Raw genomic sequence first — 55,213 nt, 5'->3', positions numbered from 1 at the left:
CCCAGCTCGGCCATCAGGGCGACGTCGTCGCCGAGCCGGTGGTAGTGGTCGCACGCGACGTCGCCGGTGTGCCCGGCGACGACCCGACCGTCAGTGTGGCTGAAGGTGTCCCAGATCGACGGGGTACGGCCGTCCTCGGCCGCCGCCCCCTCGATCTGGTATGCCGCGGTCGCGGCCCCCCACAGGAAACCGGGTGGGAAGGTCAGCCCGGGGCGCTCGTCGAGGACGTCGACGGCGTTGGGGCTGGCGGGGTTGCTCACGACTTGACGGCACCTTCCATGATCCCGCCGATGATCTGGCGGCCGAACACGAGAAAGACGATTACCAGGGGGATGGTGCCGATCGCCGTGGCGGCGAACACCTGGGAGTAGTCGGTGTAGTAGGCGTACGACAGGAAGGAGAGCGAGACCTGCAGGGTCGGGTTCTCCGGGGTGAGGATGGCGTACGGCCAGATGAACGAGTTCCAGGTCTCCATGAAGGTCAGCAGACCGAGGACGCCGGCGGCGGGGCGCAGCGCGGGCAGCACGATGCTCCAGTAGATCCGGAACGTGCTCGCCCCGTCGACCCGACCGGCCTCGATCAGCTCGTCGGAGATCGCCTGGCTGGCGTACTGCCGCATCATGAACACGCCGAAGCCGGTGACCAGGAACGGCACGGTGACCGCGTAGAGGGTGTCGTACCAGCCCAGGTCCTGCATCATGCTCCAGAGCGGGATGAGCCCCATCTGGGTCGGGATCATCATGGTGATGATGATCGCCAGCAGGAGGGCGTTGCTGCCCTTGAACCGCAGCTTGGCGAAGGCGAACCCGGCCAGTGACCCGGTGAGCACCACCGACAGGGTGACCACCGAGGAGACGATGACCGAGTTCATCATGCCGGTGAAGAAGTTGGCGGCGTCGTTGTCGAGCACCCGCTGGAAGTTGTCACCGAACGCGCCGGCGGGGGTGATCGGTGGCGGCACGTCGTTGATCTGGTCCAGGCTGCGAGTGGCGATCACCAGCATGTAGTAGAACGGGTAGATCGACAGCAGCGCCGCCAGGACGAGCGCGACGTAGGTCAGCGGACTTGTGCGCCACAGGCGCTGGGAGGCCGAGGTCATCGATCTCTCCTCACTTCGCCGAGCGGCGGACGAGTAGGAAGTTGAACAGCGACACCACGACGATGATCATGAAGATCGCCCAGGCGACCGCGGCTCCGTAGCCGGCGGTGCTCAGGTTCTCGATGCCCATCTCGTACATGTACATGGCCAGCGTCTGGAACTCCCGCTGGTCGCCGCCGAGGATGTTGCCGTTGGCGAAGAGCAGGGGCTCGGTGAAGAGTTGCATGCCGCCGATCGTGGAGAGGATGACCACGAAGACGAAGGTGGGCTTGAGCATCGGCAGGGTGATCTGCCAGAACTGCCGCCACGGGCCGGCGCCGTCGATCGCCGCGGCCTCGTAGAGGTCCTTCGGGATCGCCTGCATGCCGGCGAGCAGGATCAGGGTGTTGTAACCGGTCCACCGCCAGTTGACCATCGTGGAGATGGCGAACCAGGAGCTCCACCGCTGGCCGTCCCAGTCGACCGCGTCGACACCGACGAGGCTGAGCAGCCAGTTGAACAGGCCGAACTCCCGCTGGAACAGCATCCCGAAGACGATCGCGACCGCGGCCACCGACACCACGTTCGGTACGAAGATGGCCATCCGGAAGAAGGTCTTGGCGCGCAGGAAGGTCCGGTTGAGCAGGTTCGCCAGGAAGAGGGCGAGCAACAACTGCGGGATGGTCGACAGGGCGAAGATGCCCAACGTGTTGACCAGCGCGTTCCAGAAGTACTCGTCGGACACCAGCCGGGTGTAGTTGTCGAAGCCGATGAACGTGTGGTCGCCGATCATGTCCCAGTCGTGCAGGGACATCCAGACGGTACGCAGCATCGGGTACAACCCGAACACACCGAAGATCAGGAAGAACGGGGCGATGTAGAGATACGGCGAGTACTTGACGTCGAGGCGGTTGAGTAGCCTTGCCCGGCTACGTCGGGAAGAGACGTCGGGAGAAGGCGGTGCTGCTGGCGACGGCGGTGCCGTCGTGGCCGACAGGCTCATGCGAATTTCCTTTTCCGGCGAGGCCCGGGGGCCCTCGCGCAGGGCGCTACGCGGAGGGGACCGGCCGGTGGCGTCCGGGAACCCCCGAACGCCACCGGCAGGGAATCACTCACTCAGAAGGCGCCCTGAGTCTTGGCGTCCTTCGTGAACTGCTCCCAGGCCTTCGCCTTGTCGGCTCGCCCGTTCTCGAACGCCCGCAGGGCCGGCTCGAAGGCGTTCTCCTTCACCGCCTGGTGCTTCGGACCCAGGTAGGTCGGCTGGATCTTGGCGACGCTCTCCCCGAAGATCTTGCCGGTCGGCGCGTTGCTGAAGTACTCGTTGGTGTAGCTGAGGAACGCGTCGTTCTTCAGCGCCTCCAGGTTGGTGGGCAGCGGGCCCTTGAGCTTGAAGGCGTCCACCTGGCTCTTCGCGTTGGTCAGGTACTCGGCGAGCTTCGCCGCCTCCTTCGGGTACTTGCTCTGCTCCGGAACCGCGAGCCACGAGCCACCCCAGTTGCCGCCGCCACCCGGCACGGCCGCGACGTCCCACTTGCCCTTGTTGGCCGCACCCGAGTTGTCCGACACGATGCCGAGCATCCAGGACGGGCAGAAGGTGGTGGCGAAGGTGCCCTGCTTGAAGCCACCCGACCACTCCGGCGACCAGGTCTGCACCTTGGCGGAGATGTCCGCCATCGACGTGGCGGTGTCCCAGGCGTTCTTCACCGCGGGGCTGGTGTCCGCGATGATGTTGTTTTCCTTGTCGTAGAACAGATCACCGTTGCCCTGGAACATCACACCGTTGGAGACAGCGGTGATCGAGTCGACGAACGCCTTGCCGGTGGCCTGCTTGTACTTCAGACCGGCGTCGTGGTAGCCCTTCCAGTCCGACCAGAGCGCCGACACCTGGTCGCGCTCGGTGGGCAGGCCGGCCGCCTGGAACAGGTCCTTGCGGTAGCAGACGGCGAGGCTGCCGACGTCGGTCGGCAGACCGACCAACCGACCGTCCTGCGCCTTGCCCAGCTCCCACTTCCAGGGCAGGTACTCCTTGGAGTGGTCGGCGATCAACGGGTTGAGGTCGGCCCAGTTCTTCGGGTTGGTCTTGAACTCGTTGAGGATGCCCTCTTCCAGGGCGGTGACGTCCGCCGCGCCCTTGCCGGTGGCCAGGTAGCGGACCAGCTTCGGCCGGTACTCGCTGAGCTGCGCGGTCTTGCGCAGCTCGACCTTGATGCCGGTGTCCTTCTCGTACTGCTTGACGAGCTCGTCGTAGCCGAACTCGCTGAAGGTGTCGACGACCAGCTTGGCAGGCTTTTCGCCGGCCGCCGGCTTGTCGTCGTCGTTGCCGCAGGCTGCGAGACCGCTGACCGCGGTGATCGCGGCCAGGGCAGCGGCCGCCAGGCGGGTACGCCGCGTGGTGACACTCATTCGCTGACCCCTCTTTCCGGTGGTGAGGCTGATGTGTGTGGTGGGGGGTGCTCATCGCGCCACGCCAGGGTGTTCGAGTGACCCATGCCACCTCCGGGAGCGCTCCCATGAGATTGCCGACAGGTAACGGGGGTGTCAATAGGGTGTTGGGAGCGTTCCCAGATCGTTACCGCTCCACCAGGCCCGAAACTCGGCCTCGACCTGCGTCGATTTTCAGCAGAAGCGGCGCAGCAGGGTGGTGGTCCGAACCGGGTCGAACCGGGACGGGTCGAAGGTGGACCCCACCCAGTCGCGCAGCGTCGCGTGCCGCGGATCGATCGGCCCGACCGGGTCGTCGCCGTCGGCCAACGCGACCAGGAGCGCCTGGTAGCCCGACGGCCCGCCGACGCCCTCCGGCGGACAGGCCCGCTCGCCGTCCAGACACACCGGATACCGCTCGTCCGGGTCCGCGGCCAACGCGTCCTCCACGACCAGGTCGTGCTCCCACCAGTCGCCGAAGTCGTAGGTGTAGGAGAACCGGCTGCCCTTGCCGAGCACCGCGTCCAACCGCGCGTCCAACTCGTCGTGCAGGGCCAACTCCCCGTCCGGGTCGGGTTCGCCGTACTGCATCGCGTCGATCTCGAACGAGTGCAGGCGGCAGTCGCGCCAACCCATCGCGTGCTGCACCACCCGGTGTAACCGGTCCAGCGTGTAGCCGGCCGGCACGAGCACCCGTCGCCACACCGGCGGGCGGACGCCGGCGAGGGACATCTTCAGCTGGAAGATCTGACGCGGCATGCTGTCCTGTCCTCCCGCGGCTTAGGCTGCGAGCATGATCTGCCGAGCGTGCCGGGCCCGGCGACACGACGACTGCCCGGGCCGGAACTGGTGCGACTGCCAGCACCGTACCGCCGAACCGACCCCTCCGGTCACCGGTCCGGCCGGCGAATGAGCGTCGGAATTCCGATCCGACGGCTCTGGCCCGAGCCGTCGACGCAGCCACTCGACGACGCTGCGCTGACCGCCCTCTACCAGCGCGCGGACGAGCCCCGCCTGCGGGTCAACTTCGTCACCAGCCTGGACGGCGCGGTAAGCGTGGACGACTACTCCGCCGGGCTCTCAGGGCAGCCGGACAAACGGGTGTTCGGGCTGCTGCGGATGCTCTGCGACGCGCTGGTGGTGGCCGCCGGCACGCTGCGCCACGAGGGATACCGTGCAATCCGCCTCGACGAGCGCCGCCGCGCCTGGCGACGCGAGCACGGGCTGGCCGAGTACCCCACGCTCGTGGTCGTCTCCGGCTCGCTGGACCTGGATCCGACGCAGGCCGCCTTCGCCGACGCCCCGACCCGGCCGATCGTGCTCACCCACGCCGACGCCGAGCCGCCGCCCGGCCTGACCGACGTCGCCGACCTGCTGCGCTGCGGCACCGAACGGGTCGACCTGGCCGTCGGCCTCGCCCAACTGCACCGACGCGGGCTGACCCAACTGCTCTGCGAGGGCGGCCCGCACCTGTTCGGCGCGCTCACCGCCGCCGACCTGGTGGACGAGCTGTGCCTCACCGTCTCACCACTGCTGGCCGGCCCCGGACCGGGCCGGATCAGCGCGGGAGACCCCGCGCCGCCGCGCCCGCTCACCCTGCGGCACGTGCTGGCCGCCGAGGACGGTGTCCTCCTGCTGCGCCACGCCCGCCCGTAACGGGCCGTCGTCCGGTCACACACCCACCGTCGCGGGCCCGACGGCGCAGGGTGTCGTCCGACGCGTCGCGTGGCGACCTGTCGTACTCCTCGGGCAGGATGCACCTCATGGTTCCCGACCGTGCCGCCCGACCGACCCGAGTCGCCCGATGACCGACGCCGACCTCGACAGCCCTGGCGAGGCGGTCGGGCGGGTGCTGGGCACCGCCGACGCCACCCCGTTGCAGTTCTGGACGGCCGTGGCGCCCGGCAGCTATCTCCAGCTCGACGACGTGGTGGTCACCCGGCGGGAGCTGCCGGACCGGGAGCCGGTGACGATCGCCGGGGTGGTCACCCAGGTCCGCGCGCGTCACGAGGGCGCCCAGTTCGACTCCGACGTGTTCGCCATCGCGGACGGCACGCTCCCCGCGCAGGTGCAGGAGGCGGCCGAGGTCACCACGACACGCGTCGATCCGGAGCTGTACGTGCCGCCGACCCCGGGCGCGGTGGTGTTCCGGGCCGAGGGCGACGCCCGGGCCCGCGCGCTGCACTTCGACCGGATGGAGCGGCGCATCCCGATGGGGATGGGTCGCGACGGCGTCCCGGTCTATCTCAACGCCGACTTCCTCGACGGCAGCCGCGGCGCGCACGTCTCGATCTCCGGCATCTCCGGGGTGGCCACCAAGACCAGCTTCGCGACCTTCCTGCTCTACTCGGTCTTCCGCTCCGGCGTGCTGGGCGGCGACGCGGTAAACGCCAAGGCGCTGATCTTCAACGTCAAGGGTGAGGACCTGCTCTTCCTGGACCACCCCAACTCCCGCCTCGACGATCCCACCCGCGCGGCGTACGCGAAGCTCGGGTTGAGCGCCGGCCCCTTCCCCGACGTGCGGGTGTACGCCCCGCCCCGGGTCGGTGACGCGGCGGGCACACCGGATGTGAGCAGCCGGCTCACCGGGGTGGACTCGTTCTACTGGACCTTGAGCGAATTCTGCGCCGACCGCCTGCTGCCGTACGTCTTCGCCGACGCCGACGACGAGCGCCAGCAGTACACGATGGTGGTCCACTCGGTGACCGCGCACCTGGCCCGTTACGCCCAGCCGGCCGACGGCGGGGTGAGCATCGACGGGGTGCGGCTCGGCTCCTACGGTGACCTGGTCGACCACATCGTCGAGGCGCTCAACGACGACGAGACCCGCTCCGACTGGGCCGGCAGCGCGGTCGGGCTGGGCACCGTCAACGCGTTCGCCCGCCGGTTGATCGGCAGCAAGAAGGACCTCGCCCGGCTGATCCGCGGCGACCTGGCCACCCGTCGCCCGCACTCGATCAACACCAGCGAGTCGGCGCAGGTGACGGTGGTCGACCTGCACAACCTTCCGGACCGCGCGCAGCGGTTCGTGGTGGGCGTGACGCTGAAGAGCGAGTTCGAGCGCAAGGAAAAGTCCGGCACCGCCAAGCCGCTGCTCTTCGTCGTCCTCGACGAGCTCAACAAGTACGCCCCCCGGGAGGGCTCCTCGCCGATCAAGGAGGTGCTGCTCGACATCGCCGAGCGGGGCCGCTCGCTCGGGGTGATCCTGATCGGCGCGCAGCAGACGGCGAGTGAGGTGGAGCGGCGCATCGTCACCAACTCGGCGATCCGGGTGGTCGGCCGACTCGACCCGGCCGAGGCCTCCCGCCCGGAGTACGGTTTCCTCCCGCCGGCGCAACGGCAGCGGGCGTTGCTGGCCAAGCCGGGCACGATGTTCGTCAACCAGCCGGACATTCCGGTGCCGCTGTGCCTGGAGTTCCCGTTCCCGGCCTGGGCGACCCGGGTCTCCGAGGCGGGCCGGGCACCATCGGAGACGTTGCGCTCGATCACCCAGTCCGCCGACCCGTTCGCCGTGGTGGGTTCGGGCGGCGGCAGCTCCGACGACGACATCCCGTTCTAGCTAGGGCCGGCACAGGTGAGCGCGAGGAGTGAGCTTGCGAGCCCCGCAGTCGCGAACGGAAGGCAAGCACAGCCATGAAGATCCTGCACACCTCCGACTGGCACGTGGGAAAGGTGCTCAAGGGGCAGTCCCGGGCCGACGAGCACAAGGCCGTGCTGGCCGGCGTGATCGACATCGCCCGTGCCGAGCAGCCGGATCTGGTGATCGTCGCCGGTGACCTCTACGACACCGCCGCGCCCAGCTCCGAGGCGACCCGGCTGGTCACCCGGGCGTTGACCGCGCTGCGGCGTACCGGCGCGGACGTGGTCGCGATCGGTGGCAACCACGACAACGGCCCCGCGTTGGACGCGCTGCGACCGTGGGCCGATGCCGCCGGCATCACGCTCCGCGGTGGAGTGCGGGAAGATCCCGACGAGCACATGATCGACGGCAGCACCGCCGGCGGTGAGCGGTGGCGGCTGGCCGCGCTGCCGTTCCTGTCCCAGCGGTACGCGGTCCGCGCCCTGGAGATGTACGACCTGAGCGCCGCGGAGACCAACCAGACGTACGCCGACCACCTGGGCCGGGTGCTGGGGCGGCTGACCGAGAGTTTCACCGAACCGGACCGGGTGCACCTGGTCACCGCGCACCTCACGGTGACCGGCGCGGCCACCGGTGGCGGCGAACGCGACGCGCACACCGTGCTGGGCTACGCCGTCCCGGCCACCGTCTTCCCGGCCACCGCGCACTACGTGGCGCTGGGTCACCTGCACCGGGCGCAGCGGGTCGCGGGCCCCTGCCCGGTGCGCTACAGCGGCAGTCCGCTCGCTGTCGACTTCGGTGAGCAGGAAAACGTCCCCTCGGTGACGATCGTCGAGGTGACGGCCAGCACCGCCGCCCGGGTGCGGGAGGTGCCGGTGACGGCGGCGAGCGCGCTGCGCACGGTGCGGGGCACCCTGGCCCAGCTCGCCGAGATCGAGGCACCGGACGCCTGGCTGCGGGTGTACGTGCGCGAGCAGCCCCGCGCCGGCCTGCGCGAGGAGGTGCAGGAGCTGCTCCCCCGGGCCCTGGAGATCCGGATCGACCCGGAGCTGTTGACCGCCGCGGGCAGCGGCGCGCGCATCGCCCAGCGTTCGGGGCGTTCGCCGCGGGAGTTGTTCGCCGACTACCTGGACAGCCGGGGCCACGCCGACGAGGGTGTCCGGGAGCTCTTCGACGAGCTTTTCGAGGAGGTCGAGCACTGATGCGTCCGATGCGGTTGGACATGGCCGGGTTCACGGTCTTCCGGGACGAGACCACGGTCGACTTCACCGACGCCGACTTCTTCGCGCTGATCGGCCCGACCGGTTCGGGCAAGTCGACGGTGCTGGACGCGATCTGCTTCGCCCTCTACGGCATGGTGCCCCGCTGGGGTGGCGCCCGGGGGTTGGCGAACGCGCTCGCGCCGTCGGCGACCGAGGCGCGGGTGCGGTTGGTCTTCGAGTCCGGCGGCGCCCGGTACGTGGCGACCCGGGTGGTTCGCCGGGACGGCCGGGGCAACGTGAAAACCGCGAACGCCGGGTTGCAGCTGATGCCGGCCGGCTTCGACGTGACCAAACTGGACACCGGGTTGAGCCCGGACGACCTCGGTGAGGTGGTGGCCGGCACCCCTGCTGAGATGGAGCAGGCGGTGCTGGAGGCGGTCGGGCTGCCGTACGAGCAGTTCACCAGCTGTGTGGTGCTGCCGCAGGGGCAGTTCGCGGACTTCCTGCACGCCAAGCCGGCGACCCGGCAGCAGATCCTGGTCAACCTCCTGGGCCTCGGGGTCTACGAGGACGTGCAGAAGAAGGCCACGGCGCGCGCCGGGCAGGCGGAGGCCCGACTGGAGGCGGTCGACCAGGTGCTCGCCGGGCTGACCGGCGTGGACGACGAGGCGTTGGCCGAGGCCGACGCGCGGGTCGACCGGATGGCCGAGCTGGCCGGCAGGGTGGCCGCGGCGGTGCCGGAGCTGGCTACGGCCCGGCTCACCGCCCGGGAGGCGGCGGCGGCGCTGACCGCCCTCGACGACGAGCTGACCGTCCTGACCGGGGTGCGCGCGCCGCGCGGGGTGGCCGAGGTGGCCCGCGCGGTCACCGCGGCGCGGGCCGACGCGGAGGCGGCGGCGACCGGGGTGTCGTTGGCCGAGGAGCGGGAGGAGAAGCTGCGCGGCGAGCTGGCCGGTGCCGGCGACGAGAGCGCGGTGCGGCTGCTGCTGCGGGCGTACGACGATCGGGGCCGGCTGTCCGGCGAGGCCGACACGGTCCGCGCGGCGGTACGCGCGGCGAACGACGAGCACGCCACTGCGGTGGCGGCCCTGGCCGCCGCCCGCGTGGTCGCCGAGCGGGCCGACGTCGAGTTGGAGGCGGCCTTCCGGGCGCACGAGGAGGCGAAGGCCACCGACCTGGCGGTCAGCCTGCGGGTGCACCTGCACGCCGGCGCGGCCTGCCCGGTCTGCGAGCAGCAGGTGGAGCGGGTGCCGGCGGTGCCTGCCGATTCGGCGGTGGCGGCGGCGACGGCGGCGGGCAAGGCGGCGCGGGCCGCGACCAAGGCCGCGCAGGCGACCGTGCAGGAGCGCGACGCGGCGGCGCGGGACCTGGAGCGGCTGCTGGTGCAGGCGCGGGCCCGGCAGGAGCAGGTGGACGCCCGACTGGCCGAGTTGGACGGGCAGCTCGCCGGGGCGGCGGAGCCGGCGGTGTTGCGCCGGGAGCTGGCCGAGCACGCCCGGTTGCGGCGTGCGCTGGAGGACGCGGCGACCGCGGTGCTGGCCGGCCGCGAGACCGCGCGCCAGGCCCGGGCCGGGGTGGACGCCGCCGAGGAGCGGCTACGGGCGGCATGGCGGGCGTTCGACACGTCCCGCGACGGGTTGGCCCGGTTCGGCCCGCCGGTGACCGATCGCGACGACGTGGCCGTCGCGTGGGTGGCGCTCACCGGTTGGGCGGCGACCGAGGCGGACCGCCGCCGCGCCGATCGGGCGAGCCGGGCCGTCGCGGTCACCGAGGCGGAGTCGGTGGCCGACGCGGTGCAGCGGCGCATCACCGGCATCTTCGCCGACGCCGACGTGCCGGTCGGTGACGACCCGGTGCACGCCGCGACAGTGGCCCTCGAGCGGGCCGACGCCGAACGGCGGCGGCTGCACGAGCGTCGCGAGCAGGCCGGCACGTTGCGCGAGCAGCGGGCGGGGCACGAGCGGGAGGCGCAGGTGGCGCGCGCGCTCGCCGGGCACCTGCGGGCCAACAACTTCGAGCGGTGGTTGCTCGCCGAGGCGTTGGACCTGCTTGTCGACGGCGCGTCGGGGATCCTGCGGGAGCTGTCCTCCGGCCAGTACGAACTGGTGCACGACAAGGGCGAGTTCGTGGTGGTCGACCACCACGACGCGGGTCTGCGCCGGGGGGTGCGCACCCTCTCCGGCGGCGAGACGTTCCAGGCGTCGCTGGCGTTGGCGTTGGCGCTCTCCGAGCAGCTGGCCGGGATGTCGACGACGGCGGCGAGCCTGGAGTCGATAGTCCTGGACGAGGGCTTCGGCACGCTCGACGCCGCGACCCTGGACACGGTCGCCGCCACGTTGGAAAACCTGGCGGCCCGGGGCGACCGGATGGTCGGCGTGGTCACCCACGTGCCGGCGCTGGCCGAACGCATCCCGGTCCGCTTCGAGGTGCGCAAGGATGCGCGTTCCGCGCGCGTGGAGCGGACGGGCCGGTGAGCGCGAGGAGTGCAGCGCAGCGGAGCCCCGCAGTCGCGAACGAAAGGCGGGCCCGGTGAGCGCGAGGAGTACAGCGCAGCGGAGCCCCGCAGTCGCGAACGAAAGGCGGGCCCGGTGAGCGCGAGGAGTGCAGCGCAGCGGAGCCCCGCAGTCGCGAACGAAAGGCCAGCTCGGTGAGCGACCCCGCGTTCTTCGTGGATTCGTGGGATCCGGCGTACGGTGCGTCGTTCGAGGCGTCGACCGCCGGGCCGGCCGCGCCGAGCAGCGCGCAGGTCGACGCGGACGTGGAGCTGCCCGCGGTGGACTGGCGGGCGATCGGGGTACGCCCTGCGGTGCAGGCGCCCGACGTGGTGTTGCTCGTCGACGGGGTCCGCCGGATCGACGCGAGCATCTGGACGGCGGAGGCCGACGGCCTGTCGTTCCCCGGTCTGGCCGCCTCGTACGCGGCCGGGGTGGTCCGCTGCGACCTGGGTCGGGGTGCCGCGCAGTTGGCCGGTACCCGGGTGGGTCGGGGCCTGTTCACCGCGAGCCCGTCGGCGCAGGATGTGGTGGCGGGCTCGATCCGTTACCCGGTGCACCGGGTGGGTGGCACGGGTGAGCTGGCGAAGTTGCCGGCCGCCGTGCAGGGTCCGCTGACCGCGCTGGAGGTGGCGGTGTCCGACGCCGCCCGGGTCGACGGCGATCTGCTGGTGGTGGACGGCCCGTTGCGGAGTCGCCGGCAACTGCCGCGCACGCTGGGCTACATCAAGACCCAGCACAGCCAGTATCTGGATGCCCGACTGACCACGGTGGTGACCGGTCTGGCGTCAGGTGAGCGTTCACCGGTGTTCCGGCTGGGCACCGCCTGGGGTGGCTGGTCGTGGTATCTGCGGTTGCCGGTGGCGATCGGCGCCCCGTGGGCGGGCATCGTCCGGGTGGAGTGTTCGGCTGACCTGCCCGTCGAGGCGGCGATCGAGTTGGCCGACCTGTCGCTCGTCACCCTGCCCCGCTTCGCCTCCACCCCGTACAAGGACCCGCGGGCCCCACAGAACCTGATTCCGATCGCCGGGCTGGAGCGCCGGCTGCGTGCCCTGCTCGGCGATTCCCGGTTGCTGCACCGCGCGTTGACCGCCGCGGCCCGCGCGGCCCGTTGACCGCGGATACTTGTCGGGATGGGACGTAAACGGGCGGCTGACCGGGTGGTCGAGCCTGTCGACACGGGGCAGGCCGAGCTGGTGCCGGCCCCGGACCGGCCCGGCTCGTGGACGCTGTTGCTGGACGGCGCGCCGCAGTCGCACGTCGACCTGACCGACCCGACGCACCTGGAGTTCGAGTACGTGCGGCGGCTGGCCGCCGCGGTGGATCTGATCGCACCGGCGGGTGAGCCGCTGCGGGTGCTGCATCTGGGTGGCGGGGCACTGACCCTGCCCCGCTACGTGTCGGTCACCCGGCCCGGCTCCACCCAGCGGGTGGCCGAGGTGGACGGCGCGCTGGTGGAGCTGGTCCGCAGGGTGCTGCCGTGGCCGTCCGACGCCCGGCTGCGGGTCCGCGTGGAGGATGCGCGGGCCGTGTTGACCGCCACCCGGGACGCCAGTTACGACGTGGTGGTCGCCGACGTGTTCGCCGGTGCCCGCACCCCGGCTCATCTGACCTCGGTGGAGTACGCGGCCGAGGTGGCCCGGGTGCTCCGCCCGGCGGGCTGGTATCTGGCGAACCTGGCCGACGGCCCGCCGTTGCGGCACGCGCGGGGGCAGGTCGCCACGGTCCGCTCGGTGTTGCCGCAGGCCTGCCTGGTCGGGGACGCGGCGGTGTTGCGGGGCCGCCGGTACGGCAATCTGGTGCTGGTCGCCGGGCGGTCCACGCCCCCGGTGCCGGAGCTGACCCGGCGCGCCGCCGGCGACTGGTTCCCGGGCCGGGTGGTGGCCGGCGACGAGTTGGACCGCTTCGCCAGCGGCGCGCCTGTGGTCCACGACGCCGACGCGACCGGCTCGGATCCGCCGCCACCGGGCCTGTTCTCCGTCCGTCGCTGACCGCCCACTCAACGACGGTGGGGGAAATTTTCGCCGTTCGTTGATCCGCTCGGGGTGCTGCTACGTACCACCGGGCGGCCCGCTTCGTGGGCCGGCGATGGTTACGGACACCCCGGAGGTCTGCATGCACGCGGTGGCGGCCGGTTGGCATGGCGACGTGGTTGGCGCGGACTGGATGTCGGCGCGGTCCTCGTCACGGCCGACGTCGTCTGCCCGGGGGGTCGACGCGCACGCGCCGTCTCGCCAGAATGGTCCGGTGACGCCGCGACCGGCGCCCGGACGCCATCAGGCGACGACAACCGAGGCCAGCCACTCCGACCAGTTGATCCGGTTGCTCTACGCCGAGCACGCCGGTCCGTTGCTGATGTTCGTGATGCGTCTTACCGGGGGGGACCGGCAGCGTGCGGAGGACATCGTCCAGGAGACGCTGCTGCGGGCCTGGCGCAACGCGCACCGCCTGGGCACGCAGGGGCAGGGGCAGGGGTCGCTGCGGCCGTGGCTGGTCACGGTGGCCCGTCGGATCGCCATCGACGAGCACCGCAGCCAGGAGGCTCGGCCGCCGGAGACGTACGACCGGGATCTCACCGCGTTCGCCGAGGCGGACAGCACCGACCGGGTGCTGCGGACCATGACTGTCGCGGACGCGCTGCGTACGCTCAGCCAGTCGCACCGGGAGATCCTGATCTCGACGTACTTCCGGGGGCGGACGGTGCCGGAGGCCGCCGAGGAGTTGGGGCTACCGCTCGGCACCGCCAAGTCGAGGGTCTACTACGCGCTGCGCGCGCTGCGCACGGCTCTGCAGGAGCGGGGGGTGACAGAATGAGCCGGCCGGACCACATGGACGTCGCGGCGTACGCGCTCGGTGTGCTCGACGAGCAGGACACGGAGCGGTTCGAGGAGCATCTCGCGACCTGCTGGGCGTGCGCGGCCGAGTTGGAGACGATGGTGCCGGTGGTCGGGCTGCTCTCCGACATCGACGGCGAGACGATGATGGCGCTGGAGCAGACGGCTACCGACCCGGCGTTGCTGAACCGGACGCTGGGCGCGGTCCGGGCCGACCGGCGGCGTACCCGGTTTCGTCAGCTGCTCGCGACGGCCGCCGCGGTGGTGGTCTTCGGCGCACTCAGCGGGTACGGCTTCGTCAACGTGACCGACAGCGGACCGGCGCCGCTCGCCGGCGCGACGCCGAGCGCACCTGTCGACCCGGTGACCCCCGGGCCGACGGCCCCGCCGAGCGGTCCGGGCGTCGGCGGCACCGAGGAGGAGGGCGACCAGGTCGAGGCCACCGACCCGACGACCGGTGTGCAGACCACCATGTTCCTGGTGAAACGGGAGTACGGGACGCGCATCAACTTCAGCCTGCGGAAGTTGCCCGGCCCGCGCACCTGCCGGTTGGTGGTGGTGCGCAAGAACGCCAGCACCGAGGTCCTTTCGAGCTGGTCTGTTCCGGACGGCGGTTACGGCACCAGCACTCGGCCGCAGGGTCTGGAGTTGAGTGCGTCGACGTCGGCTGCGGTGGCTGACATCAAGCAACTCCAGGTGCAGTCGGTGGACGCCAATGGTGTGGCGAGTCCGCTGGTCACGCTACCGATGTAGTCTCGCGTACGGATCGGCGCCGGCCATGGCGACAATGGCCGGCGCCGATCTGTCGTTGCCCGAGAAGTCTCGCCACGGGGGCGTACGCATTCCCGCTGGAATCGGTTCAACCAATTCTCGTGAAATTGACCACTGTTGTTACTTCAACCTTGACAGCCCACCTTCCGTACCTATGGGTGAACGCCAAGAATGAGGAGGGCACGTGGCACAGATGAAGCGGACCGTCATCGTCGCGAGCGCGATGGTCGCACTAACGGCCTGCGCTCCCGCAGGTTACGACGGGGCGAACTCGAGCGCGGCCGAGCCGGTCGCCGTCGCCGCGGCCGAGCCCAGCGCGTCGGTGGAGGCCGAGGCGTCGGCGTCGGCGGAGGCGCCGGTCGCCGACGCGCCGCCCGCGAACGTCGACCTGACCGAGAAGTTGGTCGGCAAGAGCGTTGCCCGGATGGGCAAGGTGGTCACCGACGAGAAGGGCTGGATCCTGTACCGCTTCGACAAGGACACCGCCGACCCGCCGTCGTCGAACTGTGTCGAGAAGTGCGCAGAGGTGTGGCCGCCGGCGCTGACCGACGGCAACCCGCAGCTCAGCGGCGTCTCCGACGACAAGGTCAGCAGCGTGACCCGCCAGGACGGCACCCGTCAGCTCACCATCGCCGGCTGGCCGGTCTACCGCTACATCGGCGACAAGAAGCCCGGCCAGTGGAAGGGCCAGGCGGTTGGTGGCACCTGGTTCGTGGTCCAGCCGGACGGCAAGAAGAACCTCAGCTGCCTGCCCACCTCCACGCCGAAGCCGGTCGCGCCGCCCGCGGACAGCGGCACCAACGACGCCGAGGGCTCGGGCTACTCGTACTGATCAGGGACACCCCGGGCACGACGGTGGCCGGTCGCAGCCGGGGAGGGCGCGACCGGCCACCGTCGTGCCCGGAGGGCCGGCGGTGGCCGTGACCACGCCGCGACCTGGCAAAGTAGTGGGGTGACCAACACCGAACCCGCCGCGACCCGGGTGCTGCGCCCGCCGGTCGGCTACCGGCTGGCGGCGTCGGTCCACGCGCTGACCTTCACGCCGTACGACCCTTGCGCACGGTTCGTCGACGGCACCTTCTGGTGGGCCACCCGCACCCCGGACGGGCCGGCCACCCTGGCGCTGCGGTCGTCCGCCGGTGAGCTGCTCGCCGAGGGTTACGGGCCGGGTGGAGCGCACGTGGTGGCGCGGGCCGACGCGATCGCCGGGCTGCACGACGACCTGACCGGCTTCGTCGAGCTGGCCGGGGCGCACCCCCTGGTGGCCCGGCTCGCGCGGGAGCACCGGGGGCTGCGGATGCCCCGCACCGGCCAGGTCTTCGCTCGCCTGCTGCGCGTGGTCCTCGAGCAGAAGGTCACCGTCAAGGAGGCGTACCGGGCGTACGCGGCGACCGTGCGGCACTTCCGGGAGCCGGCGCCCGGCCCGCTTCAGCCGTTGCTCCTGCCGCCCGAGGCCGCCGCGGTGGCCGCCACCCCGTACTGGGTGTTCCACCCGTTCGGCGTGGAGCAACGCCGGGCCGACACGTTGCGGCGGGTCGCCGCGCTCGCCGACCGGTTGGAGCGGTGCACCGACGCCGCCGACGCGACCCGCCGGCTGACCGCCATCGCGGGCATCGGGCCGTGGACGGCCGCCGAGGTGGTCCGGGTCGCGTACGGGGACGCGGACGCGGTGAGCGTCGGCGACTACCACATCCCGAACACGGTGGCCTGGGCGCTCGCCGGCGAGCCCAGAGGCGACGACGCACGGATGTTGGCCCTACTGGAGCCGTTCCGGGGTCACCGCGGTCGGGTCTGCCTGCTGCTGGGGGCCGCCGGCATCAGCGCGCCGAAGTACGGTCCGCGCGCCACGATCCGCTCGTTCGCCCGGTACTGAACGGTCACCGCCCGGCGCACAGCCGACGCAGGGTGCGGCCGAGCCACCACGCGTACGCGTGCTGCACCGCCCGGACCGCCGGACCGCCGGCACGGGTGAACCAGCGGCTCGGGCGGCTGAACGCGCGTACCTCGAACCAGACCGCGCCGTCGTGGTCGCGGCCGACCACGAACGCCTCCTCGCCCCGCTCCGGGTGCCCGGTCAGGGTGCCGTAGCCGAAGCCCGCGAGTATCGGCGACTGCTCGCTCCAGATCACCCGACACGGCCCCCAGATGCGGGCCGGGCCGACGCCCAGGCCGGAGCTGACCAGCACACCCTCGGTGGCCCGGGGGGCGTCGGTGCGGATCCGGACCCCGGCGGCGCGGTGCAACCGCCACGTCAGCACCGCCTCGGCCGCCGCCTCGAAGCAGCCGACCGGCAACGGATACCGGTGCCGCAGGTGGTGGTACCCGCCGGGTAGCGGCCCGTGCCGGGTCGCCCCCACCTCCGGGTACGTCAGGTCCACTGCTCGCACCGGCGCTTGAGACCGTCGGCCTCCAGGCGCAGGTAGCGCCGGAGCAGGCCGCCGTACAGCCGGCCGATCAGGCCGGCCAGCGGCCCGGACTGGTCGATGGCCAACTCGACCCGGGTACGACCGTCGGGCAGCGGCAGCAGCCGGTGCTCCCCACGGGTCCGCACCCCGGGGGTGTCGGACACCCAGGTGAACTCCCGTCCGTCGGTCAGCTCGGTGACCCGCCACACCGCCGGCCGCAGCTTCGGCTGGGTCAACCGGGCGGTCGCGCCGACGGCGAGCGGCTCCGGTTCCCCCCGCTCGACCCGGGTCACCGAGGCCGTCCACTCCGGCCAGCGCTCCACGTCGACAAGCACGGCCCAGACCTGCTCGGCGTCGGCGGTGATCTCCGCCGTGGCTTCGAACCGCATCACGTCCCCTTCCGGGCGGTGCCGTAGCGCACCGCCCACGGGTGCGGACGAGGCCGCCGGAATGGATCGTGACACCCGCGCGCAACACCCGCGGGATCAGGCGGCCTCGCGGAGGTCGGCCAGGCTCAACGGGGTACGCAGCCGCAGCAGTTCCTCCAGCTCGGGCACCGAACCGACCTCGCCGAGCACGTTCCGGCCGCCACCGAACCGCTGCGGGTAGCGGCGGGTCAGCCGGTAGCGGTAGCGGCCCCGGATCAGCTCGACGCTCACCCGCCACCGCCCGCAGCAGTCACAGACCCACTCGGACACCCCGCGAAAGTAGCTCTGACCTGCGAATATTCGATTCGCCCGGTCGGGACGAGCGGCGCGTGGGCGGACACGCCACCCCCAGTGCCCACGGTGATCTGCCTCACGACTGTCGGTGCCGTCTGATTGACTGGTCGCCGTGGACCTGCCGATCAATCCTCCGGTCGAGCCGATGTTGGCCAAGAGTGTCGCCAAGCTTCCCACCGCCGCCGGGTTGACCTACGAGCCCAAGTGGGACGGGTTCCGGTGCATCGTGTTCCGCGACGGTGACGAGGTCGAGCTGGCCAGCCGGGGCGGCAAGTCGATGACCCGCTATTTCCCCGAGGTGGTCGACCAGGCCCGCCGGCAGTTGCCCGAGCGGTGCGCGGTCGACGGTGAGTTGATCGTCATCCGGCGCGACGGGCCGAGCGGCCAGCCCAGGTTGGATTTCGAGTTGCTGGCCCAGCGCATCCACCCGGCCGCGTCCCGGGTAAAGCTGCTGGCCGAAACCACACCTGCCGATTTCGTCGCGTTCGACCTGCTGGCCGTCGGCGACGAGGCGCTGCTCGACCAGCCGTACCCGCTTCGCCGTGAGCGGTTGGTCGAGGCGCTGGCCGGAGTACACCCCCCGGTGCACGTCACCCAGGTCACCACCGATCCCGACACCGCCCGTCGGTGGTTCGACGTGTTCGAGGGCGCGGGGCTGGACGGGTTGATCGTCAAGCCGGCCGACCTGCCGTACGAGCCGGGCAAGCGGCTGATGTCCAAGGTCAAGCACACCCGCACCGCGGATGCGGTGGTGGCCGGCTTCCGCTGGCACAAGTCCGGCCCGGTGGTGGGCTCGCTGCTGCTCGGCCTGTACGACGACGCCGGGGTCCTGCACCACGTGGGGGTGAGCGCGTCGTTCACCATGGCCCGTCGCGCCGAGTTGCTCGACGAGCTGGCCCCCTACCGGGACACCGGCGGCGAGCATCCGTGGGTGCACGGCGACCACGAGCGCGGCCAACGCATCCCGGGTGGGGTGAGCCGGTGGACCGGCACCAAGAACCTGGAGTGGGAGCCGGTCCGCCCGGAGCTGGTGGTCGAGGTGGGCTACGACGCCATGGAGGGCGAACGGTTCCGGCACACCGCCCGATTCGTCCGCTGGCGACCGGACCGCGATCCCCGGTCGTGCCGTTACGACCAGCTCGACCGGCCGATCCGCTTCGACGTGGACCAGGTGCTGCGCGGTGACCCGGCGGCCACCGTGGACCGTGCCGCCGATGGCTCGGCGTAGCCTGGCCGTCGACCCGACCCCGGAGGAGCACGTGATCCGCACCGCCCATCAGCCTCGGCTGGCGACCAGTCGCCGGATCCGTCGCACGCTGGCCGCCCTCGTCGTCACGGCGCTGCTCACCACCGGTTGCACGCTGCCGGCGTTCGCGCCACGCACCGAGGTGCAGGGCGCGGCCGCGCCGACCGGCAGCGCGCCCACCTGGCGGCCCTGCCCGGACGTGCCCGACGACCTGGTCGGGCGCGGCGCACCCAACATGCGCTACGAGTGTGCCCGGATCGCGGTACCCCGCGACTGGGGCACCGGCGGCGGGGCGAGCACCGGTCCGGGCGCCGGGGAGACCTTCGAGATCGCCCTGCTGCGCGCCCGCTCCACGAAGCAACGTGACCGGGTCGGCTCGCTCGTGGTCAACCCGGGCGGTCCGGGCGGCTCCGGCGTCGACACCGCCGTCTACCTGTCGTTCGGTCCCCAGTTCGGCGGGCTGCCCGCCTCGATCACCGAGCGCTTCGACATCGTCGGTTTCGACCCGCGCGGGGTCTCCCGGTCCAGCCCGGTGAAGTGCATCTCCGACGCCGACCTGGACGCCAGCTTCGGCTTCGACCCGGACCCGGCGAGCCAGTCGGAGTTCGACGGTTTCGTCGGCCTGAGCCAGCGGATCGGGCGCGGCTGCGGCGACCGGTACGGTGACCAGTTGCCGTTGTACGGCACCGAGCAGGCTGCCCGCGACATGGACGCGGTACGTGCCGCCGTGGGTGACGACAAGCTGACCTACCTGGGCTACTCCTACGGCACCCTGCTCGGTGCCACCTACGCCCAGCTCTACCCACAGCGGGTGCGGGCGTTGGTGCTCGACGGGGCCGTCGACCCGCAGCAGCGGCTGGTGGAGGGTTCGGAGAGCCAGGCCCGCGGCTTCGAGCGGGCCTTCACCAACTTCACCCGCTGGTGCGCGGCGAACGCCGGCCGGTGCCCGATCGCCCCGGACGCGCGGGCCGCGGTCACCACGGCCATCGACAAGGCCAAGGCATCTCCGGTACGCGGCGCCGGCGGGCGGGAGGCCACCGCCGGCTGGGTGTTCTACGCGGTCATCTCGTCGCTCTACACCGAATCCGGCTGGCAGGAGCTGGCCCAGGCGATCGACAGGCTGGCCGATGGTGATCCGAAGGACGTGTTCCGGCTCGCCGACGCGTACGCCGGGCGGGAGAGCGACGGCCACTACTCGAACCTGTTCGACGCCAACCTGGCCATCAACTGCGCGGACGAGACGGAGAAGCCGAGCCGGGAGCAGATCCGCCAGTTGCAGTCCGAGTGGCGGGGGAAATATCCGCTGTTCGGGCCGGCGCTGGCGGTCGGCATGCTGAGTTGCGTCGAGTGGCCGGGCGGGCGTGACCCGTACCCGACCGGAAAGGCGAACGGCGCACCGCCGATCGTGGTGGTCGGCACCACCGGCGACCCGGCCACGCCGTACGAGCAGACCGGCCGGCTCGCCTCGATGCTGGGCGTCGGCCGGGTGCTGACCTGGGAGGGCGAGGGGCACACCGCCTACCCGCAGACCTCCTGCATCACCAACGCGGTCGACGCCTACCTGCTCGACCTGACGGTGCCACCGGAAGGCAAGCGCTGTCCGCTCCGCTGACCGGCTGGGTCGGCGGCAGCGGGGGCAGATCGATCCCCTGCCGGCTGGCCAACTCCTCCAGCAGCGCCCGCATCCGGCGTACGTCGGCCTTGAGCTGCTCCTGCTCCTCGTGCTCGAAGGCGTTGTCGTCGACGATGAGCCGGCTCGCGAAGTGCGCGGTGATCAGCGGGATGACCAGCAGCACCATTGTCGAGATGAGCAGCGCGGCCAACGTCCGGCCCGCCCAGGTGGTCGGCGAGATGTCGCCGTAGCCGACGGTGGAGGCGGTCACCACCGCCCACCAGACGGCGTCGGCCGGGCTGCGCTGCTCGACCTCGCCGTAGATGACCCCGGCCACCACGATCATCAGCAGGTACGAGGTGATCAGCGTGCGGGGCGAGTTGGCGAACCACACCAACGCCCGGTAGATCCATTGGAACGGCAGCAGCAGGAGCTCCATGCCGCCCTATGCTGCCCGCCACCAGCAAGTAGCGTTGGCCCACCTGCCGCAAACGTCTACCTGACAGGGTGACGTTCCATCACCGACGTGGGACGATGCCGGCATAGAACGCCGCCGCCATTGCCGAAAATCCGCTCACATACGTCGCCATACGTCGCGGGCTGTCGCGACTGCCCAATCGGTTGACGACCGTGATGACGGCCTGCTCGACAACCGGGCGCCTGTGGACATCATCGATTGGTTTGGGTGTGACGAGCCACTCGTTCCGCATCTCGCCGCGTTTGTCGAGATATTGCGTAGCCGCGCGACCGCGGAGACACGCCGCACCTTGCGAGTCTCGCCGAACAAGCTCACCAGTGCCAGTTCGATCCCCGTCGTTGTGCCAGGCTCACCGGCATGACCGACGTGACCTATCGGGAGGCGGTTCGGGCTGACCTGCCCGCCGTCATCGCCCTGCTCGCCGACGACGTTCTGGGCAAGGCCCGCGACTTCACCGAGGTCGACGAGGCGTACGAGAGGGCGTTCGCGGCCATCACCGCCGACCCGCGCAACCAGCTCATCGTGGCCGAGCAGGCCGGCGACCTGGTCGGCTGCCTACAGATCACCTACATTCCAGGGCTCGGTCGGCACGGCAGTGAGCGGTCGCTCATCGAGTCGGTCCGGGTCCGCTCGGACCGGCGCGGCCAGGGGCTGGGCCGGGACCTGATGACCTGGGCGGTCGAGCAGGCCCGGCAGCGTGGCTGCGCGCTGGTGCAGCTCACCACGGACAAGTCTCGTGCGGACGCGCACCGCTTCTACGTGGGCCTCGGCTTCGTGGCCAGTCACGAGGGCATGAAGCTCGCGCTGTGACCCGCCGTCACGCCCGCCCGGCGGGGGTAGCGGGCGTCGCCCCGACCGGGTTACGTTCGCTGCCATGAGCAGGCCGACGATGCCCGGTGCCGCACTGTCGCGCCCGCCATGGCGACTGACTGGCTCAGCGCTCCTGGCGGTCGGCGTCCTCCTGGTCATCGTCGCGTTCTGGCTGCCCGCCTGGCGCAGTGTCTACCTGGATCGGACGGACACCACTCCGGGTTCGAAGGTGCTCGGCTGGGCGCTACCGCTCGCGGTCATCGCCGCCGTGTTCGCGGTGCTGTCGCTCGCCAACATCGGCCCAGCCCGCCAGGTCTGGCGGCAGGCGAGCCTCGGGATGCTCGTCTCCAATGCGCTCGCCTGCGGCGGCCTCACCGGGGCGTACTGGTATTTCGAGGTCGAGGACCCCTACGTCGGAGACGAGTTGATTTCGACCGGGCCGGGCGCCGGTTTTCTCCTCGCCTTTCTGGGCTGCCTGCTGATCCCGCTCGCCGGCACCCTCCCCGACGACCGCCGCGGTTGACCCTTCGCCGGGGCGGTTGGCCGTCGGACAACGAGCCCGGCCCGCATGAGGTACAGCTCGCGCTTCGCCGTGGCCAAACCCTTCGAGTCGAGCACGTACCCCGTGATCCAGATCCAGTCGTTGTACGGGTCGGACTCGCCGACCGTGACCACCCGCAGCCGCAGCGACCGGTCCCCCGTGAACTGCACCGAGCAGGCCGCCCCGATCAGCACGACGTCTCCCGGCCTCACGACAACCATCCGAGGAACCTGCGGTAAACGGTGTCGGCGGGAGCCCAGGACAAGTCCTGCTTAGCCGCCACCAGCCGCGACCCCAGGTAGATCCGGAGGGCTACCGGCGACGTGGCGTACTCCCCCAGCAGCTCAACGCGGCGTGCGGCACAGGGCCAGGGCCGGTCGCACGCCTCGCACAGCCAGAGTGGGAGGACGGGAACATGCGCGGTCATCGGTGCTCACCCGGCCAGTGGCCCCGATTGATCGGGATCCTGTGCCTGGCCCGGCAGGGCAGCTCGTTTCCGCACTTGCAGACGTTGCGCCACTTGATCCACGACCACACCGGCCGATGCCTGCGGGCCAGGGTCATCGCTACCGCCGCCAGGTAGTCGCCGTAAGGCACGTGCCGGCTCATCCGCCCTCCCTAGTAGAGGCCTGCGGCAGCGCAGCTACCCGCAGTCACTCGACCACCACACCCAGCGCAATGGTTTACCGGCCAACGCGAATATGCAATATTACATTTCGGATGAAACGAAAGAGAAGGTTTCATCTTGATGAGTTTCATTGCGATGCGTGACCGGCAGGAGTTACATACCGGGTGCAAGCTGCGCTCGATATGTAGTCACGGAAGGGGGAACGGCAGTGACGACAGACACCGGCTCTACGGTCCCGAGGCGACAGCTAGGGCGGTACCTGCGGCAGCTTCGCGAGGAGGCCCGCGTGACGGTCAAGGCAGCAGCCGACGCGTTGGAGTGGTCGACACCGAAGATCTGGCGCATCGAGACCGGCGCTACTTCGATGAGATCGCTCGACGTAGAAGCGATGTGCAAAATCTACAGAGCGTCACCAGAACTCACCGAAGCTTTGATGGGCCTCGCCAAGGAGACGAAGGGTCGAGGCTGGTGGCATTCCTACGGCGACGCCATCCCCGAGTGGTTCGAGCTGTACGTAGGGCTGGAAGCCGCAGCAACTCGACTCCGGACATACGAGGCGCAACTTGTCCCCGGCCTGCTCCAGACCGAGACGTACGCTATCCGCGTCTTACAGGTAGCTCGTCCAGACATCACCCGGGCGGAGATCGAGCGACGGCTAGCCGTGCGTCTCGGTCGTCAGGCGCTGCTGACGCGCCCAGCACCACCCGCTCCGCAATTCGACGTCTTGCTTGAGGAGGCTGTCCTGCGGCGCGGGGTGGACGCAGAGCAACTGCAACACCTGATCAGGGTCAGCCGGCAGCCGAACGTCTCGCTGCGCGTAATTCCGCTAGCCAAGGGTCTGCACAGGGGCAACATGACCAGCGGCACGTTCACCATCCTCGATTTCGAGGGGGGAGCCGAGCCGTCGATCATCTACTCCGACAGCCTCACGGGCGCGCTCTACCTCGATAAGGCCGCCGAGGTCGCGACGTACGGGGAGGCGTGGGACATCATGGAGAACCCGGCGCTGACCGAAGCGCAGTCTCGCAAACTCATAACATCGATCGCAGAGGAACTAATATGACCACGCTCAACTGGAAGACAAGCACCCGCAGCAACGAGGGGAACTGCGTCGAGGTTGCCACGCCAACCCCGACAGTCATGGTCCGGGACTCCAAGGACCGACAGGGACCGGTGCTGTCGTTCGGCGCGGGTCAGTGGGCCGACTTCGTCCGGGGCATCAAGGGCAGCAAGCTCAACGGCTGACAACGGTGCCGGGTGTGGTCACTGGAGGCCACCACACCCGGCTCCACGCGCGTACGTCGGTTAGTCAGCGCGCGGCGTCGAGCTGCCGCCCCTGATGTGGGCACCGTCAGCCGTCGACCAGGCGACCGTCGCGCAGCACGAGCACCCGGTCGGCGAGGTCGATCAGGGCCGGGTCGTGCGTGGCCACCAGCGCCGTCATGCCGCGCGCGTGCACCACCGCGCGCAGCAGGTCCATGATGGACCGACCCGTCTCCGAGTCGAGCTGACCGGTGGGCTCGTCGGCGATGAGCAGGTCCGGCTCGTTGGCCAACGCACGGGCCACCGCGACCCGCTGCTGCTGGCCACCGGAGAGTTCGTACGGGCGCTGCGCGGCGTGCCCGCCCAGGCCGACCATCTCCAGCAGCACGGCGACCCGCTGCTCGCGCTCGGCGGCCGGCACCTGCGCCAGCCGCAACGGCACGCCCACGTTCTCGGCGGCGGAGAGGATCGGCACCAGCCCGAACGTCTGGAACACGAACCCGACGGTGCCCCGGCGCAGCCGCAGCAGCTCCGCCTCGCCGGCCGCGGTCACCTCGTGCCCGGCCACCACCACCTGACCGCTGTCCGGGCGGTCGAGACCGCCGATCAGGTTCAGCAGCGTGGTCTTGCCGGCCCCGGACCGGCCCCGGATGGCGACCAGCTCGCCCCGGTTGGCGCTGAACGAGACGTCCCGCACCGCGTGTACGGCGTGCTCGCCCCGACCGAAGGTGCGGCTCACACCGCTGACCCGGACCACCTCGACCGGTTGCCCGGCGGTTGCGCCGTCGGACCCGGCCGCACCGGTCACCACCATGTCCCGTTGACTCATGCCTGTGCCCCCCGCTCGTCGGTGGCCCGGTCGCCGGGCCGTACCTGCACGTGGTCCGGCTCCAGGTCGAGCCGGACCCGCTCCTTCAGCGCGAGCGCGTCGACGAACGCGGCCGGCAGTTGCATCCGGCCGTTGCGGTCCAGCACCGCGTACTCCTCGCTGACCAGCTCGGTGTTGCCGTCCGCGTCGGTCCGGGCGGTTCGGCGTACCTCGGAGGCGGTCCGGCCGTCGCGGATCGCGACGGTGCGGCGGACCTGGGTGGCCACGGCGTGGTCGTGGGTCACGACCACGATTGTCACGCCCAGCTCGGCGTTGATAGTGCGCAGCGCCCCGAAGACCTCGGCGCCGGTCGCCTCGTCCAGTTCACCTGTCGGCTCGTCGGCGAAGAGCACCTCCGGATCGTTCGCCACCGCCACCGCGACCGCACACCGCTGCTGCTCGCCGCCGCTGAGCTGCCCCGGCCGGCGGTCCGCGCAGTAGCCCACGCCCGCCATCTCGAGCAGCTCCCGGGCCCGCTCGCGGCGGGCCCTGCCGCCGCGTTTGCCGGCCAACTGCATCGGCAGCTCGACGTTCTCCACGGCGGTGAGGTACGGCAGCAGGTTGCGGCCGGTCTGCTGCCAGACGAAGCCGACCAGTTCCCGCCGGTAGCTCAGCCGCCGCTTGGTGGACAGCGAGAGCAGGTCGTAGTCGGCCACCCGGGCGATGCCGGCGGTGGGCGTGTCCAGGCCGGAGAGGATGTTGAGCAGGGTCGACTTGCCCGAGCCGGACGCGCCGACGATCGCCAGCAGCTCCCCCCGGTCGATGACCAGGTCGAGCCCCTGCAGGGCGACCACCTCCACCCCCTCGGTCTTGAAGATGCGCACCAGACCGTCGCAGACGATGTGTCCGCGCAGTCGGTCCTGCCCGCCGGCCCGCTCGGCGGCGCGAAGCGCAGCCCGCTGTTGCAGGGAGGCCAGGTCGGGCACCAGTGAAGTCTGGGCGGTAGCGGTCATCTCAGCTCTCCTCTCCGAGCCGAAGCACCTCACCGAGGCGCAACCGGCGGTTGTTCAGGGCCTCGACGGCGACCGCGAAGCCGAGGGCGACCACCCCGAGCGCGAGCACCGCCGCCACCAGGCCGGGCTCGAAGGCCACCCGGACCGGCATGCCACTGGTGAACGCGGACAGGCCGAGCACCGGGTTGAGCAGCAGGGGCAGCACCGCACCGACGAGCGCGCCGGTCAGCACCGACACCCCGACCAGCGGGGCCAGCTCGACCAGCAGCAGCCCTCGCCACTGCCGGCGGGACAGGCCGAGGGTACGCAGCCGGGACAGCACCTGGCCGCGGGCTCGCGCGCCGGCCAGCACGGTGAACGCGATGGCCAGCAGCCCGAGCACCGAGCCACCGACGGCACCGGCGAAGAACCCGAAGGCCAGTACGCCGTTCGCGCCGCCCGCGCCGAGATCCCGGCGGACGTCGGCCCGGGTGTCGACGACGACCCCGAGCGGGCGTTGCCCCCCGGTGACGGCCCCCTGCTGCTGGTACCGCAACTGTCCCTCATCACCGGCGCGGCGCAGCGCCTCGACGTCCAGCCGATCGCCGGCGACCAGCAGGCTGGTGGCCACGGGCGTGGTGGGGCGCGCCGGGAGCGCCTGCCAGGGCAGGATGACGAACCGGTCGGTGTTCGCCGCCAGCAGGGGGAAACTCTCCTCGCTGCCGGCCACCCGGAACTCGTACCGCTGGTTCTGCACCGAGATGAAGGCGGAGCGGTCCAGTCCGGCCTTGGCCAGATCGGCGGCGACCGCCGGCGAGACGATCGCGGGTGCCGGCCCCGACTCGGGCCGGGCGGTGCGCAACGCCGCCGGCAGCGGCAGATCCACCGCCGATTGCTTGGCCACCTCGGCCAACCTTGAGCCGTCGATCAGCAGCACGGCCGTGTCCCCGAGCCGCGGGTCGGTGCCGAGTTCGTCGGCTGCCAGCCGCTCGTCGGACGCGAACAGCACTCCGGTGGCGGCCCGGACCCCCGGCAGGCGACCCAACTCGTCGATCGTGTCGGGAGCGAAGCGTTCACCTCGGATCACCGCGTCGGCGGGCACGATCCGTTCGGCGGCCCGGTCCCGGCTCGCGTCGACACCGGCGGCGACGACCGCGCAGAACGCCGCGGTGCCGATCGCGAGCACCACGACAACCAGCGGGGCGGCGACGGACGACCGCCCGGCCCGCGCCGTGCCGAGGAAGGCGACGCTGCCCCTCCTCCGCGCGGCAAGCCGGCTGACCAACAACAACGGCCAGGGGTACGCCCGCAGCGCGAGTACCGCCGCGGCGATCGCGAGCAGCACCGGCACCGACACCAGCAGCGGGTCCACCTCACCCAGGGTGAGGCCGCGCCGACGCAGCAGCACCGCGGCGAGCACGGCGAGCAGCAGTACGGACACCTCGACGGTGAGCCGACGGGTCGACGGGCGCATCCGGACCAGGTCTCGGCGCGACGCCCCGCCGGTCGGCACGGCCAGCGTGGCCAGCGGCAGGGCCAGGGTGACCAGCACGGTCGCGACGATCGCGTACGGGGTGCTCGGGTCCGGAGCGCCCGGGAACAGAGTGCCCAGCCACCATCCGAGCGCGGCGGCGACCGGCACCACCAGCAGTGACTCGGCGAGGCTGCGTCGGGCGCCGGCAGTGGTCCCGCCGCCGCGCGCCCGGATCAGCACGAACTCCGCCCGACGCCGCCGGGTGGCGAGGGTCGCGGCGAGCACGATCAGCCCGGCCAGCGTGGCCAGTACGCCGGCCGCGATCACCGCCAGCAGGGTCCGGGCGGCGTTGACCTGGGCGGCGAACGCGCGCAACGGAATGTCGACGCCCTGGGCCAGCGAGAGGTCGGCAGGCCTACGCAGCTGCGTCTCCTGGAGGCCGTCGATCAACTGGTCCAGCTGCCGCGTATCGATCTTGTCGGCGCCCAGCCGGTACCGCCAGTTGGACCGGACCGGCCAGCCCGCCGCGGCCCGCACGTCGAGGACCGACTGGGCGACGACCCCGGAGGCGACGAACGGCTGAGCGTCCCCCTCCGGTGGGATGACCTGCAGCATCGACGGCAGCCCGTCCCAGATGCCGCTCGTACGGTCGACTGGGCGGTACAGCCCGACCACGGTCAGCGGGACAGCGTCGCGAAGCCGCTTCTGCTCATCGACCCGGCCGATGCGCAGCTGGCTGCCGGTGCGCAGGTTGAGCTTGCCGGCCACGTCGGCGTCGAGCGCCACCTCGATCGGCCGGTCGGGTAGGTACGTCTCGCTCGGCCACGCCCCCTCGACGAGGGTGCTGGCGTCCTGGACGCCGGGCATGCCCCGCAGACCGAGGTCGACGAGCAGGTTGCGGGCCTTGAGGTCCGGGCCGACCACGCGGGCCGGTTGCGCGTCCACGTTGTACCACCGCTCGGACACCGCCGAGCGCACCTGCGGCGGCAGGTCCGCGGCCAGTGCGTCGAACCGCTCCCGGCCGTAGGCCATCGCCGGCTTCAGGGCGGGGGCGGTCACCACGCCCGTGGTGTACGAAAGGTCCCGCCGGGCCGGCAGCTCACTGTTCAACTGCGCCCGAAGCCCCTGCTCGGCGAACTGGTTGACCAGCCGGGGCACGCCGCTGATCAGCAGCGTGACCACCAGGGTCAGCACCGCCAGCAGGAGGAACTGCCCGCCGTACACCCGGACCCGCCGGGCCACCGCGCCGACGCTCATCGTTCTCCCCCGATTCGCAGTTGTACCGCCGCCACCCGCTGCCGGATGCCGGCGGCAATGAACGCGCTGAAGGCGAGCGCCGCCAGCAGCAGGCCGACCGCGGTCAGACCGATCGGCACCCAGGGCAGCGCGAACGTCGCCGCGGGGATCGGCCGACCGGCGGCCGGGGTGAGGATGACGAGTGGGGCCATGGTGGCTCCGACCGCGGCGCCGAGCAGCAGGCCGACCCCCACGCCGATGCCGGCGAGGAACGCCTGTTCGGCAAGCAGCGCCCGAGCCAGCAGTCGGGGCGTGGCGCCGAGGGTGTGCAGGACCGCGAACTCGCCGAGTCGGCGTCGGGCGGTCGCCCAGACGTCCACCATCAGGCCGACGATGGCGAGCAGCACCGCGCCGAGCGCCGCGGCGAGCATCCCGGTCCGCGAACCCTGCCAGTACGGGTCGTCGGCCGCGGACGTGATCACCGCTTCCCGGTTGAGGACGGTGACTCCAGGCAGTTCCTCGGCCGCCCCGGCGGCGGCCATCGCGTCGGTGGCGCCGATCCACCACTCCGGTGTCGGGCGGATCGTCCCGCCGGATCCGACAAGCGCGTCGACCGCCGCCGGCAGGTCGAGCAGCACGCCCTCGCCGGTGGTCGTCGGCACGGCTTCCAGTTCACCGACCAGGTGGACCCGCAGCGTCACCCCGGAGAGCGCCAGCTCGACCGTGTCGCCCAGGTGAAGGCTCAGCGCCTCGCGTACCCGGGGGGTCATCAGCACCGGGGCGGCCGCGGGCGCTGCGCCCGCCGCACCCGGTACGACGACGAACCGGCTCGCCGGTCGATCCAGCCGACCCGCCTCGTCGAGCAACTGGACGGGGCGGTTGGTGGCGAGCCCGGCACCGCTCGACTCCACCGGCGTCCGCGGCCCACCGGGCCAGGTCGCCGCCCAGTCACCGGGCAGTTCGGCCGGTCGGGCCGTGCCGCCGGCATCGACGAGAGCCAACCCCTCCAGCGAGAACCCGTACGAGGTGCCCCCGTACCCGGTGTCGGCTTCGAAGCCGGCCAGCCGCAGCGGCGCTCCGCCCACGTCCGGGAGTGTGACCGTGAACCGGCTGCCCTGCCCGGTGCTCGGCGCGTTGGCCGCCAGCACCTTGAAGGCGAACCCGTCGGGGGTGGCGAACAGCACCGAAACCGCGACCCGGTGCGGCTCGGCGGGTTGCTCGACCGTCGTACGGACGGTGCCGCTGACCGCCCGGGTGCCCTCCGGCAGCTCGACTCCACCGCTGGCACCGCGCGCCTGGATCATGCGCCGGTACTGCTCCGACACCGGATCGTCGCTGAGCCGGTCGGGGAGTCGGACGACCCCGGGGGCGCTGGCCGGGTCGATACCGATCACGGTCACCGGCAGGTCGTCCCGGCCGACCCGGATGTCGTCCCGCCACGCCGGCAGCACCCGGTTCACGCCCGGCAGCGCGGCGAGTTCCCCGGCCCGGGTGAGCGGGGCTGCCCCGGCTCGCTCGGTGACCCGCAGGTCGGCGCCGACCGTGTGCCCGGCCTGCTCGACCTGGGAACGCTCCCCCGTGCTGATCAGGGACCAGGCCAGGGTGCTGCCACCGACGGCGAGGGCGAGCAGCAGCACCGGGCCGGCGTGCGGACGACGACCGGCCTGCCACATGCCGAACATGGTGGCCGTCCAGGGCCGCCGGTCGACGAACCGCTCGGCGAACCGGGTGACCGGCGGCAGCACCCGCAGCGCCAGCACAGCACCCGCCAGCACCCCGAGTGTCGGGGCGGCGATCAGCAGCGGGTCGAGACCGAGCCGGCCGCCCGAGCCGGCCAGCGGCGAGGCGTACCGGCGCAGCTGCACCCAGGCGAGCACGGCGAGCGCCACGAGCACCAGGTCGACGCTGGCCCGCTGGACGCTCGCCGCCCGGTTCGGGCGGGAGCGGGCGGCCATGTCGGCCACGTACGTGCCGGCGCCGCGCAGTGTCGGGGCGACCATGACCACCAGGCAGCCGGCGGCCGTGGCGGCGGCGGCGGCCCAGACCAGGACGGTGTTGCCGCCGGCGCTGGACAGTTGCTCGGCACCGCCGGGTCGGACGAATCGCAGGGCCACACCGGCGATCACCGGCGCGAGCAGGACCGCGGGGGCGACCACCAGGGTCGCCTCGCGGGCGGCCAGGCCGGCCAACTGTCGGCGGGCGGCGCCGCGGGCACGCAGCAGCGCGGTCTGCGCGCGACGGTCCTCGTGCAGGAGCGCGGCGACGAGCACCAGCGCGTACCCACCGAGCACCAGGATGAGCAGCAGCGGGGTGGCCAGCGCGGAACGGCCGACCAGGTCGGCGCGGCCCATCCGGTCCAGCAGCTGCGGCATCTTGGTCACCGCCTGGCCGGAGCTGCCCAGTTGGGCGGCTTCGGGCACCGCCGTTGACGCCTCGGTGAGGGCCTTCCGCACGGCGGGCAGGTCGGCCGCGTCGACGCCGGCGAGATCCGGTTCGACGAGCCAGGACGCCGACACCGAGCCGGGGAAGATGGCCGCGAAGTCGGCCGGATCGAGGACGAACGGCCCGTACGACGTGCCGGAGCCCGCGCTGCCCGTCCCCACTTCGGGGGCCAACAGCCAGTACGCGTCCGCCGGGTCGCGGGGCCGCCAGGTGCCGGCGAGCACCAGCTCGCTGCGCCGTTCGGTGGCCCGGTCGCGGACCGGGATGCGTTGACCGACGCTGAGGCCCAGCGCACCCGCGGCCCGTTCCGGGAGGCTCACCTGGGTCGGGTTCGCCCCCGGGCGCGGCCAGGTTCCGCTGGTCAGCTCCGCGTGCGCGGCGAGGTCGTCGAGGGTGGCGAGGTTGGCGAAGACGGGCTCGTCGCCGGTACGGGGCGCGGGTCCGAGCGAGCCGGTCAGCTCCCGTCCGGTGCCGTAGCGGGCGACCGAGACGCCGACCGGGACGCCGGCCAGCCCGTCGGTGAGCTCGGCGCGGACCGCCCCGTCGCGGGTGGCGAACTCGGCCGCGTCGCGCCCGCCCGACCCGCTGACCAGCAGGCCACGTTCCCCGGCCGGCGAGGCGGCCACCAGTGCCCGCTGCCCGGCGTCCACCGCCCGACGGTTGTAGTCGGACAGCCCGGTGACCAACGCGACGGCGACCAGGGCCGCGATCACCGCGGCGACCAGCAACCCGCGCGCCTCTTGGGCACGCCTCCACACCAGCTTCATCCGACGCCTCCCCTGGCCCGGACGGGCCGACGACCATCAAGACAGGCCACCCCCCGGGAAAGGTTCGCGCCCGTTACATGATCGTTACTACGAGAGAGATCGGCGTCACGCCAGGGCGACCGCGAGTACGACGCCGACGGTCAGGACGTACCTCAGGGGGTTTCCTCCTCGACCCACTCGAGCAGGTCTCCGGGCTGGCAGCCGAGGACCCGGCACATCGCTTCCAGCGTGCTGAAGCGGACGGCCTTGGCACGGCCGTTCTTGAGCACCGCCACGTTGGCGGGCGTGAGCCCGACACGCTCGGCGAACTCGCCGACGCTCATCTTGCGTTTGGCCAACTCGACGTCGATGCGCACGACGATGGGCATCAGATCACCGCCTCCATGTCGGTTCGCAGCGTGGTTGCCTGGCGCAGCAGCGCACGCATCACCACCAGGAGAAGCCCGAGCACGGTGACACCCATCGTCAGGAGGAACAGCAGGATCGGACCACCCGGATCGTCCGCGTTGAAGCCGACGTAGAGGAAGACCCCCACGAGCACCACCCACGCGGCGCCGACGGCCCACACGATCAGGTCGACCCACCGCAGGGACGCTTCGGTGAAGATGCGGTCGTTCTTGACCAGGCTGAGCAGTTTCCACGTCGACACGATGACCACCTGGACGCACAGCACCCAGAACACCGTGATGGCGGTCAACGGCCACCGGAGATAGGCCTGCTCCGGCGACTCCTGGGCCAGGTGCGCGAACTGTCCGGGCAGCGAGAACGTCTGGAACCCGATCAGGACCACGAACAGCACCCCGAGAAAAAGTCTGAGAGCGGCTACCGCTCGATGTTCCGTCACCATGCATCGAGTTTCGCTCGTTACCTATCGAAAGTCAATCGCTCTCCGAAGCGTCGCCTTGCGCCTGGGCAGCCGCTGGTCTCGTTTTCTGCGGGTGGATCGTCTCGTGGCGGGCCAGCATGGCGACGAACTCGGTGATCTTCCGCTCGCGGGTCTGCGCCCGCTTGACGGCGTTGAGGCGGTGGGTGAGTGCGAACCGGTTGGTCTTGGTGAGGACGTCGAACATGGCCTGCGCGGCGGGGTCGGCGGCGATGGCGGCGAGGAGGTCGGCCGGCACCTCGGCCTCCGACGGTGGGGCGTAGGCAGCCGACCAACGCCCGTCCGCCTTCGCGGCCTCCACCACGGCGCGTCCCGAGGGCAGCATCAGCCCCTCTGCCTCCAGCCGGGCCACGTGGGAGACGTTGCGTTGCGACCAGGCACTACGGGCGCGGCGCGGGGTGAACCGGATCCAGGAGCTCTCCTGATCCCGTTTCCGGGCCTGCCCGTCGATCCAACCGAAGCACAGGGCCTCGTCGACCGCCTGCTGCCAGGTCAGCGTCGTGACCGTGCCGCCCTTCTTGGTCAGGGCGAGCCAGACACCGGGCGACGTGGCGTGGTTGGCCGACAACCACGCGCGCAGGGCGGCGTTGTCCGCGACGATCAACTCATCCAGCTCTGGGCTCACCATTCCGGCAGGCTAACCGCCACGGCCGACACCGACGCCCCGGCGGACGCCCGGACCGACGCCAGGGCGGACGCAGGGCCGACCCCCGGACCGACGCCCGGCGGACGCATGGCCGACCCCCGGACCGACGCCCGTGGCGGACGCATGGCCGAGACCCCCGGACCGACGCCCGTGGCGGACGCATGGCCGAGACCCCCGGACCGACGCCCGTGGCGGACGCATGGCCGACCCCCGGACCGACGCCCGTGGCGGACGCATGGCCGACCCCCGGACCGACGCCCGTGGCGGACGCATGGCCGACCCCCGGACCGACGTCACGGTCACCGCCGCCGGCCGGCCGGCCGGGCTCTACCATCGTCGCCATGGCAACGCGGCTTGTGCAGATCAACATGAAGGCTCGGGACGACGCCGCACTCGGCGGTTTCTGGGCGCAGGCGCTCGGCTGGGGCATCTCCAGCGAGGGCCCCGGCGTGACAAACCTCGAACCCGAGGGCTTCGTCTATCCCGATCCCGTCGCCGTCTGCGTCGACCTCGTCGTCTCGACGGAACCCAAGACGGTGAAGAACCGCGTGCACGTCGACCTCGCCACCTCCTCGGTGGCCCAGCAGGCGCAGCTGGTCACCCGCCTGCGGGATCTCGGCGCGACACCAGTCGACATCGGTCAGGGCGATGTGCCGTGGACGGTCCTGGCCGACCCGGAGGGCAACGAGTTCTGCGTGCTGGACCCCCGGCCGCTCTACCGCGACATCGGGCCGATCGCCGCCGTGGTGGTCGACTGCGCGGATCCGCGGACCATGGCCAGCTTCTGGGACACGGCCACGGACTGGACCCCGCACGAGGTGACCGACCAGAGCGCGGTGCTGCGCTCCGCGAAGGGCGTTGGCCCATATCTGCGGTTCGTCCGCACCCCCGACGTGAAGACCGGGTGGAACCGCGTCCATCTCGACGTCCGCCCCTATCCGGGTGACGACCTGGCGGCCGAGGCGGCCAGACTGCGGACCCTCGGCGCCACCGTCGTCGACCTCGGTCCGAGCGAGGTCCCGTGGACGGTCCTCGCTGACCCCGAGGGCAACGAGTTCTGCGTCCTCACCCCAGGCTGACCCGAACCCGCGCTGACCCGAACCCGCGCTGACCCGAACCCGCGCTGACCCGAACCCGCGCTGACCCGAACCCGCGCTGACCCGGACCCGCGTCATCCACGCGGCACGTCCACCGGGACACCTGGACGTCATGACGCCCCCCGGCGGCGGCAGGCATCCCCGAGCCGCCTCGCACCTCGGTCGCCGATTCAGGGCCGCTTGGGATCGGTCACGTCCGCCGTTGGGATCGTTCACGTCCGCCGGTGGTAGTGGTTGCGACGCGGGATCTGGTCGGGGTCGAGCCAGGCCGGCGGGACGAACTCCGGTTTGCCGTCGCCCCCAGCCGAACCGCCCACTCGGTCTGGTGCACGTGCCGATGGTGGTGGCCACAGAGCAGCACGGCGTTGTCGAGGCTGGTCGGGCCACCGTCGGCCCAGTGTCGAATGTGGTGGGCGGCGCACCAGCGGGGCGGCCGGTCGCAACCGGGAAAGGCGCAGCCTCCGTCACGCAGCACCAGCGCACGCCGCAGCGGACCACTGACCAGGCGGCGTTGCCGGCCGACGTCGAGGACCTGGCCGGCGCCGCCCAGCACGGCCGGCAGGATGGCGGCGTCGCAGGCGATCCGACGCACCGTCTCCGGGGTGAGCCGCAGGCCGACGTCGAGCGCGCCGGCACGCAACCGCCGCGTCAGCTCGTCGAAGCCAGTGGTGACGACGAGTTGGGCCGGGTCGCCGCCCTGCTCCGGTAGCTCACCGGTGCGCAGGGCCAGCCGGCACACGTCGGCGAGGGCATCGTGCCGACGCTGGCCGGCGGTGCGCGTGTCGTCGGGTGCACTGGGTGCGCTGAGCGGGTCGATGGCGGCGCGCACCAGCGCGGCGGTCTCCGCGTCGAGGATGCCGCTGAGCCGTAGCTGCCCGCCGGTCTGCTCGGAGACGGTGAGGTGCCGGTCGCGGGCGGCGCGAGCGGCCTCGGCCTCCAGGGCCGCCGCGGCTGCGGCATCGGCGATCTCGGGGGCGACGTGGTCGAGGATTCGGCTGCCGAGCCTGCGCAACAGGGTGGGGTCGAACTGCTCGGCGTAGTCGACAAGCACGCCCCCGGCCTTGTCTGCGACCTCGGCCCCGGCGCAGGCCGACACGGTGGCGACCGCCTCGGCGATGACCCGGGCCTGCTCCACGGTGACCGCCCCACTCGCCAGAGCGCCTCGCACGGCGGACGGGGCCACGTCGAGCGACGCGGCGAGGCCGACCAGCCGACGGGCAGCGGCGACGTCGAGGCGCAGACGGTGACGCAGCCAGACGGTCGTCGAGCACGCGCCCTGCGCGACGGCGGTGCCCCGGCCGTCCACCTCTCGGACGAGCGCCAACTGCACCGCCGACAGCCGCTGCTGAATCCGGTGCGTGGCGTCGAGCGCCGCGATCAGGTCGTGCTCGGAGAGTGCCCACACCGAAGCGTCGGCGCAGGTCGCCACCGCACTCTCCGCCCGCGCCAACTCATCGATCACCAGCAAACCTTAGAACAGGTGTACGACAGACCTGCCCGCGACGAATTTCGTCTGGCGTCAGATCATCTGAGGCCATACGATCATCCGATGACATCGCTCCCCGCCCCCGCCCCGTGGACGGACGCCCTTCCCGAGGCGACACCACCTGCCGGCATGGCGATCTACCAACTCCCCACCGGCACCTACGAGACCCGAGCGGCATTTGCCGTTCGCGGGGGCTCGTTTCGCGACAAGCGGCAGTTCGCGGCCACCGCCATCCTCGTGGCGCACCCGAACGGCGACTTCCTCATCGACGCCGGCTTCGGCGCCGACGTCGCCGCGCATGTCGCCACGCAGCCGCGGTTCGCCCGTGCCCCGTTCCAGGCAACCCGGACGGTGAGCCAGCAGCTCGACGACAGCGGTTACGAGCGCACCAGGCTCAGCGGGGTCTTCCTGACGCACTCGCACTGGGACCACGCGAGCGGCCTGGACTCGCTCGACCTCCCGGTCTGGATGAACAGGGGTGAGCGTGAGTACGCCGGCAGCGACCGTGACGGCAAGGTCTTCCGCGCCGTCTCCCGCGACCACGAGATCCACGAATACGCCTTCAGCGGTCCCGCGTACCTCGGCTTCTCCGCGAGTTTCGACGTGCACGGCGACGGGTCCCTGGTGCTGGCGCTGGCCGGCGGCCACACGACGGGGTCCGTGGTCGCGTTCGTGACCCTCCCATCAGGACAGCGCTACGCGTTCATCGGTGACCTGACCTGGCAGCTCGACGGCATCCACCGCAGAGTCGAACGCCCCTGGCTGCTGCGTACCCTCGCCGACAGCGACCCCGCACAGGTGCGACAGGGCATCCTGCGGTCGGCCGCACTGACCGAGCTGATGCAGGTGGTCCCGGCGCACGACCGCCGCGCCTACGAGGGCATTCCACTCCTCCCAGGGGCGGCGCGATGACCGAGGGTCCGGCACCGGCGCTCGACTCCGAGATCACCTGGCTGCTGCATCGCGCCGCCCAACGAATGCACGTGGTGACGGGCGAACAGGCCGAGAGGCACGGCCTCCACCTGCGGGACTACATCGTGTTGAGTGCGCTGGACAAGACACCCGGGCTGACCCAGGTCGAGTTGGCCAGAGCGCTCGGCCTCGACAAGACCACGCTCATGACCCAACTGGATCGACTCGAGCGGGCCACTCTCGTCGTACGCCACTCCGACACGCAGGACCGCCGCAGGCGTATCCCGGCGATCACGCCCGCCGGCGAGGACGTACGGGCGCAGGTCGCCCGCGCCAGCGAGGAGGCGGAGAGGAAGGCGATGGCCGGCTTCAGCGCGGTCGAGATCGCCCTGTTGCGCCGAATGCTGTTCGCGATCATCGGCACCAGCACCGACCCGGGCTCCTGCCTCTGACGCTGCGGCTCAGCCGCCGGCCGGCGTCGCGCACGTCGCCCGCGGCATCGACGGCCGCCTGCCGCGGATTTCGGTACGACCACTGTCACGAGGGGCACGGGACCGGACCTGTCACGAGGGGCACGGGACCGGACCTGTCACGAGGGGCACGGGACCGGACCTGTCACGAGGGGCACGGGACCGGACATGGAGTAGATGTGAGCTCCGGGACTGAGCACGAGGAACACTTCCGACGCGTCTACGCGGTCAACTTCGAGCCACTGCTGGCGTACGCGATGCGGCGCGTCGAGCAGCCCGAGGACGCGGCCGACATCGTCGCCGAGACCTTCCTCGTCGCCTGGCGGCGGCGCCGCGAGATGCCGCCGGAGGCCGAGGCCCGGTTGTGGCTGCACGGCGTGGCCCGTCGGGTGCTGGCCAACCACCACCGCGGCGGGGCTCGCCGGGGGCGGCTCGGCGACCGGCTTCGGCAACGGTTCCGGGCGGCCCTTGCCGTCGACCCGGGCAGTGCGGTGCCCGACCGGCTCACCGTCCGGGCCGCGCTGGCCCAGCTCAACGAGGTGGACCGGGAGGTGCTGATGCTGACCTTCTGGGAGGGGTTGGAGCCACGCGAGATCGCCGTGGTCCTCCAGGTGAACCCGGCCGTGGTCCGTACGCGACTGTCCCGTGCCCGGGCCCGGTTACGAGACATCGTCGGTGACGACGTCGAAGCACCCGGACATGTACTCGACGTCATGGCCGTACGCGCCCCCGAGGAGGGCAGATGACCGACGATCAGCTCGACCGGAGGGTCCGCGACGCCGACCCGTACCGACCCGAGGTCATCGCGCACCTCGACGGGGTCGCGCAGGACCTCCTGGAGGAGATCATGTCCACGCCGGTTCTCGAATCCGTCATCGAACCGCCAGAACGGCGGCGCTCCCGACCGCGCCGCCGCCTGCTGGGCGGCCTCGCCACCGCGGGTGTCGCGGCCGCCGTGCTCGCCGTCGCCTTCGGCACCGCGATCGTGCAGACCGACCAGCCGGGGGGCAAGGAGGCGGCACCGGAACCACGTTCCAGCTCCGTGGCCCCGGGAAGGACCGCCTACTCGGCCATGGTGCTCAAGGCGGCCGAGGAGAACCCGCGACTGTTGATCGACCAGCCCGGCTGGAAGGCAACCAGCGCGGACGGGTTCGCTGAGCGGGAAGGCAGCATCACCTACAGCAACGGTGCGCGAAGCATCCGAATGAGCTGGTACAAGGCCACCGAGTACGACGGGCGCTACAAGGACCGGCTCCAGACGAGCAAACCGGAGCCGGTGCAGGTCGACCGCTGGCCCGGTCACCTGTTCCGCTACAGCGAGCGCGAGTTCGAGGTCATCCTCCAGCCTCGCGACGGGTCCATGGTCGAGGTGCGCACCGCGAGCGCCTACACCCGCGCCGACTTCGACCGGGTGCTCGCCAGCGTGATCCGCGTCGACGCCCGTACGTGGCTGGCCGCGCTCCCGGCGGAGATCGTCACGCCGGAGCTGGTGGATGAGCGGCGGGCCGCGGTGCTCGCCGACGTGCCGCTCCCCCCGGGCTTCGACCCCGCCACGCTGCACGTCGAAGGCGTCAACGACTCCTACCAGTTCGGCATCCAGGTGCTCGGCCCGGTCGGCTGCGCGTGGATCACCGAGTGGACGCGCGCGAAGAAGAGTGGCGACGACGCCGCTCTCCGGCGGGCGGCCGACGCGTTGCGCGGCAGCCACAACTGGAAGGCGCTCCAGCAGATCGACAAGGACGGCGACTGGGCGGAGGGCCTCTGGGAGATCGCCGACACGGTGGCCGCCGGCAAGCCGATCCATCCCAAGATGTTCAACCCCTGCAATCCGGAGGGGTAGCAGAGCGTCGGGTTACCCGGGGACGACCACGTGTCGGCCCCGGGCCAGCCCGCTCAGGCGCTGTCGTCGGGCGTGCGCTTGGCGCGGCTGGGCTGCACCCGCTTGGGCTCGCCGGGCATCTTCGGGTGGTCCGGCGGGTACGGCAGGTCGCCCTGGCCGGCGGCAGCGTCGCGGTCGGCCCACTCCAACAGCGGCGTGATGTCCCACGGGGCGCCGTCGATGTCGGCGTGCGGGTCGCCCCGTTCGGCGAGCCGGGCCGGCACGGTACGCAGGTCAAAGTCGTCCGGGTCGACGTCGGGCAGCTCGTCCCAGCTGACCGGGGTCGAGACGGTGGCCCGCGCGTTGGCCCGCAGCGAGTACGCGCAGGCGATCGTCCGGTCCCGGGCCGTCTGGTTGAAGTCGACGAAGACCCGGCTGCCGCGCTCCTCCTTCCACCAGGAGGTGGTGACCAGGTCGGGGTGGCGGCGTTCCACCTCCCGGGCGAGCGCGATGGTGGCCCGGCGCACCTCGGTGAACGTCCACCGGGGCTGGATACGCAGGTAGACGTGCACACCCCGGCCACCGGAGGTCTTCGGCCAGCCGGCCACGCCCAGCTCGTCGAGGACCGCGCGGACCCCCGCGGCGGCCCGCGCCGCGTCGGCGAAGTCGGTGCCGGGCTGGGGATCGAGGTCGATGCGCAGCTCGTCGGGTCGGTCGACGTCGGCGGCGCGCACCGGCCAGGGGTGGAAGACGATGGTGCCCATCTGCGCCGCCCAGGCCACGTGCGCCAGGTCGGCCGGGCACAGCTCCGCCGCGCTGCGACCGCTGGGGAAGGTGATCTGGGCGGTGGTCACCCAGGGCGGCACCCCTCGGGTGGGCACGCGTTTCTGGAAGAACGCCTCACCCTCGATGCCCTCGGGGAAGCGTTGCAGCGTGGTGGGTCGCTCCCGCAGGGCACGCATGATCCCGTCGCCCACCGCGAGGTAGTAGTGGAAAACGTCCGCCTTGGTGAAGCCCCGCTGGGGGAAGATCACCCGGTCCGGACTGCTCAGCCGGACGGTGTGCCCGGCCACCTCGACCTCGGTGACAGCTGCCTTGGTGCCCGCCATCTCGCGACCCTATGCCACACCCCCGACGTTCGACGTACCGTTGGGGGGTGAGTCTTGACGACAACGAGCTGCCCCGCACCGACGACGAGTGGCGGGTCCGGTTGACCCCCGAGGAGTTCCACGTCCTGCGGGAGGCCGGCACCGAACGCCCGTGGGTCGGCGAGTACGTGGACACGAAGACCCAGGGGGTCTACCACTGCCGCGCCTGTGGGCTGGAACTCTTCTCCAGCGACACGAAGTTCGACTCGCACTGCGGGTGGCCGAGTTTCGACGACGCCATCCCGGGCCGGGTGAAGGAGATCGAGGACCGCAGTCTCGGCATGGCGCGCACCGAGATCCGCTGCGCCCGCTGCGACAGTCACCTCGGGCACGTCTTCCACGGCGAGGGCTTCACCCCGAAGGACACCCGGCACTGCGTCAACTCGATCTCGGTCCGGTTGGAACCCCGCTGACCTGAGCCGTCCGGGCGACGCGCGCTCCCGACGTACCCCGGAGCAGCTCGACCTCGGCGGTCCGGGACTGCTCGATCCGCCGCGCCAGGTCGCGGACCTGCTCGCTTCGGCCGACGCCGACCTGGGCTCGGGCCAGGTCGGCCGCCGCACGCTGGTGGTCGGCGAGGACCTCGCGCAATGCGCGGTCGACGTCCGGGTCGGGCGCGGTCCGCAGCCGGTCGAGCGCGGCGGCGTCGCCGTGCCCGTCGTGCTGGTGCGCGCCCGCGCCGGCGCCCGGCCCGGCCGTGGGCAACCAGCCGCGCATCGCGGACAGCTCGTCGGCCTCGGTCGCCTCGATGGCGGCGGCCAGCGTGCGCAGCGCGTCGTCGCGCACCCGGTCACGGGCCAGCGCGACGATCTGCAGGGTGCGTTCGCTGTGCCCGACCATCGTGGTCAGGAAGACCACGTCGATCCCGCTCATCGTGTCCCCGGCGACCGCGGACCCCGCGCCCCCGGACCCGACCGACGCCGTCGCGGCGGGGATTGGTTGCGGCACGACCGGCGGGCTCGACGTGGGCGACCCACCGCAGGCGCCGGTGAGCAGCACCGCGGCGACAAGGGACACCGGACGGGTACGACGACGCATGCCAGGTGCTCCGTTCACGCGGGGAGGGCGCCACGGGTGCGGCCACCGGCCGCACCCGTGGCGGTCAGACCTGTTGCCAGAGCGCCGGTACGTTCGGCGGCTCCCAGCCGGGGATCGCCGTGTGTGCCTGCCGGCAGCGGTACGTCGCTCCGCCGTAGGTGACCTGGTCAACGACCTGGTACGCCCGGCCCGCGGTCCAACTGCCGCCCGGGGCGGGCGTCGCGCTCGGCGTGGCGGTCGGGGTGGGCCGTGGGGTGGGGGTGGCGGTCGGGGTGGGCCGTGGGGTGGGTGAGGGGGTGGGGGTCGGGTTCGACCCGCCGCCGCCGAGCTGCACGTCGATGCAGGAGTAGAAGGCGTTCGCGGTGTCGGAGATGTTCCACACCGCGAGGATCTTCTGCCGTCCGGAGAAGCCGCCCAGGTTGACGGTGTGCGAGACCGTCGCGCCCGGCTGCTGACCGTTGCCGTTGACCACGCCGACGCGGGTGTTGCCGATCCAGTACTCCCAGTTGCTGGTGGCGTGGCGGGCGGTGTTCACCCAGGTGAAGGTCAGCGAGCTGCCGACCGAGGTGGCCGGCCAGCCCCGACTGTCGTCGTTGAGGACGGCGAACTGGGCGATGCCGGCGTTGCAACTGCGCAGGCCCTTGGGGCCCTCGACGCTCTGCGGCTCGTACCTGATCTGCCCGCAGTCGGGCACCCGGCCCTGCGCGCAGAGCGCCTGCCGGCTGGGCGGGGCGGAGACGTAACCGTGCGCCTGCGCGGGAGCGGCGACGGTGAGGGTGGCGGCGACGGCACCCGCCGCCACCAGCGGGATGGTGATTCTTCGACGCATCGGGGCGGCTCCTTCTCCAGGGTCCGGTCAGGTGCCCCTCAACATAATTTAAACATTGTTAACAGTAAAGACTCCCATCAATAAATCCATCGATGATGACGACTTTGGGGTCAGAGGCGGAGCAGGCTGCCCCGGTCGTCGACCTGGTCGGCCGAGTCGTCGTCCAACCAGATGCCGTCGGCGGCGAGGTAGCGGAAGACGTACTCCCCCGGCGGCAGCTTCACGGTGACCGTCCGCATGCCGTCGCGGCGGATCACCAACTCGTGTCGACCCGGCTCCCAGCCGTTGAAGGAGCCGACGACGCTCACCGGGCCGGGCGGGGAGTCCCGAGGCAGGCAGAAGGTGACCCGGGTCTGGTTGCCGAAGAGCTTGTTGCGCTTGATCACTGTGACCCTCCGGAGGTTGCGGCGGTTCACCTGGCACAACGGACAACACGCCGGAGCCGACACGCCGCACCGGCCGCCGGAGAAGCGGCGTTTCCGTCCACGCACGTCCCAGCGTGCGGCATTCTGGGCGAAAAGTCGGAATGAGGGGGTTGGCCATGGCCACGTGCGAGGTCTGCGGCAACGACTACTGGATGGCGTTCGAGGTGCACACCGTCAGCGGCGACGTGCACACCTTCGACTCGTTCGAGTGCGCGATCCACCGGATGGCACCGATCTGCGAGCACTGCCAGGTCAAGATCGCCGGACATGGGGTGGAGGTCAACGGCCGCTTCTTCTGCTGCGGACACTGCGCCCGCGCGGTCGAGGGCGCCGAGGGCGCCCAGATCCGCGACGCCGTCGGCGCGCGCCCGGCCTGAGGCGCCCGCCCGGCCCGACCGACCGCCCGGCCCGACCGACCGCCCGGCCCGACCGACCGCCCGGCCCGACCGACCGCCCGGCCTGAGCGACCCCGCCGTCGCGCCGGCCCGCGCCGCAACGCCGCGCCCGATCCCACCATCCTGCGGTACGGTCGTCGCCATGCGGCCACTGCTCGGCGTTCTGCCCCCGCCGCGCTCCTGATCGGAGCGCCGCGCCCTCCCCGACCCGGTGACCGACCCGGCTCGGCCCCCTGCCGTACGCGCTCCGTCGACGTCGTCCCCGTCAACGGCTCACCTTCGGAGCGCCTCCGTGTCCCTCTCCCGTACCGTGCCGCCGGCCGTCCCGGCCACGACCGCCAGTCCGACCCGCACCGGCCTGATCCAGATCACCGTCACCGGCGTGCTGTGGGGCACCACCGGCGTGGCGGTGCAACTCCTGCGTGACAGCACCGGGCTCAGCCCGGTGAGCATCGGTTTCCACCGCCTCGCGATCGCCGCGCTCGTGCTGCTGGCGTGCACCGCCGGCCGACTCGGCGCGCTCCGGTCCGCCCTGCGGGCGACACCCGTACCGCTGCTGCTCACCGGCCTCGGCCTCGGCCTCTACCAGGCGCTCTACTTCGTCGCGGTGGCGTGGGCCGGCGTCAGCGTCGCGACAGTGGTCAGTCTGGGCCTGGCCCCGGTGCTCGCCGCGGCCTGGGAGTCGGTGCGCGCCCGCCGGCTCCCCGGCCCGCTGCGCCTCGCCACGCTGGTCGCGGCAGTGGTCGGCCTCGCCCTGATCACCGGGGCGACGGCAGACCCCACCGCCGCCGCGCCCACGCCGCTGCTCGGCCTGCTCGCGGCGGCCGGCTCCGGCCTCGGGTACGCGGTGACCACCCTGATCAGCCGCCAGGCGTCCCAGCACGTCGCGCCGATGACGCTGACCACCATCTCCACGGTGACCGGAGCGCTGACCCTGGCCCCGTTCGCCGTGGTCGCCGGGGTCGGCGTGCCGGTCCGCCCCGACACCGTGGCCCTGCTGCTGCACCTCGGCGTGATCACCACGGCGGTGGCGTACGCCCTGTTCTACGCCGGGCTGCGGACCACCCCGGGCAGCGTCGCCGCCGTGCTGACCCTGCTCGAACCACTCACCGCGGCGGCGCTGGCGGTGGCGCTGCTGCACGAGCCACTTCCGCTGCCGGTCGTCGGCGGTGGTGTGCTGCTGCTCACCGCCGTGGCCGCCACCTACCTGACACCTCGACGAGACACCCCCTGAGCCGGCCTACCATCGTCGGATGCCCTCGCAGACCACCGAGATCCGGACGGCGTCCTTCGCCGACCTGAACGCCCGTACCCTCCACGACCTGCTCAAGCTGCGCATCGACGTGTTCGTGGTGGAACAGCACTGTCCCTACCCGGAGTTGGACGGGCGCGACGTCGAGCCGGGCACCCGGCACATCTGGCTGACCGATGGCGGCGCGCCGCTGGCGTACCTGCGGGTCCTGGCCGATCCGGACGGCACCGCCCGGATCGGCCGGGTGGTGGTCGCCCCGCAGGCGCGCGGCGGCGGGCACGCCGGCCGGCTGATGAGCGCTGCCCTGGACGTGGTGGGCAACCGGCCCTGCGTGCTGGAAGCCCAGTCGCACCTGGTCGCGTTCTACAGCCGGCACGGCTTCGCGGTCAGCGGCCCGGAGTACATCGAGGACGGCATCCCGCACACCCCGATGCGCCGCGACGTCATTGACGACTGACGATCGAGCTGGCATGGTTCCGGGTAGAGCCGTCGCGGGAGCCAGCGAATAGGCGCGGGAGTGGGCAACTCCCGCCGATCCGGGTGCCGTCGTCCGACCTCATCCCCCCGGGGGCTCCATGTCCACTCTCACCCGATCACGACGCGTGCTCTGGTTGTTAGCCATCGCGGCGACCAGCACGCTCCTGTTGACGACCGCTCTGAACACCATGCGGGCAGAGCCCGCCTCCGCGCACGGATCGGTCGTCGACCCGGCGTCGCGCAGCTACAGCTGTTGGCAACGGTGGGGCGCCGAGTTCCAGAACCCCCGGATGGCCACCGAAGACCCGATGTGCTGGCAGGCCTGGCAGGCCGACCCGCAGGCCATGTGGAACTGGAACGGGCTGTTCCGCGAGGGCGTGGGCGGCAACCACCAGGCCGCCGTCCCCAACGGCCAACTGTGCAGCGGCGGTCGCACCCAGAACGGTCGCTACAACGCGCTGGACACCATCGGCGCGTGGAAGACCACGGCGGTGTCGAACAACTTCCGGCTCCGCTTCTTCGACGGTGCCAGTCACGGCGCCGACTACATCCGGGTGTACGTGACCAAGCAGGGCTTCGACGCGCTCACCGAGCCGCTCGGCTGGGACGACCTGGAGTTGGCCGGTCAGATCGGCAACACGCCGGCCTCCCAGTGGAACCCGGACACCGGCGGTGTCTCCATCCAGATCCCGGTGAACGCGTCCGGGCGCACCGGACGGCACATCGTCTACACCGTCTGGCAGGCCAGCCACTTCGACCAGTCGTACTACCTGTGTAGCGACGTCACCTTCGGGGGCACGAGCACTCCGCCGCCGACGACCGCGCCGCCCACCACGGCCCCGCCCACCACCGCGCCGCCCACCACGGCCCCGCCCACCACCGCACCGCCCACCACCGCACCGCCCACCACGGCACCGCCCACCACCCCGCCGCCGGCCGGGGCCTGCACGGCGACGTACCAGGTCACCGGCCAGTGGTCCGGTGGCTTCCAGGCCGAGGTGAAGGTGAGCGCGGGCGGATCACCCACCAAAGGTTGGTCGGTGAGCTGGAACTATAACAACGGCCAGCAGGTCACCTCGTCGTGGAACGCGACGGTCAGCACCAACGGCTCGCTTGTCACCGCACGCAACGCCAACCACAACGGCACCCTCGCCGCCGGCGCGAGCACCACGTTCGGTTTCCTCGGCTCGTGGAACGGCAGCAACCCGGTTCCGCTGGTCTCCTGCACGTCGACCAGTTGACCTCCGTCCGGTGCCGCACCCGGGCGGGGGTGCGGCACCGGCCGGCGGTGACGGGCCGCCCGGATCAGACCAGGCAGTTGACGATCTCGGCGACCGAGCGGCGGCGACCGGTGTAGAAGGGAACCTCATCGCGGACGTGCCGGCGGGCGCCGGAGGCGCGCAGGTCCCGCATCAGGTCCACGATCCGGTGCAGCTCGTCGGCCTCGAAGGCGAGCATCCACTCGTAGTCACCCAACGCGAACGAGGCCACCGTGTTGGCGCGGACGTCCGGGTAGCCGCGCGCCATCTTGCCGTGCTCGGCCAGCATCTCCCGCCGCTCGGCGTCGGGCAGCAGGTACCACTCGTAGGAGCGGACGAACGGGTACACGCAGATGTAGGGGCGGGCCTCCTCGCCGGCCAGGAACGCCGGGATGTGGCTCTTGTTGAACTCGGCCGGCCGGTGCAGCGCCATCTGCGACCACACCGGGGTCAGCGACCGCCCCAGCGTGGTGCGGCGCAACCGCAGGTACGCGTCCTGCAGCGCGTCGGGGGACGCGGAGTGCCACCAGATCATCACGTCCGCGTCGGCGCGCAGACCGGCGACGTCGTACACCCCGCGGACCACCACGTCCTTGCCGGCCAACTCGTCGAAGAGGGCCACGACCTCGCCGGTGACGTTGTCCCGCAACGACGGCAGCGGGGCGCTGGCCCGGAACACCGACCACATGGTGTAGCGGATGCTGTCGTTGAGCTCCCGCAGGCGGGCCGCGTTGGTCTGCTCGGTCATGTCGCCGATCCTCCCAGTGCTGTGATGATCTCGTCGGCCGCCGTCTCGCCGGAGCGGACGCAGACCGGAATGCCGACGCCGTCGTAACCGGCGCCGGCGAGGACCAGGGTGGGGTACGCGGCGCGCAACGCCGCGCGTGCGGCGGCGACCCGGTCGGCGTGCCCCGGCGCGTACTGCGGCAGCGCACCGCCCCACCGCTGCACGTGCCCGTCGACCGGGGCGGGCAACGGGGTGCCGAGCACCGCCGAGAGTTCCCGGTGCACGGTGGTCGCCAGGTCCGCGTCGGGGCGCTGAAGGTGCGCCTCCTCGCCGTACCGGCCCACCGACGCCCGCACCAACGCCAGGCCGTCCGGCCGGCGCAGGTGCCCCCACTTCGTGGTGAAGAAGGTCGCCGCCTTGATCAGCAGGCCCTCGGTGCTGGGCACCAGGAAACCGGACAGCTCGGGCAGGTGCGGTTGCGGCAGCGCCAGCGTGACCAAGGCGACGCTCGCGTAGTCCAACTCGCCGACACCCTTCGCGGCCGCCGGGGCCGGACCCGCGAGCAGCCGGGCCGCCGGTCGCGCCGGCACCGCCAGCACCACGGCGTCCACGTCGACGAGCGCGGGGTCGCGCGTCGGGCCGACGGTGAGCCGCCAACCCGTGCCGGTCGGGGTCACCTCGCGGACGGCGGCGTCCCGCCGTACCGTCGCGCCGCTGGCCGCCACCGCGGCCTCGACCAGGGTGCTGAGCCCACCCACCAGGGTGCCGAAGATCGGAGCACCGGGGGCGCGCGGCGCGGCGGCCTGCGCGGCCCGGACCGCGCCGACCAGGGTGTGCTCCACCCGGGCCGTACGGGCCAGCGCCGGCATCGTCGTGACCAGGGAGAGATCGTCGGCGCGGCCCGCGTACACGCCGCCCAGCATCGGGTCGACCAGCCGCTCGACCACCTCGTCGCCGAAGCGGGACCGGACCAGCGCGCCCACCGAGACGTCCGCGTCCGGCCCGACCAGCGGCCGCCCGTCGTCGGTGTCGGCGTCCGCCGCCGGACGGGCGACCGTCCTCACCCGGTCCAGATCCCCCGGTACGCCCACCAGGGTGCCGCCCGGGATGGGGCGCAGCCCACCGTCGACGACCAGCGCGGCCTGCCCCACCGTGGGGTGCACGATCTTCTCGGCCAACCCGAGCCGCCGGATCAGGGTCACCGCGGCGGACTCCGCCCCGGTCGGGTCACGCATCAGGAACGACTCGGCCCCGAACTCCACCGGCTGGCCGGCCAACCCCCCGGTCCGCAGCTTGCCGCCCAGCGCGCCGGACTGCTCGTACACCGTGATCTCGGTGCCGGCCGGTGCGTGGTCGCGCAGGCGGACCGCGGCGGCCAGTCCGGCGATCCCGCCGCCGACCACCGCCACCCGCCAGGGCCGCCGCATGCCCGCTCAGCCCTGGTCGGCCCGGCGGCTGGACAGCTCGTGCACCAGCGCGACCACCCGGGTCAACACCTCCGGGTCGGTCTCCGGCAGCACACCGTGGCCAAGGTTGAACACGTGCCCGGGGGCCGCCCGGCCCTGCTCCAGGATGCGACGTACCTCGGCCTCCACCACCGGCCACGGTGCGAACAGCACGCACGGGTCCAGGTTGCCCTGCACCGCCCGGTCCGGGCCGATCCGCTGAGTGGCCACGTCCAGCGGGGTACGCCAGTCGACGCCGACCACGTCCGCGCCGGCCTCGCCCATCGCGCCGAGCAGCTCGGCGGTGCCCACCCCGAAGTGGATCCGCGGCACCCCGGCGTGAGCCAGCCCGCTCAGCACCGCGGTGGAGTGCGGCAGCACGTAGCGGCGGTAGTCGGCCTCGGACAGCGCGCCCGCCCAGGAGTCGAACAACTGCACGGCGGACACGCCCGCCTCGATCTGCACCCGCAGGAAGGCGAGCGTCACCTCGGACAGCCGGCCGCACAGCGCGTGCCACAGCTCCGGGTTGCCGTACATCAGGGCCTTGGTCTTCGCGTGGGTCCGCGACGGCCCACCCTCGACCAGGTAGCTGGCCAGGGTGAACGGCGCGCCGGCGAAACCGATGAGCGGGGTGTCGCCCAGCTCGACCACCAACTGCCGGACGGCCTCGTCCACGTACGGGACGTCGTCGCGGGTGATGGGGCGGATCCGCTCGACGTCGGCGAGGGTGCGGACCGGCTCGGCGACCACCGGACCGGTGCCCGGCACTATGTCCAGATCGACACCGGCCGCCGCGACCGGCACCACGATGTCGCTGAACAGGATCGCCGCGTCCACTCCGTGCCGGCGCACCGGCTGGAGCGTGATCTCGGTGACCAACTCCGGGCGACGGCAGGACTCCAGCATCGGCACGGTCGCCCGGATCTCCCGGTATTCCGGCAGCGAGCGGCCGGCCTGGCGCATGAACCAGACCGGGGTGTGCGAGACGGGCCGTCGCCGGCAGGCCCTGACGAAGGGCGAGTCGGCCGGTCCGCCGGGGCGGGGTTCTCCGTCTCGGGCGGCAGTGCCCGTGGGGTCCGTGGTCATCGCCGCAATCGTGCCACGCCCACCACCCCCGTCCCACCTGGGGTGAAAGGAAGAGCGACTTTCGCGGGCCTCCGGCGGCGCACGGGTGTCGGCGCGCCGTCGGAGCCGGGGGCCGACGGCGGCATAGGCTGCCGACATGGCCCCCCCGATCGCGCTCCCGGAGACGTTCGCCCGCGCGGTCGCCGGGCTGCGATCGGCGACCCCCCGGCCGGAGATCACGCTGGAGGAGGTCGGCGCCCCACAGCGGTTGGCCCCATACACGTTCGCGCTCTCCGCGACCGTCCTGCGCGACGGCGACGAGGTGGCGACCGGCCGGTTGATCCTGCTGCACGATCCGGTCGGCCACGAGGCGTGGCAGGGCACCCTGCGGCTGGTCACCTACGTGACCGCCGAGTTGGAGGTCGACCTGGCCGCCGACCCGCTGCTGCCCGGGGTCGGCTGGACGTGGCTGACCGACGCGTTGGACGCCCAGGACGCCGGCCACCGGGCGATCGGCGGCACGGTGACGCAGACCATGTCGACCCGGTTCGGTGACCTCGCCGGCCCGCCGACCGTGGGCGACATCGAGATCCGCGCCTCCTGGACGCCTGTCGACGACGAGCTGACGCCGCACCTGCTCGGCTGGTGTGCGCTGCTCGCCTCCACGGCCGGTCTGCCACCACCGGGGGTCACCGCCCTGGCCGATCGCCGGGCGGCCGGCGCGGCCTGACCCAACCGCTCCAGCGCCGGCGGCGGCGCTCCAGCGCGCGCGGCGGCGGAAGGCGCGGTTCGATGGCACTCACCAGCACGAATGGGCTTTGTCCGCCCCAACATCCGGTACGCGCAGGGACACCTCGCGGACACCTGATCGACACACGCCGGACCGGCTGCACCCGCCGGTTCACCGCGCGCACTAGGGTTGACAGGTGACCGACGAACCACCCCAGCGCCGTCGGCCCGCCGAAGAACTCCCGGGAAACGCACCCCAGCACCCGCCGTCGGCCCAGCCGCAAGCGGCGGACGACAGGGTCGACCCGACCGACGGTGGGCCCGTTCCGCTGATCGCCCCGCGTGACGGCACCCCCGATCCGGTGGCCGCCCCGGCCCAGCTCGCCGAGGTCGTGGCCCGCTTCGCGGCGGGCAGCGGCCCCGTCGCCCTGGACGCGGAGCGCGCCTCCGGCTACCGCTACAGCCAGCGCGCGTACCTGGTGCAACTACGCCGGGCCGGCGCGGGTACGGCGCTGATCGACCCGCTGCCACTGCCGGACCTCAGTGCGCTGGACGCGGCGATCGGGGACGCCGAGTGGGTGCTCCACGCGGCCAGCCAGGATCTGCCCTGCCTGGCCGAGGTGGGGCTGCGCCCGCGCCGGCTGTTCGACACCGAGCTGGCAGCTCGGCTGGCCGGGTTCGAGCGCGTCGGGCTGGCCGCGCTGACCGAGCAGCTGCTCGGGTTCACCCTGGAGAAGCACCACTCGGCCGCCGACTGGTCGAGCCGACCGCTGCCCGAGTCGTGGCTGACGTATGCGGCTCTCGACGTGGAGCTGCTCACCGACCTGCGCGACGCGCTCGACGCCGAACTGACCCGACAGGGCAAGTCGGCCTGGGCCGCGGAGGAGTTCGCCGCACTGGTCCGCACCGGGGCGCGCCCGCCGCGGGTCCGGGCGGAGCCCTGGCGGCGTACCTCCGGCATCCACCGGCTGCGCGGGGCGCGGGCGCAGGCTCGCGTCCGCTCGATGTGGTACGCCCGCGACCAGATCGCTTCCCGGCGGGACGCCGCGCCCGGTCGGGTGTTGCCCGACTCGGCGATCATCGCCGCCGCCGAGTTGGACCCGAAGGACGAGAAGACCCTGCTGACCCTGCCCGGTTTCGGCGGTCGGTCGGTCCGTCGGTTGGCCCGCACCTGGCTCGCCGCGCTCGACGACGCCCGGCAGTTGCCGGACGACTCGTTGCCGGTCTCCCCGACCGTGGAGGGTCCGCCCCCACCGCACCGCTGGGCCGAACGGGATCCGGTGGCGGCTGGTCGGCTCGCCCGTTGCCGGGAGGTGGTGATCCGCGTCGCCGGTGAGCACAACCTGCCGCCGGAGAACCTGATCACCCCGGATTCGGTACGCCGGCTGGCCTGGACGCCGCCGGAGGACCTCACCGAGGAGACGGTCGCGGAGACCCTGCGCGGCCTCAACGCCCGCGAATGGCAGATCGGCCTCCTGAACCCCGACCTAACCGAAGCCCTAACCCCCACCCCCTAACCCCCCGCCACGCCCACCCACCACCCACCCCCCCGTGGTTGATCATGGAGTTATTGCCACCGCAACCGGCGTGGCGTGCACAACAACTCCGTGATCGACCGAGGGGTGGGCCGGGGTGGGGTGGGGCCGGGGTGGGGTGCGGCCGGGGCCGGCGTGGGGGTGGGGTGCGGCCGGGGCCGGCGTGGGGTGGGGCCGGCGTGGCCGGTGTGGGGTGGGCCACAGGGGGACGTGCGACCAGGGTGGTTACTGGCGAGTAGCATTCGGGGGAACGTGCCCGTGTCGGCGACCCTCGTCCGGTCCGGCGTGCCGCATGGCCGAAGGCCGAATCATGGTCGAATAGGAGGCTCAAGTGCCCCGTGAAGTTCGGGATGTCGTCTTTGTCGACGGTGTCCGTACCCCGTTCGGCAAGGCGGGTGGCATGTACGCCAACACCCGCGCCGACGACCTGGTGATCCGCTGCATCCGTGAACTGCTGCGCCGCAACCCGCAGCTGCCCCCGGAGCGGGTCGAGGAGGTCGCCATCGCGGCCACCACCCAGATCGGCGACCAGGGCCTCACCATCGGCCGTACCGCCGCCCTGCTGGCCGGTCTGCCCAAGACCGTTCCCGGCTTCGCCATCGACCGGATGTGCGCCGGCGCCATGACCGCGGTGACCACCGTGGCCAGCGGCATCGCCATGGGCGCGTACGACGTCGCCATCGCCGGCGGCGTCGAGCACATGGGACACCACCCGATGGGCGAGGGCGTCGACCCCAACCCGCGCATCATCGCGGAGAAGCTGGTCGACCCGTCCGCGCTGGTCATGGGTGCCACCGCGGAGAACCTGCACGACCTGGTCCCGCACATCACCAAGGCGCGCACCGACGCGTTCGCGCTCGCCTCGCAGCAGAAGACCGCGAAGGCGTACGCCAACGGCAAGCTCCAGGACGACCTGGTGCCGATGTCCATCCGCGACGAGGAGGGCGGCTGGGGCCTGGCGACGGTGGACGAGGCCCCGCGGGACACCACGCTTGCGAAGCTCGCCACCCTGAAGACCCCGTTCCGCCCGCACGGCAAGGTCACCGCGGGCAACGCGGCCGGCCTGAACGACGGCGCCACCGCGAGCCTGCTCGCCGACGAGGCCACCGCCCGCGAGCTGGGCCTGCCGGTCGCCATGCGGCTGGTGTCGTTCGGTTTCGTCGGCGTGGAGCCGGAGGTGATGGGCGTCGGCCCGATCCCGTCGACGGAGAAGGCGCTGCGTCTCGCCGGGCTCAGCATCGACGACATCGGCCTGTTCGAGCTGAACGAGGCGTTCGCCGTGCAGGTGCTCGCCTTCCTCGACCACTTCGGCATCGCCGACGACGACGCGCGGGTCAACCCGTGGGGCGGCGCGATCGCCATCGGCCACCCCCTCGCCTCGTCGGGCGTACGGCTGATGACGCAGCTGGCCCGCCAGTTCGCCGAGCACCCCGAGGTCCGTTACGGCCTCACCGCGATGTGCATCGGCATCGGCATGGGCGGCACGGTCATCTGGGAGAACCCACACTGGACGGAGTCCAGCAAGCCGGCTCAGGGGGAGGGTGGCAACAAGTGAAGGCACCGAACGAGGTCGTCACCCGGGCGCTGCTGCGGCAGGTGAACGTACCGGGGCTGGACCGACCCGCCGCCCTGATCACGTTGGACAACGGGCTCGACCACACCAAGCCGAACACGTTCGGTCCGGGTGGGCTGGCCAGCCTGGACGAGGCGATCACCGCCGCGCTCGCCGCCGACCCGGCGTTCATCGCGGTCACCGGAAAGCCGTACATCTTCTGTGTGGGCGCGGACATCGTCGGCCTGCCGCAGCTCGCCGACCGCGCGCAGGCGCTGGAGATCGGCCGGCTCGGTCACCGGGTCTTCGCCCGACTCAAGGACAGCGCGGTCCCCACCTTCGCGTTCGTCAACGGGGCGGCGATGGGCGGCGGGCTGGAGTTGGCGCTGCACTGCCACTACCGGACGCTGTCCGGCGGCGCGGCGGCCCTCGCGCTGCCCGAGGTCTCCCTCGGTCTGGTGCCGGGCTGGGGCGGCACCCAACTGCTGCCGAACCTGATCGGCATCCCCGCCGCGACCCAGGTGATCATCCAGAACCCGCTGATGCAGAACAAGATGCTCAAGCCGAAGCAGGCCGCCGAGCTGGGCATCGCGGACATCCTGCTGGACCCGGCGGACTTCCTGGAGCGTTCCCTGGAGTGGGCCGCCGGCGTGGTCCGGGGTCAGGTCACCGTGAGCCGGCCCGAGGTCGACAAGGACATGTGGGCGGGCGTGCTCTACTTCGCCCGGGAGACGCTGAACCAGCGGCTGCACGGCGCGGTCCCGGCCGCGTACAAGGCCCTCGACCTGCTGGAGACGGCGAAGGACGGTGACTTCGCCGCCGGCACCGCCGCCGAGGACGAGGCCCTCGCGGACCTGGTCTTCTCCGAGGAGTTGCGCAGCGGCCTGTACGCCTTCGACCTGGTGCAGCGGCGGGCCAAACGACCGGCCGGCGCACCGGACAAGGGACTGGCCCGCACGATCACCAAGGTCGGCATCGTCGGCGCCGGCCTGATGGCCAGCCAGTTGGCGCTGCTGTTCGCCCGCCGCCTCCAGGTGCCGGTCGTCATGAGCGACCTGGACCAGTCCCGGGTGGACAAGGGCGTCGCCTACGTGCACACCCAGATCGAGAAGGCCGTCGTCAAGGGCCGGATGGACAAGGGCACCGCCGCCAAGCTGTACGGGCTGGTCAGCGGCACGACGAAGGCAGAGGCCTTCGCCGCGTCGACGCCGGGCCAGCCCACTTCGTTCGCTGACTGCGACCTCGTCATCGAGGCGGTCTTCGAGGACCTGGGCGTCAAGAAGCAGGTCTGGGCCGAGCTGGAGAAGATCGTCTCCCCGGAGGCGGTGCTCGCCACCAACACCAGCTCGCTGTCGATCACCGAGATGGCCGCCGACCTGGAGCACCCGGAGCGGGTGGTCGGCTTCCACTTCTTCAACCCGGTGGCGGTACTGCCGCTGCTGGAGATCGTCCGGGGCGAGCGCACCGACGACGTCACCCTGGCCACCGCGTTCGCGGTCGGCAAGCAGCTCAAGAAGTCGAGCGTGCTGGTCTCCGACGCGCCGGCGTTCGTGGTGAACCGGCTGCTCACCCGCTTCCTGGGCGCCGTCTTCGCCGCCGTCGACGCCGGCACCGGACTGGACGTGGCGAACAGCGCACTGGACCCGCTGGGCCTGCCGATGCGCCCGCTCGCCCTGCTCCAGCTCGTCGGACCGGCCGTCGCGTACCACGTGGGCGGCACCCTGCACGCGGCCTACCCGGACCGGTTCGGGGTCAGCGAGAACCTCAGGCGGATCGCCGACTCCGGTCGGCCGATCGTCGTCGACGACCAGGTCAACGACGAGGTGGCCAAGCTGCTCGTCGTCGGTGACCAGCCGCTGACCGCCGAGCAGGTACGCCAGAACGCGCTCGACGCGCTCGCGCAGGAGATCCGGCTGATGCTGGACGAGGGCGTGGTCGCCGAGGCGCAGGACATCGACCTGTGCATGATCCTGGGTGCCGGGTGGCCGTTCCACCTGGGTGGCGTCACGCCGTACCTGGATCGGACCGGCACCTCCGAGCGGGTCACCGGTCAGCGGTTCCTGCCACACGGGGCGGCGAGCCTGCCCGCCTGACGAGCCCACAGCGTCACCGTCGCGGGGGGGGGGGGGGGGGCCCGGGGGGGGGGGCCCCCCCCCCCCCCCGTTTTTTAAGAAACCCCCCCCCGGGCCGCCACCCCGGCGCCACCCCAGTGGCCGCCCCGC

General features: G+C 72.0%; 54 protein-coding genes and 1 pseudogene (1 of these 55 cut by a window edge). 30 read left to right on the top strand and 25 right to left on the bottom strand.

Going from position 1 to position 55,213, the window contains the following annotated elements:
- From ACFYPM_RS21740 to ACFYPM_RS21720, 5 genes are all read right to left on the bottom strand, one after another.
- A protein-coding gene (locus ACFYPM_RS21740) for a GH1 family beta-glucosidase (RefSeq protein WP_387199809.1) crosses the window boundary here: on the bottom strand, positions 1-260 show its 5' end (the start). 1,162 nt of this gene lie to the left of the window's left edge; only the first 260 of its 1,422 coding nucleotides appear in the window; it begins with the start codon at positions 258-260; its stop codon lies beyond the left edge, outside the window.
- On the bottom strand, positions 257-1,099 hold the full coding sequence (locus ACFYPM_RS21735) for a carbohydrate ABC transporter permease (RefSeq protein WP_387199805.1): 843 nt from the start codon (positions 1,097-1,099) through the stop codon (positions 257-259). Before ACFYPM_RS21735 ends, ACFYPM_RS21740 begins: the two co-directional genes overlap by 4 nt.
- Before the next feature lie 10 nt (positions 1,100-1,109).
- Positions 1,110-2,081, bottom strand: a complete 972-nt coding sequence (locus tag ACFYPM_RS21730) for a carbohydrate ABC transporter permease (protein WP_387199802.1) — start codon at positions 2,079-2,081, stop codon at positions 1,110-1,112.
- Between the two features lie 113 nt (positions 2,082-2,194).
- The gene (locus ACFYPM_RS21725) at positions 2,195-3,481 is read right to left on the bottom strand and encodes an ABC transporter substrate-binding protein (protein ID WP_387199799.1); all 1,287 of its coding nucleotides are present in this window, start codon (positions 3,479-3,481) and stop codon (positions 2,195-2,197) included.
- A 213-nt stretch (positions 3,482-3,694) separates the two neighbouring features.
- Complete coding sequence (locus ACFYPM_RS21720; RefSeq protein WP_387199796.1) at positions 3,695-4,258, bottom strand: plasmid pRiA4b ORF-3 family protein; 564 nt, start codon at positions 4,256-4,258, stop codon at positions 3,695-3,697.
- A gap of 150 nt (positions 4,259-4,408) precedes the next feature.
- Here ACFYPM_RS21720 and ACFYPM_RS21715 point away from each other — a divergent pair, with 150 nt between their 5' ends.
- The 10 genes from ACFYPM_RS21715 to ACFYPM_RS21670 all read left to right on the top strand — a co-directional run bounded on the left by ACFYPM_RS21715 (position 4,409) and on the right by ACFYPM_RS21670 (position 16,251).
- On the top strand, positions 4,409-5,155 hold the full coding sequence (locus tag ACFYPM_RS21715; protein ID WP_387199793.1) for a pyrimidine reductase family protein: 747 nt from the start codon (positions 4,409-4,411) through the stop codon (positions 5,153-5,155).
- A gap of 148 nt (positions 5,156-5,303) precedes the next feature.
- On the top strand, positions 5,304-7,058 hold the full coding sequence (locus ACFYPM_RS21710; protein ID WP_387199790.1) for an ATP-binding protein: 1,755 nt from the start codon (positions 5,304-5,306) through the stop codon (positions 7,056-7,058).
- A gap of 74 nt (positions 7,059-7,132) precedes the next feature.
- Complete coding sequence (locus tag ACFYPM_RS21705) at positions 7,133-8,281, top strand: exonuclease SbcCD subunit D (protein ID WP_387199787.1); 1,149 nt, start codon at positions 7,133-7,135, stop codon at positions 8,279-8,281.
- Entirely contained in the window at positions 8,281-10,755 is a 2,475-nt protein-coding gene (locus tag ACFYPM_RS21700) for an AAA family ATPase (RefSeq protein WP_387199785.1), read from the top strand. Before ACFYPM_RS21705 ends, ACFYPM_RS21700 begins: the two co-directional genes overlap by 1 nt.
- A gap of 173 nt (positions 10,756-10,928) precedes the next feature.
- A complete protein-coding gene (locus ACFYPM_RS21695; protein WP_387199782.1) occupies positions 10,929-11,888 on the top strand; it encodes a hypothetical protein in 960 nt (319 codons plus the stop codon).
- An 18-nt stretch (positions 11,889-11,906) separates the two neighbouring features.
- Entirely contained in the window at positions 11,907-12,764 is an 858-nt protein-coding gene (locus tag ACFYPM_RS21690) for a spermidine synthase (RefSeq protein WP_387199779.1), read from the top strand.
- Positions 12,765-12,888: 124 nt separating this feature from the next.
- Entirely contained in the window at positions 12,889-13,587 is a 699-nt protein-coding gene (locus ACFYPM_RS21685) for a sigma-70 family RNA polymerase sigma factor (RefSeq protein ID WP_387199776.1), read from the top strand.
- On the top strand, positions 13,584-14,360 hold the full coding sequence (locus tag ACFYPM_RS21680; RefSeq protein ID WP_387199773.1) for an anti-sigma factor family protein: 777 nt from the start codon (positions 13,584-13,586) through the stop codon (positions 14,358-14,360). The genes ACFYPM_RS21685 and ACFYPM_RS21680 overlap by 4 nt, the downstream gene beginning before the upstream one ends.
- A gap of 202 nt (positions 14,361-14,562) precedes the next feature.
- Positions 14,563-15,210 carry a hypothetical protein gene (locus ACFYPM_RS21675; RefSeq protein ID WP_387199770.1) on the top strand — a complete coding sequence of 216 codons (648 nt, stop codon included), beginning with the start codon at positions 14,563-14,565 and terminating at the stop codon, positions 15,208-15,210.
- Positions 15,211-15,330: 120 nt separating this feature from the next.
- Positions 15,331-16,251, top strand: a complete 921-nt coding sequence (locus tag ACFYPM_RS21670) for a DNA-3-methyladenine glycosylase family protein (RefSeq protein ID WP_387199767.1) — start codon at positions 15,331-15,333, stop codon at positions 16,249-16,251.
- Positions 16,252-16,255: 4 nt separating this feature from the next.
- Here the strand turns inward: ACFYPM_RS21670 and ACFYPM_RS21665 are convergent, their stop codons facing one another.
- The 3 genes from ACFYPM_RS21665 to ACFYPM_RS21655 form a co-directional block, all read right to left on the bottom strand.
- Entirely contained in the window at positions 16,256-16,765 is a 510-nt protein-coding gene (locus ACFYPM_RS21665; RefSeq protein WP_387199765.1) for a DUF1990 family protein, read from the bottom strand.
- Positions 16,747-17,172: an SRPBCC family protein gene (locus tag ACFYPM_RS21660; protein WP_387199763.1), complete on the bottom strand. Its 426-nt coding sequence runs from the start codon at positions 17,170-17,172 to the stop codon at positions 16,747-16,749. Before ACFYPM_RS21660 ends, ACFYPM_RS21665 begins: the two co-directional genes overlap by 19 nt.
- Before the next feature lie 96 nt (positions 17,173-17,268).
- A complete protein-coding gene (locus ACFYPM_RS21655) occupies positions 17,269-17,481 on the bottom strand; it encodes a hypothetical protein (protein ID WP_355029384.1) in 213 nt (70 codons plus the stop codon).
- A 136-nt stretch (positions 17,482-17,617) separates the two neighbouring features.
- On the opposite strand from ACFYPM_RS21655, the gene ACFYPM_RS21650 reads away from it, so the two are divergent.
- Entirely contained in the window at positions 17,618-18,733 is a 1,116-nt protein-coding gene (locus ACFYPM_RS21650) for an ATP-dependent DNA ligase (RefSeq protein ID WP_387199760.1), read from the top strand.
- Positions 18,720-20,363, top strand: coding sequence for an alpha/beta hydrolase (locus ACFYPM_RS21645; protein ID WP_387199757.1), 1,644 nt, complete (start codon positions 18,720-18,722; stop codon positions 20,361-20,363). Before ACFYPM_RS21650 ends, ACFYPM_RS21645 begins: the two co-directional genes overlap by 14 nt.
- On the opposite strand, the gene ACFYPM_RS21640 is transcribed toward ACFYPM_RS21645, so the two are convergent.
- Positions 20,290-20,802 carry a potassium channel family protein gene (locus tag ACFYPM_RS21640; RefSeq protein WP_387199755.1) on the bottom strand — a complete coding sequence of 171 codons (513 nt, stop codon included), beginning with the start codon at positions 20,800-20,802 and terminating at the stop codon, positions 20,290-20,292. The genes ACFYPM_RS21645 and ACFYPM_RS21640 overlap by 74 nt on opposite strands.
- Positions 20,803-21,198: 396 nt before the next feature.
- Here ACFYPM_RS21640 and ACFYPM_RS21635 point away from each other — a divergent pair, with 396 nt between their 5' ends.
- Complete coding sequence (locus ACFYPM_RS21635; protein ID WP_387199752.1) at positions 21,199-21,651, top strand: GNAT family N-acetyltransferase; 453 nt, start codon at positions 21,199-21,201, stop codon at positions 21,649-21,651.
- A gap of 64 nt (positions 21,652-21,715) precedes the next feature.
- Complete coding sequence (locus ACFYPM_RS21630) at positions 21,716-22,174, top strand: hypothetical protein (RefSeq protein ID WP_387199749.1); 459 nt, start codon at positions 21,716-21,718, stop codon at positions 22,172-22,174.
- 441 nt (positions 22,175-22,615) lie between these two features.
- Here ACFYPM_RS21630 and ACFYPM_RS21625 read toward each other — a convergent pair whose 3' ends face one another.
- Positions 22,616-22,801, bottom strand: coding sequence for a hypothetical protein (locus ACFYPM_RS21625; protein WP_387199746.1), 186 nt, complete (start codon positions 22,799-22,801; stop codon positions 22,616-22,618).
- 227 nt (positions 22,802-23,028) lie between these two features.
- Between ACFYPM_RS21625 and ACFYPM_RS21620 the strand changes: the two genes are divergently transcribed.
- The gene (locus ACFYPM_RS21620) at positions 23,029-23,883 is read left to right on the top strand and encodes a helix-turn-helix domain-containing protein (RefSeq protein WP_387199743.1); all 855 of its coding nucleotides are present in this window, start codon (positions 23,029-23,031) and stop codon (positions 23,881-23,883) included.
- Entirely contained in the window at positions 23,880-24,065 is a 186-nt protein-coding gene (locus tag ACFYPM_RS21615; RefSeq protein WP_387199740.1) for a DUF397 domain-containing protein, read from the top strand. The genes ACFYPM_RS21620 and ACFYPM_RS21615 overlap by 4 nt, the downstream gene beginning before the upstream one ends.
- 106 nt (positions 24,066-24,171) lie before the next feature.
- Here ACFYPM_RS21615 and ACFYPM_RS21610 read toward each other — a convergent pair whose 3' ends face one another.
- From ACFYPM_RS21610 to ACFYPM_RS21580, 7 genes are all read right to left on the bottom strand, one after another.
- Positions 24,172-24,897, bottom strand: coding sequence for an ABC transporter ATP-binding protein (locus ACFYPM_RS21610; RefSeq protein ID WP_387200236.1), 726 nt, complete (start codon positions 24,895-24,897; stop codon positions 24,172-24,174).
- 11 nt (positions 24,898-24,908) lie between these two features.
- A complete protein-coding gene (locus ACFYPM_RS21605; RefSeq protein ID WP_387199738.1) occupies positions 24,909-25,904 on the bottom strand; it encodes an ABC transporter ATP-binding protein in 996 nt (331 codons plus the stop codon).
- Between the two features lies 1 nt (position 25,905).
- Positions 25,906-28,614, bottom strand: coding sequence for an FtsX-like permease family protein (locus tag ACFYPM_RS21600; RefSeq protein WP_387199735.1), 2,709 nt, complete (start codon positions 28,612-28,614; stop codon positions 25,906-25,908).
- Positions 28,611-31,802, bottom strand: coding sequence for an FtsX-like permease family protein (locus ACFYPM_RS21595; RefSeq protein ID WP_387199732.1), 3,192 nt, complete (start codon positions 31,800-31,802; stop codon positions 28,611-28,613). The genes ACFYPM_RS21600 and ACFYPM_RS21595 overlap by 4 nt, the downstream gene beginning before the upstream one ends.
- 152 nt (positions 31,803-31,954) lie before the next feature.
- Positions 31,955-32,170: a helix-turn-helix transcriptional regulator gene (locus ACFYPM_RS21590; protein WP_278138146.1), complete on the bottom strand. Its 216-nt coding sequence runs from the start codon at positions 32,168-32,170 to the stop codon at positions 31,955-31,957.
- Complete coding sequence (locus ACFYPM_RS21585) at positions 32,170-32,649, bottom strand: DUF2975 domain-containing protein (protein WP_387199728.1); 480 nt, start codon at positions 32,647-32,649, stop codon at positions 32,170-32,172. The genes ACFYPM_RS21590 and ACFYPM_RS21585 overlap by 1 nt, the downstream gene beginning before the upstream one ends.
- Before the next feature lie 31 nt (positions 32,650-32,680).
- Positions 32,681-33,313 (bottom strand): YdeI family protein, encoded by a 633-nt coding sequence (locus ACFYPM_RS21580; RefSeq protein WP_387199725.1) that lies wholly within the window; start codon positions 33,311-33,313, stop codon positions 32,681-32,683.
- Positions 33,314-33,672: 359 nt separating this feature from the next.
- Here ACFYPM_RS21580 and ACFYPM_RS21575 point away from each other — a divergent pair, with 359 nt between their 5' ends.
- Positions 33,673-34,410 carry a VOC family protein gene (locus tag ACFYPM_RS21575; protein WP_387199722.1) on the top strand — a complete coding sequence of 246 codons (738 nt, stop codon included), beginning with the start codon at positions 33,673-33,675 and terminating at the stop codon, positions 34,408-34,410.
- A 230-nt stretch (positions 34,411-34,640) separates the two neighbouring features.
- Here ACFYPM_RS21575 and ACFYPM_RS21570 read toward each other — a convergent pair.
- Positions 34,641-35,890 (bottom strand): annotated as a pseudogene (locus ACFYPM_RS21570) (DUF222 domain-containing protein).
- An 87-nt stretch (positions 35,891-35,977) separates the two neighbouring features.
- Here ACFYPM_RS21570 and ACFYPM_RS21565 point away from each other — a divergent pair.
- The 4 genes from ACFYPM_RS21565 to ACFYPM_RS21550 all read left to right on the top strand — a co-directional run bounded on the left by ACFYPM_RS21565 (position 35,978) and on the right by ACFYPM_RS21550 (position 39,136).
- A complete protein-coding gene (locus ACFYPM_RS21565) occupies positions 35,978-36,826 on the top strand; it encodes an MBL fold metallo-hydrolase (protein WP_387199718.1) in 849 nt (282 codons plus the stop codon).
- Positions 36,823-37,278, top strand: coding sequence for a MarR family winged helix-turn-helix transcriptional regulator (locus ACFYPM_RS21560; RefSeq protein ID WP_387199715.1), 456 nt, complete (start codon positions 36,823-36,825; stop codon positions 37,276-37,278). Before ACFYPM_RS21565 ends, ACFYPM_RS21560 begins: the two co-directional genes overlap by 4 nt.
- A gap of 197 nt (positions 37,279-37,475) precedes the next feature.
- A complete protein-coding gene (locus ACFYPM_RS21555) occupies positions 37,476-38,042 on the top strand; it encodes an RNA polymerase sigma factor (RefSeq protein ID WP_387199712.1) in 567 nt (188 codons plus the stop codon).
- A complete protein-coding gene (locus tag ACFYPM_RS21550; protein WP_387199709.1) occupies positions 38,039-39,136 on the top strand; it encodes a hypothetical protein in 1,098 nt (365 codons plus the stop codon). The genes ACFYPM_RS21555 and ACFYPM_RS21550 overlap by 4 nt, the downstream gene beginning before the upstream one ends.
- A 53-nt stretch (positions 39,137-39,189) precedes the next feature.
- On the opposite strand, the gene ligD is transcribed toward ACFYPM_RS21550, so the two are convergent.
- Entirely contained in the window at positions 39,190-40,224 is a 1,035-nt protein-coding gene (ligD, locus tag ACFYPM_RS21545; RefSeq protein WP_387199706.1) for a non-homologous end-joining DNA ligase, read from the bottom strand.
- Between the two features lie 47 nt (positions 40,225-40,271).
- Between ligD and msrB the strand changes: the two genes are divergently transcribed.
- Entirely contained in the window at positions 40,272-40,676 is a 405-nt protein-coding gene (msrB, locus tag ACFYPM_RS21540) for a peptide-methionine (R)-S-oxide reductase MsrB (RefSeq protein ID WP_357247712.1), read from the top strand.
- Here the strand turns inward: msrB and ACFYPM_RS21535 are convergent.
- The 3 genes from ACFYPM_RS21535 to ACFYPM_RS21525 form a co-directional block, all read right to left on the bottom strand.
- Positions 40,642-41,301, bottom strand: a complete 660-nt coding sequence (locus tag ACFYPM_RS21535; protein ID WP_387199703.1) for a DUF305 domain-containing protein — start codon at positions 41,299-41,301, stop codon at positions 40,642-40,644. The genes msrB and ACFYPM_RS21535 overlap by 35 nt on opposite strands.
- Before the next feature lie 64 nt (positions 41,302-41,365).
- On the bottom strand, positions 41,366-42,130 hold the full coding sequence (locus tag ACFYPM_RS21530; protein WP_387199700.1) for a lytic polysaccharide monooxygenase: 765 nt from the start codon (positions 42,128-42,130) through the stop codon (positions 41,366-41,368).
- Positions 42,131-42,240: 110 nt separating this feature from the next.
- Entirely contained in the window at positions 42,241-42,516 is a 276-nt protein-coding gene (locus ACFYPM_RS21525; protein WP_387199698.1) for a glycoside hydrolase, read from the bottom strand.
- Between the two features lie 155 nt (positions 42,517-42,671).
- Here ACFYPM_RS21525 and ACFYPM_RS21520 point away from each other — a divergent pair, with 155 nt between their 5' ends.
- The 4 genes from ACFYPM_RS21520 (at position 42,672) to ACFYPM_RS21505 (ending at position 45,920) form a co-directional block, all read left to right on the top strand.
- A complete protein-coding gene (locus tag ACFYPM_RS21520) occupies positions 42,672-42,932 on the top strand; it encodes a Prokaryotic metallothionein (RefSeq protein ID WP_387199695.1) in 261 nt (86 codons plus the stop codon).
- Positions 42,933-43,242: 310 nt separating this feature from the next.
- Positions 43,243-44,184, top strand: coding sequence for a DMT family transporter (locus ACFYPM_RS21515; RefSeq protein WP_387199692.1), 942 nt, complete (start codon positions 43,243-43,245; stop codon positions 44,182-44,184).
- A 19-nt stretch (positions 44,185-44,203) separates the two neighbouring features.
- A complete protein-coding gene (locus ACFYPM_RS21510; protein ID WP_387199690.1) occupies positions 44,204-44,659 on the top strand; it encodes a GNAT family N-acetyltransferase in 456 nt (151 codons plus the stop codon).
- 118 nt (positions 44,660-44,777) lie between these two features.
- Positions 44,778-45,920: a lytic polysaccharide monooxygenase gene (locus ACFYPM_RS21505; RefSeq protein ID WP_387199687.1), complete on the top strand. Its 1,143-nt coding sequence runs from the start codon at positions 44,778-44,780 to the stop codon at positions 45,918-45,920.
- Positions 45,921-45,984: 64 nt separating this feature from the next.
- Here ACFYPM_RS21505 and hemQ read toward each other — a convergent pair whose 3' ends face one another.
- From hemQ to hemE, 3 genes are read right to left on the bottom strand one after another with little or no spacing between them, the layout of a single operon-like run.
- Positions 45,985-46,686 (bottom strand): hydrogen peroxide-dependent heme synthase, encoded by a 702-nt coding sequence (gene hemQ, locus ACFYPM_RS21500; protein ID WP_387199684.1) that lies wholly within the window; start codon positions 46,684-46,686, stop codon positions 45,985-45,987.
- Complete coding sequence (hemG, locus tag ACFYPM_RS21495) at positions 46,683-48,092, bottom strand: protoporphyrinogen oxidase (RefSeq protein WP_387199681.1); 1,410 nt, start codon at positions 48,090-48,092, stop codon at positions 46,683-46,685. Before hemG ends, hemQ begins: the two co-directional genes overlap by 4 nt.
- A gap of 6 nt (positions 48,093-48,098) precedes the next feature.
- Positions 48,099-49,196: a uroporphyrinogen decarboxylase gene (gene hemE / locus ACFYPM_RS21490; protein ID WP_387199678.1), complete on the bottom strand. Its 1,098-nt coding sequence runs from the start codon at positions 49,194-49,196 to the stop codon at positions 48,099-48,101.
- Positions 49,197-49,332: 136 nt separating this feature from the next.
- Between hemE and ACFYPM_RS21485 the strand changes: the two genes are divergently transcribed.
- The 4 genes from ACFYPM_RS21485 to ACFYPM_RS21470 all read left to right on the top strand — a co-directional run bounded on the left by ACFYPM_RS21485 (position 49,333) and on the right by ACFYPM_RS21470 (position 55,084).
- Positions 49,333-49,905: a DUF3000 domain-containing protein gene (locus tag ACFYPM_RS21485; RefSeq protein ID WP_387199675.1), complete on the top strand. Its 573-nt coding sequence runs from the start codon at positions 49,333-49,335 to the stop codon at positions 49,903-49,905.
- Between the two features lie 196 nt (positions 49,906-50,101).
- Positions 50,102-51,421, top strand: coding sequence for a ribonuclease D (locus tag ACFYPM_RS21480; RefSeq protein WP_387199672.1), 1,320 nt, complete (start codon positions 50,102-50,104; stop codon positions 51,419-51,421).
- A 349-nt stretch (positions 51,422-51,770) separates the two neighbouring features.
- Positions 51,771-52,994, top strand: coding sequence for a thiolase family protein (locus tag ACFYPM_RS21475; protein WP_387199669.1), 1,224 nt, complete (start codon positions 51,771-51,773; stop codon positions 52,992-52,994).
- Complete coding sequence (locus ACFYPM_RS21470) at positions 52,991-55,084, top strand: 3-hydroxyacyl-CoA dehydrogenase NAD-binding domain-containing protein (protein ID WP_387199666.1); 2,094 nt, start codon at positions 52,991-52,993, stop codon at positions 55,082-55,084. The genes ACFYPM_RS21475 and ACFYPM_RS21470 overlap by 4 nt, the downstream gene beginning before the upstream one ends.
- Positions 55,085-55,213 lie beyond the last annotated feature (129 nt).

Source organism: Micromonospora sp. NPDC005203 (genome assembly GCF_042872705.1).
Lineage (GTDB): Bacteria > Actinomycetota > Actinomycetes > Mycobacteriales > Micromonosporaceae > Micromonospora.
This window is presented reverse-complemented; position numbering and strand designations above follow the sequence as displayed.

What these genes read in the sequence shown, in the direction of transcription:
- ACFYPM_RS21735 (WP_387199805.1), bottom strand. Translation starts at nt 1,099, where the DNA reads ATGACCTCGGCCTCCCAGCGCCTGTGGCGCACAAGTCCGCTGACCTAC.
- ACFYPM_RS21730 (WP_387199802.1), bottom strand. Translation starts at nt 2,081, where the DNA reads ATGAGCCTGTCGGCCACGACGGCACCGCCGTCGCCAGCAGCACCGCCT.
- ACFYPM_RS21725 (WP_387199799.1), bottom strand. Translation starts at nt 3,481, where the DNA reads ATGAGTGTCACCACGCGGCGTACCCGCCTGGCGGCCGCTGCCCTGGCC.
- ACFYPM_RS21720 (WP_387199796.1), bottom strand. Translation starts at nt 4,258, where the DNA reads ATGCCGCGTCAGATCTTCCAGCTGAAGATGTCCCTCGCCGGCGTCCGC.
- ACFYPM_RS21715 (WP_387199793.1), top strand. Translation starts at nt 4,409, where the DNA reads ATGAGCGTCGGAATTCCGATCCGACGGCTCTGGCCCGAGCCGTCGACG.
- ACFYPM_RS21710 (WP_387199790.1), top strand. Translation starts at nt 5,304, where the DNA reads ATGACCGACGCCGACCTCGACAGCCCTGGCGAGGCGGTCGGGCGGGTG.
- ACFYPM_RS21705 (WP_387199787.1), top strand. Translation starts at nt 7,133, where the DNA reads ATGAAGATCCTGCACACCTCCGACTGGCACGTGGGAAAGGTGCTCAAG.
- ACFYPM_RS21700 (WP_387199785.1), top strand. Translation starts at nt 8,281, where the DNA reads ATGCGTCCGATGCGGTTGGACATGGCCGGGTTCACGGTCTTCCGGGAC.
- ACFYPM_RS21690 (WP_387199779.1), top strand. Translation starts at nt 11,907, where the DNA reads ATGGGACGTAAACGGGCGGCTGACCGGGTGGTCGAGCCTGTCGACACG.
- ACFYPM_RS21685 (WP_387199776.1), top strand. Translation starts at nt 12,889, where the DNA reads ATGCACGCGGTGGCGGCCGGTTGGCATGGCGACGTGGTTGGCGCGGAC.
- ACFYPM_RS21680 (WP_387199773.1), top strand. Translation starts at nt 13,584, where the DNA reads ATGAGCCGGCCGGACCACATGGACGTCGCGGCGTACGCGCTCGGTGTG.
- ACFYPM_RS21660 (WP_387199763.1), bottom strand. Translation starts at nt 17,172, where the DNA reads ATGCGGTTCGAAGCCACGGCGGAGATCACCGCCGACGCCGAGCAGGTC.
- ACFYPM_RS21645 (WP_387199757.1), top strand. Translation starts at nt 18,720, where the DNA reads ATGGCTCGGCGTAGCCTGGCCGTCGACCCGACCCCGGAGGAGCACGTG.
- ACFYPM_RS21640 (WP_387199755.1), bottom strand. Translation starts at nt 20,802, where the DNA reads ATGGAGCTCCTGCTGCTGCCGTTCCAATGGATCTACCGGGCGTTGGTG.
- ACFYPM_RS21635 (WP_387199752.1), top strand. Translation starts at nt 21,199, where the DNA reads ATGACCGACGTGACCTATCGGGAGGCGGTTCGGGCTGACCTGCCCGCC.
- ACFYPM_RS21630 (WP_387199749.1), top strand. Translation starts at nt 21,716, where the DNA reads ATGAGCAGGCCGACGATGCCCGGTGCCGCACTGTCGCGCCCGCCATGG.
- ACFYPM_RS21625 (WP_387199746.1), bottom strand. Translation starts at nt 22,801, where the DNA reads ATGAGCCGGCACGTGCCTTACGGCGACTACCTGGCGGCGGTAGCGATG.
- ACFYPM_RS21615 (WP_387199740.1), top strand. Translation starts at nt 23,880, where the DNA reads ATGACCACGCTCAACTGGAAGACAAGCACCCGCAGCAACGAGGGGAAC.
- ACFYPM_RS21610 (WP_387200236.1), bottom strand. Translation starts at nt 24,897, where the DNA reads ATGGTGGTGACCGGTGCGGCCGGGTCCGACGGCGCAACCGCCGGGCAA.
- ACFYPM_RS21605 (WP_387199738.1), bottom strand. Translation starts at nt 25,904, where the DNA reads ATGACCGCTACCGCCCAGACTTCACTGGTGCCCGACCTGGCCTCCCTG.
- ACFYPM_RS21600 (WP_387199735.1), bottom strand. Translation starts at nt 28,614, where the DNA reads ATGAGCGTCGGCGCGGTGGCCCGGCGGGTCCGGGTGTACGGCGGGCAG.
- ACFYPM_RS21595 (WP_387199732.1), bottom strand. Translation starts at nt 31,802, where the DNA reads ATGAAGCTGGTGTGGAGGCGTGCCCAAGAGGCGCGCGGGTTGCTGGTC.
- ACFYPM_RS21590 (WP_278138146.1), bottom strand. Translation starts at nt 32,170, where the DNA reads ATGCCCATCGTCGTGCGCATCGACGTCGAGTTGGCCAAACGCAAGATG.
- ACFYPM_RS21585 (WP_387199728.1), bottom strand. Translation starts at nt 32,649, where the DNA reads ATGGTGACGGAACATCGAGCGGTAGCCGCTCTCAGACTTTTTCTCGGG.
- ACFYPM_RS21580 (WP_387199725.1), bottom strand. Translation starts at nt 33,313, where the DNA reads ATGGTGAGCCCAGAGCTGGATGAGTTGATCGTCGCGGACAACGCCGCC.
- ACFYPM_RS21575 (WP_387199722.1), top strand. Translation starts at nt 33,673, where the DNA reads ATGGCAACGCGGCTTGTGCAGATCAACATGAAGGCTCGGGACGACGCC.
- ACFYPM_RS21565 (WP_387199718.1), top strand. Translation starts at nt 35,978, where the DNA reads ATGACATCGCTCCCCGCCCCCGCCCCGTGGACGGACGCCCTTCCCGAG.
- ACFYPM_RS21560 (WP_387199715.1), top strand. Translation starts at nt 36,823, where the DNA reads ATGACCGAGGGTCCGGCACCGGCGCTCGACTCCGAGATCACCTGGCTG.
- ACFYPM_RS21550 (WP_387199709.1), top strand. Translation starts at nt 38,039, where the DNA reads ATGACCGACGATCAGCTCGACCGGAGGGTCCGCGACGCCGACCCGTAC.
- ligD (WP_387199706.1), bottom strand. Translation starts at nt 40,224, where the DNA reads ATGGCGGGCACCAAGGCAGCTGTCACCGAGGTCGAGGTGGCCGGGCAC.
- ACFYPM_RS21535 (WP_387199703.1), bottom strand. Translation starts at nt 41,301, where the DNA reads ATGCGTCGTCGTACCCGTCCGGTGTCCCTTGTCGCCGCGGTGCTGCTC.
- ACFYPM_RS21530 (WP_387199700.1), bottom strand. Translation starts at nt 42,130, where the DNA reads ATGCGTCGAAGAATCACCATCCCGCTGGTGGCGGCGGGTGCCGTCGCC.
- ACFYPM_RS21520 (WP_387199695.1), top strand. Translation starts at nt 42,672, where the DNA reads ATGGCCACGTGCGAGGTCTGCGGCAACGACTACTGGATGGCGTTCGAG.
- ACFYPM_RS21510 (WP_387199690.1), top strand. Translation starts at nt 44,204, where the DNA reads ATGCCCTCGCAGACCACCGAGATCCGGACGGCGTCCTTCGCCGACCTG.
- ACFYPM_RS21505 (WP_387199687.1), top strand. Translation starts at nt 44,778, where the DNA reads ATGTCCACTCTCACCCGATCACGACGCGTGCTCTGGTTGTTAGCCATC.
- hemQ (WP_387199684.1), bottom strand. Translation starts at nt 46,686, where the DNA reads ATGACCGAGCAGACCAACGCGGCCCGCCTGCGGGAGCTCAACGACAGC.
- hemG (WP_387199681.1), bottom strand. Translation starts at nt 48,092, where the DNA reads ATGCGGCGGCCCTGGCGGGTGGCGGTGGTCGGCGGCGGGATCGCCGGA.
- hemE (WP_387199678.1), bottom strand. Translation starts at nt 49,196, where the DNA reads ATGACCACGGACCCCACGGGCACTGCCGCCCGAGACGGAGAACCCCGC.
- ACFYPM_RS21485 (WP_387199675.1), top strand. Translation starts at nt 49,333, where the DNA reads ATGGCCCCCCCGATCGCGCTCCCGGAGACGTTCGCCCGCGCGGTCGCC.